Annotated in this window: 48 protein-coding genes and 1 pseudogene (1 of these 49 cut by a window edge); 29 read left to right on the plus strand and 20 right to left on the minus strand. The window is 66.2% G+C overall.

Translation table 11 applies throughout. The features are described 5' to 3' along the window. Nucleotides 1-353: 353 nt before the first annotated feature. Entirely contained in the window at nt 354-7043 is a 6690-nt protein-coding gene (locus tag C1H66_RS00390) for an nSTAND1 domain-containing NTPase (protein WP_170064046.1), read from the minus strand. Nucleotides 7044-7474: 431 nt separating this feature from the next. Between C1H66_RS00390 and C1H66_RS00400 the strand changes: the two genes are divergently transcribed. Continuing rightward, nucleotides 7475-9637 (plus strand): TonB-dependent siderophore receptor, encoded by a 2163-nt coding sequence (locus C1H66_RS00400; protein ID WP_240618165.1) that lies wholly within the window; start codon nt 7475-7477, stop codon nt 9635-9637. Nucleotides 9638-9781: 144 nt separating this feature from the next. On the opposite strand, the gene aztD is transcribed toward C1H66_RS00400, so the two are convergent. Beyond that, nucleotides 9782-11101, minus strand: a complete 1320-nt coding sequence (aztD, locus tag C1H66_RS00410) for a zinc metallochaperone AztD (RefSeq protein ID WP_170064047.1) — start codon at nt 11099-11101, stop codon at nt 9782-9784. Between the two features lie 52 nt (nt 11102-11153). Further along, nucleotides 11154-12152 (minus strand): zinc ABC transporter substrate-binding protein AztC, encoded by a 999-nt coding sequence (aztC, locus tag C1H66_RS00415; RefSeq protein ID WP_240618166.1) that lies wholly within the window; start codon nt 12150-12152, stop codon nt 11154-11156. Nucleotides 12153-12371: 219 nt separating this feature from the next. Between aztC and C1H66_RS00420 the strand changes: the two genes are divergently transcribed. Next, complete coding sequence (locus C1H66_RS00420) at nt 12372-13454, plus strand: CobW family GTP-binding protein (protein WP_102625952.1); 1083 nt, start codon at nt 12372-12374, stop codon at nt 13452-13454. Nucleotide 13455: 1 nt separating this feature from the next. Here C1H66_RS00420 and C1H66_RS00425 read toward each other — a convergent pair whose 3' ends face one another. Continuing rightward, nucleotides 13456-13827, minus strand: coding sequence for a winged helix-turn-helix transcriptional regulator (locus tag C1H66_RS00425; protein WP_102625953.1), 372 nt, complete (start codon nt 13825-13827; stop codon nt 13456-13458). A 148-nt stretch (nt 13828-13975) separates the two neighbouring features. On the opposite strand from C1H66_RS00425, the gene C1H66_RS00430 reads away from it, so the two are divergent. The 5 genes from C1H66_RS00430 (at nt 13976) to C1H66_RS00450 (ending at nt 18785) form a co-directional block, all read left to right on the plus strand. Next, the gene (locus tag C1H66_RS00430) at nt 13976-14587 is read left to right on the plus strand and encodes an NAD(P)-dependent oxidoreductase (RefSeq protein WP_102625954.1); all 612 of its coding nucleotides are present in this window, start codon (nt 13976-13978) and stop codon (nt 14585-14587) included. A gap of 177 nt (nt 14588-14764) precedes the next feature. Next, nucleotides 14765-15640, plus strand: a complete 876-nt coding sequence (gene yghU, locus C1H66_RS00435; protein WP_102625955.1) for a glutathione-dependent disulfide-bond oxidoreductase — start codon at nt 14765-14767, stop codon at nt 15638-15640. Nucleotides 15641-15913: 273 nt separating this feature from the next. After that, nucleotides 15914-17125, plus strand: a complete 1212-nt coding sequence (locus C1H66_RS00440) for a DNA glycosylase AlkZ-like family protein (protein ID WP_170064048.1) — start codon at nt 15914-15916, stop codon at nt 17123-17125. A 150-nt stretch (nt 17126-17275) separates the two neighbouring features. Further along, nucleotides 17276-17560 (plus strand): helix-turn-helix domain-containing protein, encoded by a 285-nt coding sequence (locus tag C1H66_RS00445; RefSeq protein ID WP_102625957.1) that lies wholly within the window; start codon nt 17276-17278, stop codon nt 17558-17560. Between the two features lie 253 nt (nt 17561-17813). After that, nucleotides 17814-18785: a DUF2157 domain-containing protein gene (locus C1H66_RS00450; protein ID WP_102625958.1), complete on the plus strand. Its 972-nt coding sequence runs from the start codon at nt 17814-17816 to the stop codon at nt 18783-18785. On the opposite strand, the gene C1H66_RS00455 is transcribed toward C1H66_RS00450, so the two are convergent. Then, nucleotides 18780-19460, minus strand: a complete 681-nt coding sequence (locus C1H66_RS00455; protein ID WP_102625959.1) for a DsbA family protein — start codon at nt 19458-19460, stop codon at nt 18780-18782. The genes C1H66_RS00450 and C1H66_RS00455 overlap by 6 nt on opposite strands. Before the next feature lie 4 nt (nt 19461-19464). After that, nucleotides 19465-20367, minus strand: a complete 903-nt coding sequence (locus C1H66_RS00460) for an MBL fold metallo-hydrolase (RefSeq protein ID WP_102625960.1) — start codon at nt 20365-20367, stop codon at nt 19465-19467. A 112-nt stretch (nt 20368-20479) separates the two neighbouring features. On the opposite strand from C1H66_RS00460, the gene C1H66_RS00465 reads away from it, so the two are divergent. From C1H66_RS00465 to C1H66_RS00475, 3 genes are read left to right on the plus strand one after another with little or no spacing between them, the layout of a single operon-like run. Then, nucleotides 20480-21421, plus strand: coding sequence for a LysR family transcriptional regulator (locus tag C1H66_RS00465; protein WP_102625961.1), 942 nt, complete (start codon nt 20480-20482; stop codon nt 21419-21421). 11 nt (nt 21422-21432) lie between these two features. Beyond that, entirely contained in the window at nt 21433-22518 is a 1086-nt protein-coding gene (locus C1H66_RS00470; RefSeq protein ID WP_240618167.1) for a DUF4401 domain-containing protein, read from the plus strand. After that, a complete protein-coding gene (locus C1H66_RS00475; RefSeq protein ID WP_102625963.1) occupies nt 22515-23051 on the plus strand; it encodes a GDYXXLXY domain-containing protein in 537 nt (178 codons plus the stop codon). The genes C1H66_RS00470 and C1H66_RS00475 overlap by 4 nt, the downstream gene beginning before the upstream one ends. A gap of 93 nt (nt 23052-23144) precedes the next feature. On the opposite strand, the gene C1H66_RS00480 is transcribed toward C1H66_RS00475, so the two are convergent. Continuing rightward, nucleotides 23145-24482, minus strand: a complete 1338-nt coding sequence (locus tag C1H66_RS00480; RefSeq protein ID WP_102625964.1) for a tetratricopeptide repeat protein — start codon at nt 24480-24482, stop codon at nt 23145-23147. 167 nt (nt 24483-24649) lie between these two features. Between C1H66_RS00480 and C1H66_RS00485 the strand changes: the two genes are divergently transcribed. Continuing rightward, a complete protein-coding gene (locus tag C1H66_RS00485; RefSeq protein WP_102625965.1) occupies nt 24650-25630 on the plus strand; it encodes an AraC family transcriptional regulator in 981 nt (326 codons plus the stop codon). Nucleotides 25631-25650: 20 nt separating this feature from the next. Here the strand turns inward: C1H66_RS00485 and C1H66_RS00490 are convergent. Then, nucleotides 25651-25779: pseudogene (locus tag C1H66_RS00490) on the minus strand (RlpA-like double-psi beta-barrel domain-containing protein); the annotation flags it as partial. Nucleotides 25780-25857: 78 nt separating this feature from the next. Next, on the minus strand, nt 25858-26985 hold the full coding sequence (locus tag C1H66_RS00495; protein ID WP_102625966.1) for an SMP-30/gluconolactonase/LRE family protein: 1128 nt from the start codon (nt 26983-26985) through the stop codon (nt 25858-25860). A 248-nt stretch (nt 26986-27233) separates the two neighbouring features. On the opposite strand from C1H66_RS00495, the gene C1H66_RS00500 reads away from it, so the two are divergent. Beyond that, nucleotides 27234-27671 (plus strand): YciI family protein, encoded by a 438-nt coding sequence (locus tag C1H66_RS00500; protein WP_102626009.1) that lies wholly within the window; start codon nt 27234-27236, stop codon nt 27669-27671. A gap of 55 nt (nt 27672-27726) precedes the next feature. On the opposite strand, the gene C1H66_RS00505 is transcribed toward C1H66_RS00500, so the two are convergent. Further along, on the minus strand, nt 27727-28098 hold the full coding sequence (locus C1H66_RS00505) for a septal ring lytic transglycosylase RlpA family protein (RefSeq protein WP_102625967.1): 372 nt from the start codon (nt 28096-28098) through the stop codon (nt 27727-27729). Nucleotides 28099-28421: 323 nt separating this feature from the next. On the opposite strand from C1H66_RS00505, the gene C1H66_RS00510 reads away from it, so the two are divergent. The 4 genes from C1H66_RS00510 (at nt 28422) to C1H66_RS00525 (ending at nt 31291) form a co-directional block, all read left to right on the plus strand. After that, the gene (locus C1H66_RS00510; protein ID WP_102625968.1) at nt 28422-29204 is read left to right on the plus strand and encodes an RsiV family protein; all 783 of its coding nucleotides are present in this window, start codon (nt 28422-28424) and stop codon (nt 29202-29204) included. Nucleotides 29205-29238: 34 nt separating this feature from the next. Beyond that, nucleotides 29239-29880, plus strand: a complete 642-nt coding sequence (locus C1H66_RS00515; RefSeq protein ID WP_102625969.1) for a Vat family streptogramin A O-acetyltransferase — start codon at nt 29239-29241, stop codon at nt 29878-29880. Nucleotides 29881-30106: 226 nt separating this feature from the next. Continuing rightward, nucleotides 30107-30499: an HIT family protein gene (locus C1H66_RS00520; protein ID WP_102625970.1), complete on the plus strand. Its 393-nt coding sequence runs from the start codon at nt 30107-30109 to the stop codon at nt 30497-30499. Nucleotides 30500-30568: 69 nt separating this feature from the next. Further along, a complete protein-coding gene (locus C1H66_RS00525) occupies nt 30569-31291 on the plus strand; it encodes an MBL fold metallo-hydrolase (protein WP_110286053.1) in 723 nt (240 codons plus the stop codon). Between the two features lie 45 nt (nt 31292-31336). Here the strand turns inward: C1H66_RS00525 and C1H66_RS00530 are convergent, their stop codons facing one another. From C1H66_RS00530 to C1H66_RS00540, 3 genes are all read right to left on the minus strand, one after another. Then, nucleotides 31337-31840: a hypothetical protein gene (locus C1H66_RS00530; protein WP_102625971.1), complete on the minus strand. Its 504-nt coding sequence runs from the start codon at nt 31838-31840 to the stop codon at nt 31337-31339. Nucleotides 31841-32081: 241 nt separating this feature from the next. Continuing rightward, nucleotides 32082-32342 carry a hypothetical protein gene (locus C1H66_RS00535; protein WP_146010652.1) on the minus strand — a complete coding sequence of 87 codons (261 nt, stop codon included), beginning with the start codon at nt 32340-32342 and terminating at the stop codon, nt 32082-32084. A gap of 472 nt (nt 32343-32814) precedes the next feature. Beyond that, entirely contained in the window at nt 32815-33126 is a 312-nt protein-coding gene (locus C1H66_RS00540; protein ID WP_102625973.1) for a hypothetical protein, read from the minus strand. A 1000-nt stretch (nt 33127-34126) separates the two neighbouring features. Here C1H66_RS00540 and C1H66_RS00550 point away from each other — a divergent pair. Continuing rightward, nucleotides 34127-36889 carry an AsmA family protein gene (locus tag C1H66_RS00550; protein WP_102625974.1) on the plus strand — a complete coding sequence of 921 codons (2763 nt, stop codon included), beginning with the start codon at nt 34127-34129 and terminating at the stop codon, nt 36887-36889. Between the two features lie 60 nt (nt 36890-36949). Here C1H66_RS00550 and C1H66_RS00555 read toward each other — a convergent pair whose 3' ends face one another. Next, complete coding sequence (locus C1H66_RS00555) at nt 36950-37396, minus strand: SRPBCC family protein (RefSeq protein WP_102625975.1); 447 nt, start codon at nt 37394-37396, stop codon at nt 36950-36952. 45 nt (nt 37397-37441) lie between these two features. Here C1H66_RS00555 and C1H66_RS00560 point away from each other — a divergent pair, with 45 nt between their 5' ends. After that, nucleotides 37442-39019, plus strand: a complete 1578-nt coding sequence (locus C1H66_RS00560) for an NAD(P)H-dependent oxidoreductase (protein WP_240618169.1) — start codon at nt 37442-37444, stop codon at nt 39017-39019. Between the two features lie 20 nt (nt 39020-39039). Here C1H66_RS00560 and C1H66_RS00565 read toward each other — a convergent pair whose 3' ends face one another. Together C1H66_RS00565 and C1H66_RS00570 are read right to left on the minus strand one after the other, a co-directional pair. Continuing rightward, the gene (locus C1H66_RS00565) at nt 39040-39726 is read right to left on the minus strand and encodes a DUF6064 family protein (RefSeq protein WP_240618170.1); all 687 of its coding nucleotides are present in this window, start codon (nt 39724-39726) and stop codon (nt 39040-39042) included. 21 nt (nt 39727-39747) lie between these two features. After that, on the minus strand, nt 39748-40683 hold the full coding sequence (locus tag C1H66_RS00570) for an aldo/keto reductase (RefSeq protein ID WP_102625976.1): 936 nt from the start codon (nt 40681-40683) through the stop codon (nt 39748-39750). Between the two features lie 84 nt (nt 40684-40767). Here C1H66_RS00570 and C1H66_RS00575 point away from each other — a divergent pair, with 84 nt between their 5' ends. The 3 genes from C1H66_RS00575 (at nt 40768) to C1H66_RS00585 (ending at nt 42396) form a co-directional block, all read left to right on the plus strand. Beyond that, nucleotides 40768-41211, plus strand: coding sequence for a DUF6789 family protein (locus C1H66_RS00575; protein WP_102625977.1), 444 nt, complete (start codon nt 40768-40770; stop codon nt 41209-41211). Between the two features lie 122 nt (nt 41212-41333). Further along, nucleotides 41334-42188, plus strand: a complete 855-nt coding sequence (locus C1H66_RS00580; RefSeq protein WP_102625978.1) for a PhzF family phenazine biosynthesis protein — start codon at nt 41334-41336, stop codon at nt 42186-42188. Between the two features lie 46 nt (nt 42189-42234). Next, nucleotides 42235-42396: a hypothetical protein gene (locus C1H66_RS00585; protein ID WP_205738606.1), complete on the plus strand. Its 162-nt coding sequence runs from the start codon at nt 42235-42237 to the stop codon at nt 42394-42396. 24 nt (nt 42397-42420) lie between these two features. Here C1H66_RS00585 and C1H66_RS00590 read toward each other — a convergent pair whose 3' ends face one another. After that, nucleotides 42421-43890: a dihydrolipoyl dehydrogenase gene (locus C1H66_RS00590; RefSeq protein WP_102625979.1), complete on the minus strand. Its 1470-nt coding sequence runs from the start codon at nt 43888-43890 to the stop codon at nt 42421-42423. 216 nt (nt 43891-44106) lie between these two features. Between C1H66_RS00590 and dbpA the strand changes: the two genes are divergently transcribed. After that, a complete protein-coding gene (gene dbpA, locus C1H66_RS00595; RefSeq protein ID WP_240618171.1) occupies nt 44107-45507 on the plus strand; it encodes an ATP-dependent RNA helicase DbpA in 1401 nt (466 codons plus the stop codon). 15 nt (nt 45508-45522) lie between these two features. Next, a complete protein-coding gene (locus C1H66_RS00600; RefSeq protein WP_102625980.1) occupies nt 45523-46425 on the plus strand; it encodes a PA4780 family RIO1-like protein kinase in 903 nt (300 codons plus the stop codon). A gap of 24 nt (nt 46426-46449) precedes the next feature. Here C1H66_RS00600 and C1H66_RS00605 read toward each other — a convergent pair whose 3' ends face one another. Together C1H66_RS00605 and C1H66_RS00610 are read right to left on the minus strand one after the other, a co-directional pair. After that, entirely contained in the window at nt 46450-48096 is a 1647-nt protein-coding gene (locus C1H66_RS00605) for a GMC family oxidoreductase (protein WP_102625981.1), read from the minus strand. After that, nucleotides 48093-49592 (minus strand): aldehyde dehydrogenase family protein, encoded by a 1500-nt coding sequence (locus C1H66_RS00610; protein ID WP_240618172.1) that lies wholly within the window; start codon nt 49590-49592, stop codon nt 48093-48095. The genes C1H66_RS00605 and C1H66_RS00610 overlap by 4 nt, the downstream gene beginning before the upstream one ends. Before the next feature lie 168 nt (nt 49593-49760). Here C1H66_RS00610 and C1H66_RS00615 point away from each other — a divergent pair, with 168 nt between their 5' ends. The 6 genes from C1H66_RS00615 to C1H66_RS00640 all read left to right on the plus strand — a co-directional run bounded on the left by C1H66_RS00615 (nt 49761) and on the right by C1H66_RS00640 (nt 56480). Further along, on the plus strand, nt 49761-50675 hold the full coding sequence (locus tag C1H66_RS00615; RefSeq protein ID WP_170064049.1) for a LysR family transcriptional regulator: 915 nt from the start codon (nt 49761-49763) through the stop codon (nt 50673-50675). Between the two features lie 71 nt (nt 50676-50746). Then, the gene (locus tag C1H66_RS00620; RefSeq protein WP_102625983.1) at nt 50747-52276 is read left to right on the plus strand and encodes a M81 family metallopeptidase; all 1530 of its coding nucleotides are present in this window, start codon (nt 50747-50749) and stop codon (nt 52274-52276) included. 247 nt (nt 52277-52523) lie between these two features. Further along, a complete protein-coding gene (locus C1H66_RS00625; protein ID WP_170064050.1) occupies nt 52524-53549 on the plus strand; it encodes a DctP family TRAP transporter solute-binding subunit in 1026 nt (341 codons plus the stop codon). Nucleotides 53550-53577: 28 nt separating this feature from the next. Then, nucleotides 53578-54216, plus strand: coding sequence for a TRAP transporter small permease (locus C1H66_RS00630; RefSeq protein ID WP_205738607.1), 639 nt, complete (start codon nt 53578-53580; stop codon nt 54214-54216). Then, complete coding sequence (locus C1H66_RS00635; RefSeq protein WP_102625985.1) at nt 54213-55484, plus strand: TRAP transporter large permease; 1272 nt, start codon at nt 54213-54215, stop codon at nt 55482-55484. Before C1H66_RS00630 ends, C1H66_RS00635 begins: the two co-directional genes overlap by 4 nt. 24 nt (nt 55485-55508) lie before the next feature. Next, a complete protein-coding gene (locus tag C1H66_RS00640) occupies nt 55509-56480 on the plus strand; it encodes an ornithine cyclodeaminase family protein (RefSeq protein ID WP_102625986.1) in 972 nt (323 codons plus the stop codon). Between the two features lie 36 nt (nt 56481-56516). Here C1H66_RS00640 and C1H66_RS00645 read toward each other — a convergent pair whose 3' ends face one another. After that, nucleotides 56517-56740, minus strand: partial view of an alanine racemase gene (locus C1H66_RS00645; RefSeq protein ID WP_102625987.1) — the final stretch only. It continues 928 nt past the right edge of the window; 224 of the gene's 1152 nt are visible here — the last part of the coding sequence; the start codon falls outside the window, past its right edge; the stop codon is at nt 56517-56519.

Below are 56740 nucleotides of genomic sequence, written 5' to 3' on the forward strand. Positions count from 1 at the left end.
ATCCCGCGCAGCGCGAGCGCCGGCGCATCGTCGCGCAGCGCGACCCGGTTCAAGGCGCCGAGGGGATCACCCGCCGCCAGCGCACGCGCCGCGGCCGTGATCAGCGAGTCCATTGCAATCCCGCCACCCTTGTTCCTCCCCGCGTTCGGTCACCTGGCACTAAATGTATCTCATGACCGCGAACCTCTGGGGCATGCACCAGTGGCTCGACCGTGCCCCAAGGGGCGCAACGAGACGGGCTTGTGGTGGCACCGCCACGACGAGTACGACAAGGTCTCAGCGAAGTGCACTGGTGGTGCGAGCTAAAAGGCGTCTCCCGCGTGACCGACGATCGGGCCACGGCCGGCCCCATGTCACGGCTTCCGGTCTGCCACGCTTTGTGCTCCGCACGGTCCTGGCTGGGTTTCACCAGTGAGTCTGAAACGACTCCTGTGCCATCCGTCGCGGGAGAAGGCATGGCAAGCGAGATCGATAAGTTCTTCCGGTCGCCAGTTCAGACGCACGACACCGGCATTCCCGAGGGCGAGCAAGTTCGAGGCGTCCGGCCCGGCGAAATGGAGTGTGCGAAGGCCGTTCACCGACATGTTGGCCACCAAGGCATGCGTGGTCAGATCCCATATCCGTGCTGCATCGCCTGCGATGACCGCAACGAAGCGGCCATCCGCCGAGAAGGAGGCGCCCTTGATCGCTTCGGCCTCGGGCAGGCTCGTCGTCTTACCGGTCTCGAGATCATGCATGACGATATCCGCCTCGGTGACAACGACCAGGTTCCCGCCACCCTCGGTGAACCCCGGCCAGAGTCGGTTCACTTGCATCGGGATGGTGTCGTTCACGATATGAGGCGTTCCGTCCGGCCTCGCCTCATGCGCGGGGCCGAGCGTAAGCGCGACCCGGCCAGTCTCGAGATCCACGACGAGTCCCGAGGCCTTCTCCATCACCGCCAGGAAACGATTGTCCGGCGAGAAGGCGAGCCTGGAGAAGGTGAATTCCGTCGACACTCGAAGCAGCTCCGCTCCGGTCTCGACGTCCCAGACCCGGACCAGCCGGTCACCCAAGATGCGCCGGTTCTCGGGGGTGTCGTCCTGACTACCTTCGGCCGTCGCGAAGAGTCGGCCGTCGGGACTGATCTCGATCCCGGTTACCGGATTGTCGGATACGAGTGTCTGCGTCTCTCCAGATCGCCAGTTCCACCAGACCAACTGCTTCCGAGGATCATCGGCGTAGTGATTTCCGAGCTCGGACAACAGGGCTACATCCTTCCCTGCGAGCTTGACGGACCAGAAGTGTCGCTCCCGCGTAAGCCGAGCAACCTCGTTCCCGGTTGCCGTCTCGCGCACGCTCAGAACTCCTGGGGAAGCGTCAGACCAATCCCGCTCCCGCAGCGACAGCAGCGCGTGACGCCCGTCCGAGGAGAGGTCTGCCGCCAGAACGTTGTAGGGCTCGTCGCCCGTCGTCAGGTTCATAATGGGTCCGGCACTGGCGTCGAAAACCTGATCCGCATTCCAATACGAAACCGTGAGAGCGATCGTGGAGCCGGATGCTGTGGCAACATCGTCAGCGCTTGCTGCAAGCCATGTGTCCAACGGATCGCCGGGAAGGCGCATCCGTCTCAGACGGCGATCAACGTCGCGGAAGATGATCTCGGCTGACTCCGGGACGGTTGCGATCTCTGCTCCGGACACGTCGCGGCGAGCAACCTCTCGGCCAGTGGCAACCTCGAACGCCCTGAGACCCCAACGGTGATTCTGCATACCGCGGCCGACGTATCTCGCCCTCTCGACAATGAAGAGGAAGGAGCCGTCGCCCGTAAAGCCGACCTGACTGATTTCTCCCGTCGAAAGCGCGCGGACCGTCAGCCGGGTCGCCAGGGTCTCCACATCGGCGATGCGCACCGTGTGCCGCCCCCCTTGGATCGCGAGCCATCGTCCGTTGGGAGAAAAGTCCAGGCCGCGGACATCCTCCGCCGGGATCGTGCGCGCCTCATCCTCGGTGTCGACATCCAGAAGCCTGATGCCGGAGCCTGTCTCGGCACTCTCGAAGGCGTAGGCGACTCGCGCCCCGTCGGGGGAAATCCGTGGATGCCTGATCTTGCCGTCGACCATTGGGGGCGCTATCTCGCTTAGCGCGGCCGTATCCCACAGGCGAAGAGCGTTGCCCTTCTGGGTGATGGCGCGCTGAGCACGCGTCGCATGAGCGGATGCATCGGCAGTGATGGCCATATCGAAACGTCGCAGCGTTTCGCTACTATCAAGGTCCCGAATTTCCAGAATGGAGGAGGAATATCGAATCGCGACCTGGGCCGAAGCTGGCAGGGTTCTGATTGTCACAGGAGTGTCTATGAGAGGTATGCGTTTGAGTTCCATCCCATCCGCGATGCGGATGACCGAAAGCGCAGCGCCCTCATCGGTGTCTAGCGCGAGCACCACCGATGATCCATCGTTGGATGCGGCGATGTCCGCAGCCCAGTCTGTCCCTTCGCGGCTCAGAGACTCCCGGCCCGTGTCGAGGTTGAAAATGCGCAGCCTTTGCTTGGGATTCCCATAGCCGCTTTCTGCTACGGCAACACCCGCTCGATTCGGCAGGAATGCGGCTTCGATAGGCACGGACCCGTCGCCAATAAAGCTTCGAGCCCGTCGCCAGATCTGGTTTCCTGACGCAGCATCACGCAGCTCGATGGCCTCGTGATCGTGCAGGAGGACAACATTCGCCCCCGGGTCTGTCGCGAGATGCTCGAATCGGACGGGGTCCTTACCGGCGGGGTTCCACGGCCCGTCGCCGTCCGCCGGGAAGTAGCGGATCCAAGGCGCCATGTAGCGATCGTCAGCTCCGATACCTTCGGCGACGAACAGGCCACCCGGCAGCGCCGTGAGGCGAGCCGTTTTGGTCACCTTCGTATCCAATTCTTCGGACCAGATAGCCCGACCTTCCTCGATGTTCCAGAGAACGACTCGCGCACGGTCCCGGGAGGCGCCTTCGTCTTCGTGAACATAGTACGCCGTCAGTATCCGCGTAGCATCGTTCGATAGAACGGCCTCGTCAGGTCGCGGTCCCGGTATTGCGGCTATCTCCACACCAGACGCAGCATCGTAAATCCGCAATCGCTCCTCGGCGCCGTCGTGGCTGGCGGCGAGTCGGCCGTCGGCGCTGCGCCAGCCCGAAGAGGTGTGCTCGCCTGGCTCGGTTCGCCATGTCGTCTCGCCCGTCTCCACATCCCAGCCGGCGAAGGCGCCGCCGCCCCCGGTGACAACGAAGTGATCGTCATCGGACCAGAAAACCTCGTATACACCGCCCGCCTCGCCAAGCTCGGCCAGTCGCCGCCCAGTGTCCGCATCGTAGAGCGCGAGCTTGGAGTCTCTGACCAAGAGCATGCTGCCGGTCGGGTCGAAGCCGATGAATCCCCCCTGTATCGGGACCCGGTGGCGAAGTTCCCCATCGGCGGTGTTCCAAATGAGGACCTGATCGGTCTGGCCATCCCGTGCCGCGAAGAGGTGCCCGTCGGGGCTAAGCGCGGGATTTCTCAGTTCGCCGTTCCACGACCAGTGTGACAGGCGAGCCCCCGTCGACAGATCCGAGATACGGATGTCCGTCCAGTTGGCCGACGAACCGCTTGCGCCCAGCGACACCGCAACGCTCCTGCCAGCTTCATCGGCAACGATGCGGCGGAGCGGAAGATCGAATCGCCTTTCTGCCAGGATCGTGCGGAAGTCCGCAGCGAGTCTGATCAGGCGTCCGGACTCGGTCCCCGCCAGCAGCGTGCCCTCCGGCTCGAAGCGAAGAACGCTCACGGTCTCCGCTTCGAGCGCCCGAAGTACCTGGTCCCCGTCGACGCGGCGCGCGCTGAGCCCGCCCGCGCCGCCCGCCACGAGCCATGCACCGTCGAGCGAGAACGCCAACGCATTTGCGCGGCCGGGATGGCGCCAGCCGTCTATCCGCGCAGTATTGCCCTGCTGCCAGAGGACGACGAGGCTCTCGTTGTCGGATAAACCCAAGTCAAGATGAATCCACCCACCCGGAACAACCGTCCGGATCCAGGAACCGCTTTGCTGGTTAGCCGTGGCGATCAGTCCTTGCGCCGAAACGATCGAGCGCGTCGTCAACAACAACGCCCCTTCTATGCGTAGCACCACCGGCGCCGCGACCTCGTCGAGATCCCAGACACGCGTTGAACCGTCATCGTGGCTACTGACCGCCCAGCCGGCGGCGGTCTCGACGGAGACGGGATGCCCCTGGTCACGTTCCTCTGCAAGCAGGTCGAGTTCGACCGGCAGGGTTTTCGCCTCGCCTTTGTCCAGGGGAACCCGGCTGATAGAACCGCGGTGAAAACCGAACTCGGCGACGAGAAGCTCGTCTCTCTCGGGGACGAGCCGCGCCTCGATCCGGTCTGCCCCACCCATACGTGGAAACAAGAGTTCGTGCGCAACGTGCCAGTCCGGCGCTCTCCGAACCTCGATCCGGCCGTCCTCGCGCACGACATACAGGTCCTCGCCATCGTCCGAGAACAGCACCGCCGTATCACCCTCCGTGGCTGTAAGCCGGCGTGGATCGTCGGCTTCGGCGTCCCGCACCAGCACGTTGCGCGTTGCACCGCCCACCACAAGCGTTCGGCCATCCGGAGCGAGCACCGGGTCGGCGCCACCTTCCACCTGCCCCGTCCATCGCGGCTCGAAGGTGCTAGCGTCGAGAAGTGCGACGTCCGAATAGAGCGCGGCATCGCTCTCGAAATCCCTTCCATGTGCGTCGCGCCGTATCCAGGCAGCGGTCTCTCCGTCGTCGGCGACGACACTCTCGTCGGCCCAGTCGTCGTCGGCTGGCACCGCCGAGCCCGCGGCGAGTGCAAGCGCATCTCGCAAGGCGCCGACACCTTTGGGTGTGACCCGGCGGTCGAGCGAGTCGACCGCGATCATCGCCGCGGCAGAGGCCTCTCCGGAGTTCTCGTTCAGGGTCTTGTCCGCCACGATGGCGAGACTCCTGGCGACGGCGAGTCCCGCTTCGGCGTCTGCGCGCATCGCCTGCCGCTCCGCGCGTTCGCGTGAGGCCTCCTCACGGCCAAGCGCCACTTGCGCCGCATCGCTCGCCGCTCGCTCGTCGAAGAACAGCTTCGTCGCCCAGCCGCCGAGCAGCAGAAAGATCACCGCCGCCGCCGTCGCGAGCCGGCTGATCCAGGCGAGCCGGCGGCGTGAGCGCTCGCGCTCCTCCGCCAGCTCCTGCGCCTGCCGCAGCTCCTCGGCGCGCCTGGTCTCGGCGACGTCGACGCTGCGACGGAGGAACGCCCGATCCGCCTCCGACAGCGCCTCGCTGCGCGTCGTCATCCAGTCCCGTGCCGTTGCCAACGCCAGGCCCATCAATACTGCCTCGTCGCGCGCCTCCTCGGGCGCGGCTTCCCATTCCCGCCGTGCCGTCTCGAGCTGGCTGTGCCAGATCAGGAATTCGCGCTCTTCATCGATCCAGCGCGCGAGCCGCGGCCACTTGCGCAAGAGCATTTCATGGGCGACCTCGACCGTCGCCTCGCCGCCCACTTCACTTGTCGTCAGCAGCCGCCACCCCGAACCGGCGAGGGCGAGGGCCACGCTCCACTCGTCCGACCGGCACTCGGATTGCACTGCGCGGCGGCGCACCACCTCGCCCTCTTTCGGTACATGGGCGAGACGCAGTGTCAGGAGCCGGCGCAGTGCCTCCTCGCACCCGGGATCGGCGGCGAGGAAGGCCTCGGCGCGTTCGGTAAGCGGCTTGCCGATGTCCACCATCTCGACGGGAAAGCGCAGGACCCCCTCCGCCCGCTCATCCCTCCGCATCGCATCCCAGGCTTCCGCCATCAGGAAGGAGAGCAGCGGCAGGGCCCCGGGTTCGCGGTCGGCGGCCTCGGCGATCACAGTGACGATGTCCGGCGTGTCGAACCGCGCGCCGAGTCGGGCGGCGGGTTTCGCGATCACCTCCTCGAGCTCGGCACGGGTGAGCGGTGGCACATCGATACGCCGGCTGACGGGAAAGAGCGCCGTGTCAGCCTGGTGTCGGCCATAGAAATCCGACCGCAGGCTGGTCAGGATCAGCAGCCCCGGCTCCGCCGCCGCCTGGGCGAGGAGCGCCGCGAAGCGCGTCGCTTCCGCCGGCTCGGCGCGGATATAGAGCTCCTCGCCCTGGTCGACATACAGGAGGAGGCGGCTCGGCGCGGCATCCCCGGTGAGAACCGCTTGACGCTCGCGCGCGGCGGCGGTGAGATCGACGAGCTCCGATCCCTCGCGGAAATTCCGCGCCCAGGCGTTCGCCTGAGCGTCTATCTCGGCGGGGTCATCCAGCCAGAGCCGCACGAAGCCGAGGGCGAGCGACTTGAGCGGTCGCTCGCCGGGGCGGATCACGACGCTTTGCCAGCGGTGGCTGTCCGTCAGCGGCCTGGGCCATGGGCGGTCGAGGTCGCCGGGCCAGTGCCGACTGCGCAGTGCGGCAAAGAGCCCGGCCATGACGATCGAGGACTTGCCGACGCCGGAATTGCCGACGAGTGTCAGGATCTCGCCGTGCGCCCTGGCGATGGTCTCGATCAGCTCACACGTCAGCACCTCACGGCCGAAGAAGAAGGCGGCGTTCTCCGAGGTGAAGGCCTCGAGCCCACGATAGGGGTTCGTCTCGCGCCAAGGCGGTGGACCCGGCGTCTCCACATCCGCCCCTTCGAGTGCGGCACGGATCTGGCCCACGGCCACCTCCATGCCATGGGCGGCGCGAAGCAGATGAAGCTGACTCAGGAAGGGTAACCCCGGCGTCTCCTCGCCCAGCAGCACGGGCACGATGCGCGGCCGCCCGGCGACCCGATTGAGGCGCAGCGCCTCGTAGTATTCCAGTTCCTGCCAGGTCCCGATGCGCTTGCCGATGAGCAGCAGCACGGCATCCGCCCGCTCCAGCTCGTCGCCGAGCCTCGGGAGCCAGTAGGCGCCACCGACATTGCTGCGTGGCGCGAAATAGGGGTCAAGCTGCGGTAGTGCGCTGCCAAGGGCTGCGATCAGCCGTTCTGCCTCGGGCTGATCGGGCGAGTGGTAGCTGATGAAGACGCGCATCGAGAGCCACCGATCATGTCGCGCTCTTACCATTTCAGACTAATCAAACTTCCTGCGACTTGCGCAGGCGAACCTGAAACGGCGTCCTCCCCAGCGTGATGACGCTCGACTATTCGCTTGGCGAGGGCGATGTGGCGCTTTGGATGGGAGCGGGCGTGACCACCGCCCCCTTGCTGACCGCCGCCCACGGCACGGATGGTTCCATCGGCCTGGCCGCCATGCAGATCGCCTGCATGCCAGGGCCTATCTTGCGCTCCTGGTCTGCATGTCGGTCGTGATGCTGGTGGTGTAGGCACACCAAAGCTTTGATCTCTTCGCGGTATTTTTGTAATGTTATCTCATAACATTAATGTCGGGATCATGCGGTGAGCTCCGCTCCCACCTTGGTCGTGCGTCATTCCCCTGTGCAAGGATCTACGGAGAACGTGACGATGCCTTTCGTTCGTATCGGCGCCGTGGCCGCGCGCATCGGCCCCTGGTGCCTGCGTGCATCGCTTGTGTTCGTGGCGGGCATACCCGTGGCAAGCAGTGCCGCCGAGGAGGTGGCCGGCAGCCCCGCCTACGAGCTGGAGGCAATCACGGTACTGGGTACGCGCGAGCGTGCGTATCGCGATGTGGTGGCCCCCATGGCCAACAAGAGCGATGCCCTGGTCAAGGAAACACCCTTCTCCATCCAGACGGTGACCAGTGAGCTGATCGAGGATCGTGGCGTCACGACCTTCGGCGAGGCCGTGCGCACCGTGCCCGGTGTCACGCCGCAGGTCGGCTGGGGCGGCAGCAACGACCGCTTCCGTCTGCGCGGCTTCGCCACCACGGCGAACCTGAAGAACGGCTTTCGTCGCAGCGTGTTCGCGCCGGTCGACGAGTTGGTGAACATCGAGCAGATCGAGGTGCTCAAGGGGCCGGCGTCGGCGCTGTACGGCCGCTTCGAACCGGGCGGGGTGGTCAACCTGGTCACCAGGAAGCCCCTGGACGAAGCGCAGACGCGTTTCGACCTGACGGGCGGGCGCTACGATTTCTATCGGGGCACCTTCGACACCACGGGACCGCTGAGCGATACCGTCAGCTACCGGGTCACCGGGGCGTGGCAGGACAGTGGCAGCTTCCGCGATTTCGTGGAGGCCGAAAGCCAATTCATCTCGCCGGTGGTGAGGTGGCGGCCCGCGGCGCAAACCACGCTGACCGCCGAACTCGAACTGGGGCGTCGCGACTCGTCATTCGACCGGGGCTTCGGCAACAGCCCGCTGTTCCTCGAGGTGCCGATTCACCACAACTATGCCGAGCCGGATGCCCGCCTGGAGAACGAGAGCGCGCTGGCGTCCGTGGTGCTGGAGCATGCCTTCGAGAGTGGCTGGGAGCTGCGCAGCGGGCTCCAGGCGTCGTGGGCGCGCACCGATGCGCTGTGGTACCCCTACGGCTTCGAGCCGATCAGCGGGGCCGACACCGACGACCCCCAGGTCAACCGCCGCCGACAGCGCAGCGTCGACGAGCAGACCGACGCCTCGGTGATGGCGGAGGTGTCGCGCCGCTTCGATACGGGGGCGGTGGGCCACCGCATGCTGCTGGGCGCCGACTACCACTACGACGAGTGGGATTTCGAGGCCCAGGCCTTCCTCGGCCCCGGGGGCTTTCCGGTCAACCTGCCGATCAGCCTGTCCGACCCGGTGCATGGCCTGGCCCCCAGCGGCCCGCTGGCGCCCTACGATGCTTCGCGCTACGACAGCCACAACGTCGGATTGTACCTGCAGGACGAGCTTCAGTTGGGCCGCCAGTGGCGGCTGCTGCTGGGGGCGCGCTACGACCGCTCGCGCAGCGGCGCCCGGGCCGAGTACCTGCCGGTGGAGGGGCGGTTGACGCGCAGCGACGAGGCGTTCTCACCGCGCGTCGGCCTGACCTGGACGCCCAACGAGGAGGTCTCGCTGTACGCCAGCTGGGCGCAGTCCTTCCTCACCGAGCCCGCCAACGGCATGCTGCGCGCGGGCGACCTGCCGTCTCCGTCGCGGGGCCAGCAGACCGAAGTGGGCGCCAAGTTCAGCCTGCTCGACGGCCGCCTGGAGCCGACGCTGGCGCTGTTCGACATTCGTCGCCGCAACGGCGTGGTGTCGGACCCGGACGACTTCAACTACGTGATCCAGGTCGGCGAACAGCGCAGCCGCGGCTGGGAACTGGACGTGCCCTACAGCGTCACGCCGCAGTGGCGGCTGCTCGCCAGCTATACGCAGCTCAAGGCCGAGATCAGCGAGGACAGCGACCTCGCGCTGGTCGGCAACCGGGTGGCCAATGCGCCGCGCCGTTCCGCGAGCTTCTGGTCCACCTACGACTTCGCCGGCCAGGCCTCGGGGTTGAGCGTGGGCCTCGGCGCCATCTACGTGGGGGCGCGCCAGGCCAACACCGCCAACAGCTTCGAGCTGCCTTCCTACACGCGTTGGGATGCCAATGCGATCTACCGCTTCGGCGAGGGGCAGCGCTACCGGGTGCAGTTGATGGTCCAGAATCTGGGGGATAAGCGTTACTACGACTCCGGGGGCTCGTTCGTGCCCACCTTCCCCGGTGCGCCGCGCAGCGTGTTCGCCACCTTCGGCATGACGTTCTGATCGTAGGCGTGGGAACGGGGGCGGCCAGACGCTGCTAGCGGGGAGAGGGAGAGGGAGAGGGAGAGGGAGAGGGGCAGGGGGAGAGGGAGAGGGGCAGCGGGAGAGAGGGCGAGCCGGCGCTTGCCGGCTCGCCACGGGCAGCCTTCAATGGCTGTGGTCGTGGTCGTGGTCGTGGTCGTGGTCGTGGTCGTGGTCGTGGTCGTGGTCGTGGTCGTGGTCTTGGTCTTGATCATGGTCGTGGGCGACGCCGGTGCCGCCCACGGCGACGATGCTGAAGGGCGTGCCTGCGACTTCCACCTCGCCGACTTTCTCGAAGCTCACCGCATCCACCCGGTGCAGCTTGCCCTCGAGCGGGTCGGTCACGAAGACGTGCTCGCCGGCCACCGTCACGCGCGGGCGTGGGTCCCGCCAGTGGCCGTCCATGGAGTAAGGGTCGGTGAGCCGCAGCGACTGGCTGATCTCGCCGGCGAGCACGTCGAGCCGGTGGAGCTGGCCATCCTCGGTGAACACATAGGCGTAGCGGGCCCGGATCGGGTCGACGGCGAAGTGCACGCGGCGGGTGGGCAGTTCGACCTGGCGGAAGGCCTCGTCTTCGTTCGGGTCGATCAGCACCACGGCGCTCTGGCCATTGCTGCCAAGATAGTTGCCCATGAAGTACTGCAGCCCGCGGCCGCCGACCAGCGTGGTCGCCTTGCCCTCGGGCAGCGTGTCGGCATAGGGCAGGTGCTCGATGGAGGGGGTGCCGTCCCCCGAGCGAACGATCAGCAGGCCCGTCTCGCAGGCGAAGGCCATCAGGTTGCCCGTTGCCGCCTCGCCATGCAGGTCGGGGCATTCGGCCAGCTCGCCCACCTGGGTACCGTCACGATCCTGCACCCGGATGCCGACGGGCAGGTTCGAGGGGGCCTCGGGGTGCGGCTCGGACACCAGGTCGTAGTCGCCATAGGGCACGACCACGCCGTGGTGGGGGGCGCCCGCATCCACTTCGCGAAGCTCGACGCTTCCCGCCAGCGCATCGCGCTCGCGGAAGATCCGGGCGACGCCTTCGTTGTCGAAGAACGTGGCCCAGTGGCCGTGGTGCTCCACGAAGTGCACCGGGTAGTCGCCATCGATCTCGGTGCCGGTCAGCCGGGGTGCCGTGACCTCGATATCGGCGTGGTCGCCGTGGTCGTGAAAGGCGATGCCCGTGGCGATCGTGGTGACGGCATCGGCCGAGCCCTGCACCGCATACACGGCCTCACCGCTGTGGCTGCGATAGAGCGACGCCGCGCCGCGAAGGTCGAACGACTCGAGCAGCTCGCCTTCTACCGCGTCGATGACATGCACCACCGGGTCGCTGTGGTCGGCGACGAACAGCCGCCAGGCCGTGAGCTCCTCGTCATCGGCATGGGCACTGCCGGCCGCCAGGCCGGCGGCCAGGCCGGCGGCCAGCAGGGAGACGGCTAGGCTCAGGGGTGTTCTTCTCATTCTTCAACTCCTTGGCTGGGGTGATGACAGGCAGGGCGTCCGGGCGACAGTGTCAGTCGGCGGCCAGGGATGTGCCGAGCGTGGTGGCGTTGTGGCGCATCAGCTCCACATAACTGGATGCCGGACCGTCTGGCGCGGAGAGCGCATCCGAAAAGAGCGTGCCGCCGAGCGTCAGGCCGGCTTCGGTGGCGATCTGCTCGACCAGGCGGGGATCGGAGATGTTCTCGGCGAACGCGCCGGCGGCGCGCTGCTCGCGGATGTCGTCGATGAGGCTGGCGACATCCGCGGCGGAGGCTTCCGCCTCCGTGGAGATGCCCTGGGGGGCGAGGAAGGTCACGCCGTAGGCGTCTTCGAAGTAGCGAAAGGCATGATGGGCGACCACGGCCCCGCGACGCTCCTCGGGGATGGCGGCGATGGTCTGGCCGACCTCCTCGTGAAGCGCGTCCAGCTCTTCGAGATAGGCGCGTGCGTTCCGGGTGTAGCCGGGGCAGCCGCTGTCGTCCGCTTCGCAGAAGGCGCTGGCGATGTTCTCGACGTAGACCTTGGCGTTGGCCACCGATTGCCAGGCGTGGGGGTCAAAGGAGGCTTCGTGGAACACGGCGCGGTCACCGTGGAAGTGATAGTGGCCGCCCAGCGGGTCGCGCAGGATGTCGGCACCCTCGGTCAATTCGACGACCCGGGCCGCGGTGTCGCTCGCCTCGATGAGCCGACTGAGAAAGCCTTCGAACATCAGCCCGTTCGCCAGCACGACGTCTGCCTGGGCAAGCGCGATCGCATCGGCGGGCCTGGGTTCGTAAACGTGGACGTCGGCGTTCGGCCCGACCAGGGTGCGCAGCTCGATCCGTTCCCCGCCGACCTGCCGGGCGAAGTCGCCGATGATCGAGAAGGTCGCTACGACCTCGAGCTTCTCCTCGGCATGCAGCGCGGAAAGGGCCTGCAGCCAGAAGAGGGCCATGCCGGTGATGAGGGCGAGTTTCCACGCTCTGGGCATACGTTCGTTCCTTTGTTCTAGCGGTTCCAGCGGGTTGCCACGTATGGCGAACTGCTGCATGAGGCGGGCGGATGGAGAGCTAGCGCAGCGCTTGGCCGTTCGGTGCGTTTCGCATCCTTTTGTTATGTTATAACATATGATATATGAGGGCAACGCGACCCCCACATGCCTATGCCATGACACCCGCCCCCACCCACCACCCAACGGCGGGGCAATGAACGAAGACAATGAACGAAGACATAGCCCGACAAATCACACTGACCCGTTACGGTGCTTCGTATGAGCCCTGATGCCAAAGACCTGATTCCCGTTACCGTACTGACCGGCTTTCTCGGCAGCGGCAAGACCACGCTGCTCAATCGCCTGGTGCGTCAGCCCGCCATGAAGGATGCGCTGGTGGTGATCAACGAATTCGGCGATATCGGGTTGGACCACCGGCTGGTCGCCGAGAGCGACGAGCATACCGTCGTGGAAATGAGCAGCGGCTGCCTGTGCTGCACCATCCGCGGTGACTTCAGCCGAACCGTGCAGAAGGCCTGCGAGGCGCTCGAGCGGGGTGGCGGCGAGCCCTTCTCGCGAGTGATCATCGAGACCACCGGGCTGGCCGACCCGGCACCCATCCTGCACACCCTGATGACCGATTACTGGCTGGCGGACCAGCTTTACCTGGATGGTGTGATCTGCCTGGTGGATGCCGCCAGCGGTCTCTCGACCCTGAACGCCCATCGTGAATCGCAGCGGCAGGTGGCCGTCGCCGACCGCTTGCTGATCACCAAGACGGACCTGGTGGACGAGGTGCGGCTTTCTCGGCTCGCCAGTCATCTGGCAACGATCAACCCGGCCGCCGAGCAGCTGCAGGTGCGCCATGGTGAGCTTGACGCCGAGCATCTCACCGATGGCGGCTTGCCCATGCACGGTCAGCGCGCCGATCGCTGGCTGCACGCCGCTTCCTACGCACAGGTCTCACCCGCCGCGGGTCTGGCGCCTTCGGCTCCCGGCTCCCTGGTCTCGATGCTGGCGCCTGCCTCCGGCCCGGCGCTTACCCGGCACGGCGAACAGATTCGTTCATTCTGCTTCACCGTGGAGGAGCCTATCGTGCCCGAGGTCCTGGAGGAGTGGCTGGATCTGCTGATGTCGCTGCTGGGGGAAAGGATCCTGCGGGTGAAGGCCATCGTGAAGATTGCCGGGCGGGAGCAGCCGCTTGCCTTGCACGGTGTACAGCACATCTTTCATCCCCCCGAGCCGTTGCCCGTCGAGGCCTGCAGCGATGGTGTCTCGCGTTTCGTGTTCATTACCAACGGGGTGGCGCCCGAGGCGGTCACGCGGTTGTTCGACTACTTCCAGCCTGCGCAAGCCTCCTGATTCACTCGCCACCCCGATAACGCCTCCGCGCCTCGGCGATGGTGCGGTGGTGGGCGTCGGCCCAGGTCACCAGGGCTTGCATCGGCTCGAGGAAGGAGTGGCCGAGCTCGGTGAGGCGGTACTCCACGCGCGGCGGCACTTCCGGATAGACCGTGCGGGTGATGAAGCCATCCTGTTCCAGGTGCTTGAGGGTGCGCGAGAGCATCTGCTTGGAGATGTCGCCGATCTCGCGCATCAGCGCGTTGAAGCGCTTGGTGCCGGGCTGCAGGGTGAGGAGGATGAGCACGCTCCATTGATCGCCGATGCGGTCGAGCACGTCGCGGATCGGGCAGGGGTGATCGAACTCGATGCTCTCGGGTTGTGGTTGTGGCATGGCGGGCTCCTTGGGCGCTCATGGGTCAGGGCGGTGTGACCGGGTCGCATGGCGGTGACTTCTTGCGCAGGGGCAAGAAGTACCATAGTTTGCCGCTTGGGTCTATTTAGTAGACCAGGTCTCGAATGCAAACCAAGGAGTCTCAGTCATGGCCAACGTCGCTCTTATCGGCGCCTCCGGCAACGCCGGTTCCCGCACCCTCAAGGAACTCTCCGACCGCGGTCACACGGTGACCGCCATCGCCCGGCATCCCGACAGGATCGCCACCCTGCCCGGGGTAACGGCCCGCCCGGGGGATGCCAACGACCGGGCGGAGTTGGCCGACACCCTGCGCGGCCACGATGCGGTGATCAGCGCGGTGCACTTTTCCGCCAGCGATGCCGATACCCTGGTCGGCGCGGTACGCGATGCGGGGGTGAGGCGTTACCTGGTGGTGGGCGGGGCCGGCAGCCTGGAAGTCGCGCCCGGCCAGCGCCTGATCGACCAGCCGGAGTTTCCCGCCGAGTACAAGGCGGAAGCGAGCGCAGGCGTGGTCTTCCTGGAGCGGCTGAGAACGGTCGAGGATCTCGACTGGACCTTCCTGTCACCCTCGGCGCTGTTCATCCCGGGGGAGCGTACCGGCACGTTCCGCCTCGGCAAGGAGATGCTGCTGAGCAACGAGCACGGCTCCAGCATCTCCTTCGAGGACTACGCCATCGCCCTGGTCGACGAGCTCGAGCGGCCCGCTCACGTGCGGCAGCGCTTCACCGTGGGCTATTGATCCCCGCCGAGGGCCGCGCCGGCCGCTGCTCGGGCACGCGGGTGCCCGGGGCGGCGCTTGGCCGCCTCGAGTCGCGGCCGAAACATTATCAGGCTATCGTTTGTCTGACTGAACGGAGAGGGCCCATCCGACATGAAGCTCGGCATGGGTCCGCGTCACTACCTTGAAGGAGCTGTCATGAGTCAAGCGACCGACTACACCCCGCCGCGGGTCTGGACCTGGGACAAGGCGAACGGCGGGGACTTCGCCAGCATCAACCGGCCCATCGCCGGCCCCATCCACGACAAGGCGCTGCCGGTGGGCGAGCACCCCTTCCAGCTCTATTCGCTGGCCACGCCCAACGGGGTGAAGGTCACGGTGATGCTGGAGGAGCTGCTGGCGCTGGGCTACCAGGACGCCGAGTACGACGCCTGGTTGATCCGCATCGGCGAGGGCGACCAGTTCGGCAGCGGCTTCGTCGCGATCAACCCCAACTCGAAGATCCCGGCCCTGGTCGACCGCAGCGCGTCCGAGCCGATTCGGGTCTTCGAGTCGGGTTCGATCCTGCTCTACCTCGCCGAGAGGTTCGGGGAGTTCCTGCCGGGGAGCCTGACCGGGCGCACCGAGACCCTGAACTGGCTGTTCTGGCAGATGGGCAGCGCGCCCTTCCTGGGCGGCGGCTTCGGTCACTTCTACGCCTATGCGCCCGAGAAGCTCGAGTACGCCATCGACCGCTACGCCATGGAGGCCAAGCGCCAGCTCGACGTGCTCGACCGCCGCCTGGCCGAGACCCGCTACCTGGGGGGCGACGACTACAGCATCGCCGATATCGCCACCTGGCCCTGGTACGGCCAGCTGGCGCTGGGCCGGCTCTACGACGCCGGCGAGTTCCTGCAGGTGCAGGAGTACGCGCACGTGCAGCGCTGGGCGAAAGAGATCGATGCCCGCCCGGCGGTGCAGCGTGGGCGCATGGTCAACCGCACCTTCGGGGAACCCTCGATGCAGCTCCACGAGCGCCACGACACCGACGACTTCGAGACGAAGACCCAGGACAAGCGAGGGGTGACGGCTTGAACCGGGGACGCGCTCCGGAGGCAACCTGTAAGGAATTCTTACAAGTTCGTCAGGAGGGGAGCAGGTAGGTCTCGAGGACCTGCGGGGCTGGAAGCCTTGGAGCAGCAGGTCAAGCAGGATAAGAAGCGATAAACAGGAGCACTGATCGGCCAGCATTGGTTGAGCACACCTTGCTCGCCCTGATCGTGATGTGTGTGGGGGAGCCCTGCCGGATGTCGGGCAAACCGGAACGGTTCACCTAAGATGGGGGATGCCCCGGGACAAGGATTGCCGATGACCGCCCAACAAGGCCTCACCCTGGCTCGTGCCGATGCCCGCCGCCTGCTGGTGCGCTATCACTTCCGACAGGCGCCGCTGGCGACCGTCGTGCGTCGCCTGGGGACCATTCAGTTCGATCCCCTGGCGCCGGTCGGTACCAACCCGGACCTGGTCCTGCAGTCCCGTGTGCCCGGCTACCGGCGGGGTGACTGGCTGCATGCGGCCTATGGTCAGCGGCTGCTGGTCGATGGCTGGGACAAGCAGGCCAGCCTGATCCAGCCCGGGGAGTGGTGGGCCCAGGCGCCGTTCCATCGCTGGTTCGCCCGGCGCTGGCGACAGCGTGGCGTGGATGTCGAGTCCCCGGAAGCCCTCGCCCTGGTCGACCAGGTCGAACGCCATGGCCCCGCCACCAGCCTCGAGCTCGGCGATCAACGGGCCGACCCTGCATTGCGCGGCAGTTGGTACGGACCCAAGCGCTCGCGTCATCTGCTCAAGGCGCTATGGGACACCGGGCGCTTGATGACGCACCATCGAGTGGGCGGTCGCCATGCCTACGACTTGCCCGAACGCGTGCTGCCCCGGGGCGCGAGCGTGCCGGACGCCACGCAGGACGATGCCCTGCAACGGCTGGTGGTCCGTCGCGTGCAGGCCGCTGGCTTGCTGCGTCCCACTGCCGATGCCGCCGTCTGGTTGCTGCCCTGCCCGCGCGCGGAGCGGGATCGAATCGCCGCACGGGCCATCGCCAGGGGAGAGTTGATCGAGCTCGACGTGGAAGGCACGGGCTACTGGACCACGCCTGAGGCACTCTCGGTCCTGGAGGAGGCCCCCGACTCGGCCGGTTCCACGAGTCAGGGAATGCGTTTTCTCGCCCCGCTGGATCCGCTGATATGGGACCGCGGTGGCGTTGCCCGGGTCTTCGGTTTCGATTACGTCTGGGAGGTCTACAAGCCCCTGGCCCAGCGGCGCTGGGGGTACTATGTGCTGCCGGTGCTGTGGGGCGAGCGCTTCATTGCTCGCTTCGACGCCAAGTGCCAGCAGGGCACCTTGACCCTCCTCGCCTGGCACTGGGAGCCCGACATCCATCCGGCCAGGCTTCCCGAGGGCCTGCCCGAGGCCCTTCAGCAGACCGCCCGTGAGTTTCTCGATTACCTCGGCGCTACCCGTCTCGTCCTGCCCAGGGGCCTCGGTCGCGAGGCCCGATGCGCCTGGCAGCGGGCGGTCACATGAACCGACCCCATTGAGTAGTTGGCAAAGGACTGTTTCCCCATGAAGCTCGATCTCTATCACCTCGACGCCTTCGCTCGGCGTCCCTTAAGGTGGGCGTCGACGAGGATCCCGTGACCGGCCCGCCGGTTGAGGTGGGCCCAATGGGGGAGCATGCAACGAGGAGGGGCCCGGTTACCCGGGCCCGCGCCTCCGGCCTCGTCAGCGGCGCGCTTCGAGGATCAGGTTGAAGGGCGTTTCGGCCGCGTTGCGCCTGCGCATCGAAGACGCCAAGCGCCGGCTCGAGCGACCGAGGCCTCGGTCGAAGAGATCAGCTGGCGGGTCGGCTACGAGGACTCGGCCTTCATCCGGCGGCTGTTCAAGCGCACCACCGGCCTCAACCCGAGCGCCTATCGCCGGCGCTTTCGCATCCCCGACTTCGCTCGGTCGTCGCACTGAGTCGAGGCCAACCGGCTCGCGCTTCCGCCGTCCTTCACGCCGGTGCCAGCCAGTACCGGTTTTTCTCAGGCACCGTTGTGACCCATGGGAAAGACGCGATTGCGATCCCCAGCGATTCGCCGCAAAGTGACCCGGTAGTGGCAAGAGGTTGGCCCGCCCTGGGGGCTGGATGGCAGGGGGATGGTGTTCGACATCCCGGGGTGTCGAGAAGAGTTGTCGAGAAGGGTTGTCGAGAACCGAGCAAGGGAATGACATGACTTCGATCCGTCGTCAGCTGGTCGCTTTGATCGAGCGGGGCGCCATACCGGACGAGCAGGTGGAACGCGCCGTCCGGCTCTCCGGGCTCCATCCCACGGGCCGGGCCTGGTCCGTGTTCCTGGATCGGCTGCTGTTGTGGCTCGGCTGCCTGGCGCTGGCCTTCGCGGTGCTGTTCCTCATCGCCTACAACTGGTCCGAGATGGGTCGCTTGTTGCGCCTCGGGCTGGTGGAGGCGGCGCTGGTGCTGGCCGTTGCCGTTTACTGGATTGTCGACGGGCGCGGGATGATGGGCCATGCCGTTCTGACGGCGGCGGCGCTGCTGCTGGGGGTGCTGCTGGCGCTGTTCGGCCAGGTGTACCAGACCGGCGCCGACCCCTGGCAGCTGTTCTTCACCTGGGCGCTGCTGATGCTGCCCTGGGTGCTGGTCGCCCGCTTCGACGTGCTCTGGGTACTGTGGCTGGGGCTGCTCGACCTCGCCGTGCTGCTCTATTTCCGCACCTGGGGCGGGCCATTGGATGCCTGGGTCGCGGGCGATGCCTCCGCCCTGTGGGGGCTGTTCCTGCTCAACACCCTGGCGCTGGTCGCGTGGGAGCTGGGGGCGCGGCGCTGGCGTTGGCTCGCGGCCGGGTGGCCCGTCCGCCTGCTGGCGCTGGGCAGCGGCATCCCGATCACGCTGCTGGTGATGACGTTCATCCTCGACGAGCGGGCGGCCTTCTCGCCGTCGCTGCTGGCGTATGCCCTGTGGCTGATGGCGCTCTACGCCGTCTACCGCCACTGGAAACCCGACCTGTTCATGCTGGCGGGGGGCTGCCTGTCGGCGATTGTCGTGACGACGCTTTTCCTCGCCAGGCACCTGTTCTGGCAAGCCGAGGCGGCCGGTTTCCTGTTGATGTCCCTGGCGGTATTGGGCTTGGGCGCCGCGGCGGTGTTCTGGCTCAAGCGGCTCCACGCGGAGATGGAATCATGAGCCGCTGCGTGCTACCTCTGCGAGACGGCTCGGCCAGGCCGACGGCTGGCCAAGATACCCCATGATGTCCATGACCTCGTGGCGGCCCTGGCGTTCGAGTACCAGTGTCGGAAACCCCGCCCCATCCACGCGGGCCAGCAGTTCCCGGCTGGCGCGGATATGTGTCCAGGTCGGCTCGCCCTGCTGTGTGGCGTAGGCCGCGTCGAAGGCGAACCCGTCGAGCCCGATATCCAACGCCAATGCGTGTAGCACCGCTGGGTCGGAGATGCGCCGCCCTTCGACGTAGTGGGCTGTCTGCAGGCGTGCCAGCAGATCAAGCCCCCGGCCGTCGATCTCGTCGGCCGCGAGCATGGCGGTGATCGGTGGCTCGGAATCGAACACCGCGCTTTGGTCGCAGAGCAGACCATCGCGATAGGCTTCTCCAAACGGTTGGCCGCTGAGCCGTGCGATCCGCCGGTCGTGCGGTTCCACCCTCTGGCGCAGCTGCGGCGTCACGGGGTGGCGGTTGGCGCCGGCCATCATGCCACCGGCATGAAACGCTACCGGCAGCGATTCGTGCGCCGCCTGGATCAACGGTGCGACGGCATAGCACCAGCCGCACAATGGATCGAGGATGTAGTGCAGGGTTACCGCCCCGGCGTTGTCGGGGCGGAAAGAGGTTGCCTGGTCGTTCATGGGGTTACCACTCCATCTCGCCCGTGTTGACCTTGGCGCCGATCTCCAGCGCGATGCCGAGGCCCGCCTGCGGGTAGGCGTCCTGCATCGCCTCGATCAGCGCTGCGCTGTCATCGGCGTGGGTCAATTCGGTCTCGAAACGCTGCAGATAATCCTGGGTGTAGGCCAACTGCGAAGCATCCTGCGGCAGCTCAGGCAGGGAATGGCCCGGTACCACGGTGGTCGGATTCAGTGCGGCGATGTCGTCCAGTTTCTCCACCCAGGCCGCGCGCTCCGCCGCTGTCTGGGCATCGGCGGTCCATGCATGCAGTCCGGCGTATACGTTCACGCCGCCGGCCACTGCCCCAATGGACGGGATCCATACATAGCTGCGGTGCGGCAGGCTGTCGTCCAGGCCGCGGATTTCCAGCGTCTGGCCCTCCAGCGGGATGGTATCGCCGGACAGCACCTCGGGCAGTGGCACCTGCTGCGGGGCATTGGCGCCCAGACGCGGGCCCCAGATTTCCAGCTTGGTCGGCAGGGTATCCTCGATCTTCTTCACCGTCGGCTCGGTAGCGACTACCTCCGCATCGGGGAAGAATTGCTCGAGGACGTCGATGCCGAAGTAGTAATCGGGGTCGGCCTGGCTGATGTAGATCGTTTTCAGCTCTTTGCCGCTATCCAGCACCATGGCTGCGATGCGCAGTGCGTCGGCGCGAGTAAAGCCGGTATCCAGCAGCACGGCGTCGTTCTCGCCGGACACCAGCACGGCATTGACGTGAAAGCTGCCGGCATCGGCGTTATAGACCTGCAGCGTCAGCGGTGCCGCCGTGGTCTCGTCGGTCTGCGCGTCGGCGTTGGCGGATGCAAGGCCCAGCGCCGCAGTGGCGAGGGTGAACCAGCGGACCGGAGAGAGGAGTTTTTTCATCGCGCTTATCCTGCAAGGTGGGTGAACAGGTGGTGTGCACAGGATATTGGTTCGAAATGGTTGGATATACGCTATTCTGATCGACAGTTTGTCAACCAGATCGAGCGAATAGATGGACCGTTTTACCGCCATGCAGGTGTTCGTTGCGGTGACCGAGCGCGGCAGCGTGACCGCGGCCGCCGAAGCCTTGGATATGTCGCGGGCGATGGCCAGCCGCTACCTCGAGAGCCTGGAGCACTGGCTGGGGGCGCGGCTGTTGCACCGCACGACGCGCCGCATCGCCCTGACCGATGCCGGTCACGAGGCCCTGGCGCGCTGCCGCCAGATGCTGGACCTCGCTGATGAAGTGCAGCTGGCGGCCGGTGCGCGCGGTGTCGAGCCAAAAGGCCGGTTGCGCATCGCCACCAGCCAGTCGTTTGCCCAGGCCTGGCTCGCGGAAGCAGTGGCGGAATTTCTCGAAGATCATCCGCAGGCGCAGGTCGAGCTGCTGGTGCTGGAGCGGGCCGTCAACCTGGTGGAGGAGCGGGTGGACCTGGCGGTGCGTATCACCAATCAGCTCGATGAAGCCTTGGTGGCACGGCGACTGTGCTCCTGTCGCTCGGTATTGTGCGCGTCTCCCGACTATGCGAAGCGCTATGGCGTACCGCACACGCCCGAGATGCTGGCTGAGCATGCTTGTGTGGCACACTCCTATGTCAGCCGTAGTGAGATCCGACTGCGCCGGGAGGGCCGCAGTGTGACCGTGCCGGTGACAGGGAAACTTTCCAGCAACGAGACGGGCGTCGTGCGCATGGCCACGCTGGCCAGCGCCGGCATTGCGATGCTACCGACCTATTTCGTCGCCGATGACCTGCGTCGAGGCCGGCTGGTACCCGTATTGCCGGCGTGGGAGCCGGAGCCGCTGGGGATTCATGTGGTGTATCTGTCGCGCCGCTACCAGCCGCTACTGCTACGGGTGATGATCGACTTCCTGGCCGATCGGCTCGGCGGTGATACCGCGCCCTGGGATCGCGATATCGCCATTGATCGCTCTATTCGCACGGAGACATCTTGATGGGCCGTTCCATGACGCCGCTGAAAGATCAACTTGCCCAGGCCGGCATCTCGGTGACTCAAGGCGATGGCGAGCCGGCACTCGAGACGCCCTGGTTCGTGCGCACGTTGCAGGCGATCTCGGGCTGGCTGGCGGCGGTGTTCCTGATGGGGTTCATCGCCCTGGGGGCGGCGTTCGTGATCGAGAGCAGCGTCGCCTCCGCCGCGTTAGGGCTCGCGATGATCGCCGGCGCCTATGCGCTGTTGCGGATGGCGCCCGGCGACTTCGTCGAGCACCTGGCCCTGGCCGCGAGCCTCGCGGGGCAGCTGCTGGTGGCCTGGGCCCTGGGCTCCGCCCTGGGGGACATGACTACCAGCTTCTGGTGGGGGCTGCTGGGGCTGCAGGCCGTGCTGGCGCTGGCCATGCCGAGCCTCACCCATCGCACCTTCTCCGCCTTCGCCGCCAGCCTGGCGCTCTACCTGGCCCTAGCCGAAAGCGGTGTGCCGCATGTGGCCGGTGGCCTGGTGCTGCTGGCGCTGACCGGTATCTGGCTCAACGAGTTTCGCTGGCCGGCTCGCCTGCGGCCGGTGCAGGCCTGGGGCCATGGCCTGTTGCTGGGGCTGCTGGCCATCCAGGCGGCGGGGAGCTCCGGCCAGTCGCTGCTCCTTGGGCGCTACTACCCCGGCGGCGGGCCGGCCTGGTTGGGGCCCTGGGTGGGAGAGGCCCTGGGCGCGCTGGCGCTGTTGCTGCTGCTTCGGCACGTCTTCCAGCGCCACGCTCAGGCAATCGCGCCGTCCGTTCGCGTGGCCGCCTATGGCGCCGTGGCGGGGCTGATGCTGGTCTCGCTCCAGGCTCATGGTTTGACCCAAGGAGCCGTGGTGGTCGCGCTGGGCTTCGCCATCGGCAATCGCCTGGTCATGGGGCTCGGGGTTCTGTCGCTGCTGTTCGCCATCGGCGGCTACTACTACTGGCTCGAGGTGACGCTGCTGACCAAGGCCCTGACGCTGCTTGCCCTCGGCGCGCTGCTGCTGGCGATCCGCTGGGCCATGCGGCACGGGTGGCGGGGCGGGCAGGGGGATGACGCAAGAGGCGGGGAAGCGGAGGACACGGGCCGATGATACCGGCAGCCAAGCGGCACAAGATCATCGTGGCGGCGACCCTGGTGCTGATGCTGGCGGTGGTCAACTGGGCCATCTGGGCCAAGGAGCGCCACCTGGCCGAGGGCGAGGTGGTGTACCTGGAATTGGCGCCGGTGGACCCGCGCTCGCTGATGCAGGGCGACTACATGGCGCTGAATTTCGAGATCGGCAACCGCATCCAGCAGGCGCTGTACGCCCGGCGGCTCGACAGCGACGAGACCCATGCCGCCGATGGCCATGTGGTCGTGCGCCTGGACGCGCAGCGCGTGGCACACTTCCAGCGGCTGGGCGCCGGGAACGAGGCGCTGGGTGCCGACGAGAGGCGCCTGCGCTACCGGCTGCGCAACGGCCGGGTCCGGTTCGCCACCGATGCCTTCTTCTTCCAGGAGGGTCACGCCGAGCGCTACGAACCCGCGCGCTACGGCCAGTTCCGCGTCAACGAGAGAGGCGAGCCCCTGTTGGTCGCCCTGCACGGTGCCGAACTGGAACTGCTCGGGGAAATGGAGCGTTAATCCCGCGAGTGGCTGTGGCACTGGTCTCTTCACCTGCAGAGGTCACGCGCCGGACGCACCCTCCATGGCAGCAGGGCATCCGGCGCTTGCGTTTCAGGCCACCTGCTTCTCGCCGACGGCGGAGGCGTTGGCCCGGCTCAGGAACGAGCGGTTCAGCGGGCTGTGCGGCTTGGCGGCGAGGCGCTCGTGGGCCAGGCCTTCGGCCACGTCGCGGTAACCGCCGCGCAGGGCGGCTTCGGTCAGCGTCCAGTCGATGATGTCGCGTTGGGCGTGGCTGCCGCCGAAGGCGTTGGCGATGAAGCGCGCCGGGTGCAGGCGCTCGACCGCGGTGGCGTAGTCGCCGCGCCAGAAGGCGACGAAGCCCTCCGTCAGGGGCAGGCCGATGCGCCGTGCCCAGGCGGCGGTCTCCGCGCCGCCTCCCGCGTTGCGTAGCGCGGCCAGCAGCCGCTCCACCCGGTCGTCACGCCCGGCGCCGAGGTAGGCCATCACGGCATGCCAGTCGTTGAAGGGGTAGAGCTTGCCGTCGGCGTGCCGGTCCCAGGTGTCGGCCAGTTCCCGCCAGCGGGGGCCGACGTTCTGGCCGGTGAGGTGCAGGCGCCAGAGCAGGGCGGAGGCGTCGACCATGTCCAGCGCCACGGCGCTGCGTTCCTGGCGGATGGGGCCGTCATACAGGGCCAGTGCCTCACCGGTCTGCCCCAGCTCGAGATGGCAGAGCGCGCGGTGCCACCAGTTGTGGACCTTGAACAGGTTGTCGTCGGCGGCCCAGTAGGGTTCGCGGGCGATCATCCAGCCGAGGCCATCCTCGGCACGGCCCTGCATCTCCATGACGTGGGCCACGGCGTGATGCGCCCAGCAGTCCAGCGGTTCCCCGTCCAGCGCCTGGCGGCCGGTCTCCTCGGCGCGGGCGTAGGCGCCGCTCTCCTCCAGCCCGAAGGCGTACATGCCCAGCAGGACCGAATGGCCCGGCATGTCGGGCGACCACTTGGGCAGCACGCGGGCGAGGCGGTCGCGCAGGTCGCGGCCGTTGGCGCGGTAGAAGTCCGCCAGGTGGCCGGCCTGTAGCGCCAGGAGGTCGTGCGGGTGGCGCAGGTTGTGGCGATCCAGGGCGCAGGCGGCGGCGGTCCACTCGCCGGCCAGCAACTGGTCGAGCACGGCGACGTGCGAGGCTTCCCGGTCGTTCAGGCGTGAGGCCTTGGCGATGGCGACGTCGGCCCTGGCCGCGTCGGCGGCGTCGGGTTCGGTGGCCAGGGCAAACAGATAGGCCCGAAAGAGGCGGGCCATGGTGAAATCGGGTGCGATCTCGAGGGCCTGGTCCAGCGGCGCCACGGGGTCGCCACGATAGAGGTTGAACGCGTCGACGGCATGGGCGTAAAGGTCGGCGGTCTCGGCGGTGGCGCCGGGCAGGGGGTTTCCTTGGCGGTCGGTCAGCATGGGGGATGACTCCTGGGTGCGGTTGTTGTCGTTCGTCAGGGGACGAAGGGCGGGCAACGGCCTCGCCCCACGCCACGCTGCTAAACTACCCGGAGGTGCGGCGCGGAATAATGGGCGAGACGCCGGAGTTCTTGTCCGAGCCGCCGCCATCACGGGAAGGTCGACCGATGGATGCCTCTCTCGATGTGTTGCGCACGCTGCGCCTGACCGGTGGTCTCTTCCTCGATGCGGAGTTCACCGCGCCCTGGTGTGTGGCCGCGCGGGTCGCCCCGGAGGATTGCCGTCCCTTCACCCCCTTGCCCGGGGGCATCATCGCCTATCACTACGTCAGCGCCGGCCGGCTATGGTTGCGGGTGGGCGAGGGGGCGCCGGTGGAGGTGTCGGCAGGTCACCTGGTGGTGCTGCCCCGCAACGATCCGCACGTGCTCGGCAGCGGTCTGGAGGGCCCGGCCGTCAGCGCCGAGGGGCTGATGCAGGCCACCGTCGAGAGCGGCATCGCCCGGATCGTTCACGGCGGCGGCGGGGAGGCGACGCGGGTGTGGTGCGGCTTTCTGCTCAGCGAGACGACGACCGACCCGCTCGTCGGCATGCTGCCGAGCGTGATGACCCTCGACGTGGCCGAGGGCGTGACCGGGCCATGGATCGAAAGCTCCTTCCGCCTGGCCGCCAGCGAACTCGCTGCCGGGGAGGTGCGCTCACCGGCGCTGCTCGCCAGGCTGGCGGAGCTGCTCTTCATCGAGGCCGTGCAGCGCTACCTCGCGGGCTTGCCGCCGGAACAGCGTGCCTGGGTGGGCGGGTTGCGCAACCCTCTCGTGAGCCGCGCCCTGGCCCTGTTGCACGATCGGCCGGAACGCCACTGGACGACCGAAGCGCTGGCGCGGGAGGTGGGGCTTTCCCGCTCCGCCTTCGCCGAGCGTTTCACCGAGCTGGTGGGGGTTCCCCCCATGCGCTACCTGGCGGGGCTGCGCATGCAGATGGCGGCCCGCCGCCTGCGCGAGTCCCTGGCTCCGATCTCTCGCATTGCGCTGGAAGCGGGGTATGAATCGGAAGCGTCCTTCACCAAGGCGTTCAAGCGCGCCTTCGGGACGCCCCCGGCGACCTGGCGCCGGGGGCAGCATAACCCGCCAGAGCCCAGCCCGGCCGACTGACCCTCGGGCGCTTTCAGGCGCATGCGTCCCTGGACGAAGGGACCACGGTCGTTGATCAGCACTACCACTTCCTGGCCGGTGTCCGGGCGGGTGACCAGCACCTTGGTACCGAAGGGCAGGCTCGGGTGGGCGGCCGTCAGGGCCTGCTCTTACCCCGGGTGAGGGGGCCGCCGGAGGCGCTGCACCGCGGCGTGGGGTCCTGGAGCAAATGCACCGCGACAGGGTGGCTATTGTGCTTCGAAGTCCACGCGGCGGATGCTGAAGCGCTCCACGGGCAGCTTGCCGGTAAACAGCTGGTCGAGCCTGGCGTAGAGCACGTAGGTTTCGTCGCCCTGCTGCGCCGCCGTCGTCACGAAAACGGCGCCCGTGTCCATGCGGCCGGAGACGTGAGCGCTTTTCCAGCCATCCTCACTGGACAGCTGCACTACCGCATCTGTGCTCACCTCGCCACCGATGATGGCGTTGGCTGCCAGGACCAGCTTGCCTTGTGAGTCCCAGACCATGCCGTCGGCACCCTCGAAGGTGTGGTCGAGAGCGACCTGCTGGACGTCTGAAGGATCATCGAGCGACACGCGAAACAGCGTGCCGTCATTGTACTTGGCGACGATCAGGTAGCCGTCGGGATGGTACACCAGTCCGTTGAGGTTGACGCCTTCGCCGTCGAACAGCTCTGATGTCGTCAGTACGTCGGGTTCGCCGTCCACCGGCACCCGGTAGATCACCGGCGATAGACTGTTGGTCACATACGCAGTGCCGTCTGGTCCGACGATGACATCGTTGCAGAAATGGGCTGCTCCCTCATGAAGGGCGGTGAGGTCGACATGGCGCAGCGGCTCACCGGTAGCGAGGTCGTAGATGGCAAGTTCCGCCACTTGCATCTTGGTGCCTTCCGCCGTTCGCTCGCCGACGCCGAGATCGGAGTTGCACACCAGCACCCGATTGCGCTCCGAATCCAGGTGCAAGCCGAAGGTCGAGATCAGGCGCTCGTCCTCGACGAGCGGTTGGATATCGCCCTCAAGCGAGACGCGGTAGATGCCCCCGAAATATAGCGAACTCACGAGAAATTCGTCGCGGGTCTGATCATAGGCGATACCCTCCGGGAAGAGGTTATGTTCCTCGAACACGATTTCGGAGGGTCCCGGTGACAACGCGGGCTCGGCTTCTGGCGGCTGGGTTTCGGCGTTCGCATGACCGGCGAGCAGCAAACCGGCGCCGGCGAACAGGGCCGTGCTCAGCGCTTTGCGAGGTGTACTGGAGTGGAATGCTGGCATCAGGCTTTCCCCCTCGTGGTGGCCAAGGATGGCCATGGTGTCGAAACATTCGGTTTCGACGGACGATGAGCCCAGAACCATCATCACAAAATCATTAACCCATTGATTTAATTTCTACTATTTTCTGTGGGCATGGGCTGGTTGGCCTACGGGGTCATAGGGCCGGGGCTTCAACAGAATAGCCCAACAGCAGTCGCGCGTGCGGAATTCGGTGCCCCGCGATGGGCCACGAAGCTGTTGTGGTCATGCTGATCTTCGATTGAACCACCTGTCGATTGCAGGCCGATCCGTTCGACATGGAGGTGGACGACCACAACATGAGGGAGACGAACATGCGATTCATGGTCATTGTGAAGGCGAGCAAGGAGTCGGAGGCCGGCACGTTGCCGAGCCAGGAGCTGCTGGAGGCGATGGGCAAGTACAACGAGGAGCTGGTCAATGCCGGGATCATGCTCGCCGGTGAAGGGTTGCAGCCGAGCAGCAAGGGGGCGCGCGTGCGCTTCTCGGGCGACCAGCGCATCGTCATCGACGGCCCCTTCGCCGAGACGAAGGAGCTGGTCGCCGGCTACTGGCTGTGGCAGGTGGCGTCGAAGGAGGAGGCCATCGAGTGGGTCAAGCGTTGCCCGAACCCGATGCCCGGCACCGAGGCCGAGATCGAGATCCGTCAGGTATTCGAGGCCGACGACTTCGGTGAGGAGTTCACCCCGGAACTGCGCGCGCAGGAGGAGCGGCTGCGTGCCCAGGCCGCCGAGTGGCAGCAGAAGCGCTGAGCGGTGCCGGTCGCAATGCCGTCGGCGAGGATCCGCCAGGCGTCCGCCCGCGGGCTCAATTCACCTGGGTAATCATCACTGGTGCCACGCCCCGGTGGAGCATGCCGAGCTTGCGGGCCGCGTGCTTGGAGAGATCGATGACGCGTCCCTGGACGAAGGGACCACGATCGTTGATCAGCACTTCCACTTCCTGGCCGGTGTCCGGGCGGGTGACCAGCACCTTGGTACCGAAGGGCAGGCTCGGGTGGGCGGCCGTCAGGGCCTGCTGGTCGAAGGGCTCGCCGCTGGCCGTCGGTGCGCCCTGGAAGGTGTCGCTGTAGAAGGAGGCGATGCCTTCCTCGGTAGCGTCATCGTGCGCCTGCACGCTACCCGCCATCAGCAGGCCGGCCAGGCAACAGGCGAGAGTCAGTCGGGATCGGGTTCCCATGGATTACCTCATGGTTCTCGTGTAGCGGATCGCGCGTCCATCGATGCGATGAGGTGCCGGTAGGCAGGGGGCATGGTAACCGCCCTGGCCAGGGGGGGCAACCCGTAGCGAAGATCGACGACGTTGACGACAAAAGAACGCTATTCGTGTAACAAGGCCTACGGCCGTCTAGGCTCGATCGCCCACGTCCGGCCTCGGCCAGGTTCACGGCATGAGGGGCGGGGGGAACGAGGCGACCCTTCCGGAGCTATCCCCATCCCGTGGGATGCCATACTCACCACGGACGGATGCGGTGCCAGGCCACGTGACAGGGAACAGTGATCATGTCGTTTCGCTACGTCGCCATGCTGGCCGGGGGGATGGTGACCCTTGGAGGGTGCCAGGCCCAGGAGGAGTCGCCCCCTTCAGGAGGGAGCGCCTATGAGGCGGTCGAGGAGCGTTTCGTGGAGCACGACTGTGCAGCGGAGCGTTGCGCGGAGGTGGCGGTGAGCGCGCTGCGCTTTCCCGATTCGCCGGCGTTGACCGAGCAGCTGCGCCGCAGGCTACTCGTCATGGGGATGGGCATCACCGATGGCGAGAACGACCGCCCGGCCGACTCCTGGGAAGGCTATGCGCAGGCGTTCCTTGCCCAGGCCGAGGCCGACCGCCACCTCGTGCCTCTGCATTCCGCCAGCCAGGCGCGGCTCGAGGCCAACGTCTATGCTCGGCATGACGACCTGCTGATCATCGAGCTCGACAGCTATGTCTACCATGCGGGCCAGGCCCACGGCATGCCGTTGACCGGGTTCATGGTCATCGACGAGCGGCTGGGGCGCGTGGTGGGGTTCGACGACATGCTCGTCGACGGTCAGGAGGAGGCGTTTCGCGAGGCACTGGCCCGTGCCCACCGGCGCTGGCTGCAGCAAACGAATGCCGATGACGACTTCGCCGCCACCTGGCCGTTGAGCGAGAGCCGCAACGTCGCGCCGCTCGAGACGGCCTGGGTGGTCAGGTACAACGTCTACGAGATTGCCCCCTACGCCGCCGGTCAGCCGGAGCTGCACATTCCCAACGACGACCTGGCGGGCATCGTCGAACCGCGCTATCTCGTGCCGCAGCGGGAATAGGCGAGCGGCGATGCGCGAGGCCCTGAGGAGAGAAATGCAAGGCCCCAGCCCAACGAACAAGCACCCCATGGAAGGGTTTCCGCAGGTGTGCTTCATCAAGAACGTCATCCAGAGCCCGAATATCATCGTGGGGGACTACACCTACTACGATGACCCGGAAGACGCCGAGAACTTCGAGCGTAATGTTCTCTACCACTACCCCTTTATCGGCGACAGGCTGATCATCGGGAAGTTCTGCGCCATTGCGCGCGGCGTCAAGTTCATCATGAACGGGGCGAACCACAAGCTTTCCGGGATCTCCACCTATCCGTTCCAGATATTCGGCAATGGCTGGGAAAGGGTCATGCCGGAGCCGAGCGAGTTGCCGTACAAGGGGGACACGGTCATCGGTCATGATGTGTGGATAGGTTACGACGCCCTGATCATGCCCGGGGTCTCGATCGGCAACGGTGCCATCGTATCGACTCGCTCGGTCGTGGTGGGCGATGTGCCCGCCTACACCGTGGTAGGCGGCAATCCTGCCCGGCCCATCAAGCAGCGTTTCCCGCCGGAAGTCGTCGAGATGCTGGAGTCCATCGCCTGGTGGAACTGGCCGGCCGAGAAGATCACCCGGCATCTGGAGGTCATCGTGTCGGGGGATGTCGAGGCGCTGCGCCGCTGCGAGGCGAGTCCCTGAACTGGTCGCTGCGTGAGCACATGGGTGGCTGCCGCGAACGCGACGAGGTGTGGGAGCCCCTGGCGCTGATCCACGAGCGCTTCGAGACCCGACAGGCCGGGCATATCGCCGAGCGCAGGCATTGCCCGAAACGTCGTGCCGCTCGAGACGGCCTGGGTGGTCAGGGACAAGAAAGTCTCGGTGACCTGTGGCATCTTTGGGGTTTTCCGAGAGGAGGTATCCGACCATGGCAAGCATCTTCACCCGCATCATCCAGGGCGAGCTCCCGGGGCACTTCGTCTGGGAGGATGAGCAGTGTGTGGCCCTGATGACCCTCAACCCGATGAAGCCCGGTCACCTACTGGTGATTCCACGCGAGGAGATCGACCACTGGGACGACCTGCCGGCCGAGCTGGTCATCCACCTCATGGCGGTGTCGCAGAAGCTCGCCAAGGCCCTCAAGCGCGCCTTCCCCTGTGAGCGGGTGGGCATGCTGGTCGTCGGGCTGGAGGTGCCGCACGTGCACATCCACCTGGTGCCGATCGATGCGATGCAGGACATCCGGGTGGAGGGACTGGCCCAGGCGCAGCCCGAGGAACTGGCGGACGCCGCATCTCGACTCCGGGAGACCCTGACTTGATCTAAACTCTGCTTGCTCTGCTGGGAATTTTTGGCTGTGGGTGTCACTCGATCGAGAGGGGTGTGAGCCATGCAGCGTGTACAGCCCGACGTGTGGGAGACCGAAGTGGAGAGCCCCTTCCCTGGGCTCACCGTGCATGCCTACCTGCTCGTTCGCGAGACGGGCAACGTGCTCTTCTACAACACCGGCCACCGCCACGAGATCGAGCGGATGACGGAGCTGGGCGGCGTCGCCTATCAGTACCTGAGTCACCGAGATGAGGTGGGGAAGACCCTGACACTGATCCACGAGCGCTTCGGTGCCAGATTGGCGGGCCACATCGCCGAGCGTGACGATTTTGCCCGCGTGCGCACCCCGGAGATCCTGTTCGACAAGCGCGAACGGCACCTGGGGGCCATCGAGGTGATTCCCACCCCTGGCCATAGCCCCGGCAGTACCTGCTTCCTGGTGGATTCCGCCCACGGCAAGCTCTACCTTTTCACCGGCGATACCCTCTACCGTGACGAGGATGGCGGTTGGAGTGCCGGTTTCATCCCCAGGCTGAATACGGTGGAGGACCGGGAGACGCTGGCCGAGAGCCTGCGGTTGCTGAAGACGCTCGAGCCGGACGTGATCTTCTCCAGCGCATTCAGTGGTGAGAGCGGATTCCAGGAACTCGCCCCGGGCGAGTGGCCCGTGCTGGTGGATCGAGCGCTTGCCGAGCTGCTGGGGCGAGGCGGCGCAATATTGGCTGCGCGACTACAGGCATATCGTTCGGCAATACCTCGACGGCTTCGGCGCTTTCGGTTCTGAAGGGGGGCAGCCTGACCGATGACGTCGCGTGGGAGATGCAGGCCTTCAGCGTTCTGAGCGACGTACCCTTTGGCCTCGCAGGTCGGTGAACGCCGTCTCCAGGTCGCCGACGCTGGCGGCGCCTCGTATGACGTCGGTGCGCCGGCCCTGCTCATCGAACAGTACGATGGTGACCTGATCGACCAGATGCTCACCGGCGAAGCGCGCCCCCTGCGTGGTGTTGATGTTCACCACGCGCCAGGCGGGAGGGTGCTCGATATTGGCCAGCGCCTGTTCGGCATTGTTGCGCAGGCGGCGACTCGCCGAGCGGCGCTGGTCGAACACCTGCACCGCGACCGGTTCGCCGCTGCCGATCACGCTCAGGTCGGCCAGTGTGCGAACGTTACGCTCCTCGAGAATGAGCCAGGCCGCCGGCACGGCAAGGATGGCCAGGACGATCAGGGTGCCACGTACCAGCCGACGAGGGCGGAAACGCCGTCGCGGCTTGCCGGCGAGGGACTTGCTCGAGGGGCCGATCGGCTTGCGACGCCTGTTCCTGGTCTTTGGCATGGGGGCACCTCCTGCCGGAAATGGGCCATTCCCTTGTCTAATATAGTGCCTGCCCTGTGCCAGGCCGAGTCAGAAGCCAGGAAATGGGGCGGAGCGAGTGTGAGGCCGACATCGGTGATGTCCTGGCCCGGGCAGGGGGGCAGGAGGGGTTAGACCTGCTGCCGTGATGCGAGAGAGAGGAGGTGCAGGAGACAGGCTACCGTCCTCGGTCGGTAGCTGACACCCGGCTTGGAGCAGTTCCTCAGTCGCTCTCTCCCGAGGTGTGCAGGCCACGGGCGATGAGATCGTCTGCCAGCGCCCGGGCCGCCAGGGCGAATTCCACGCGAGCCATCGCCAGTGCACTCAGGTCTCGCGAGACTACCTCTCGTTCCATACGATCGAGGCGAGCCTTGGCCGTTGCCAGCCGGCGCCCCAGTGCCGCATCGAGCCCGATGCAGCCGGGAGGCGCTTCAGGCATCGGGCATAACTGATCCACCAGGTCGTCGGGCAGTGTGCATGTCATGCTGGGGACTTCCATCACATGAACTCCTCGGCTCCGAACCCCGATCTCACCACCGAATTCCCTTGGTACCGGCCTACAGGCCCGGTGCTTTCTCAGTGTGTGCCGTGGTCGTGACGGTGCCGCTGGCAGCAGGTCTCCATCCTGGAGCTGAGCGAAAACATCAGAGATCCTTCTCTTCTGTGAATATAGTGTGTTTTTATGTAAGTCAAGGAGAGTTTTGGGAGGCCCGGCCCGACTGACGCCGGGTCGGTAGCTCTGCAGCGCCGGCATTTCGTTGCTTTCGCAAAGCGCCGGCGGTCGCCTGCATCAGTGTGTACGGGGGCTTCTGGCCGATGTGAAGGGTGCCGTGGCGAGACTGTGGGTCGAGGGATCGTGCCCATGGATGCCGGATTCCACAGGTCGGTTGGAAGTAAAACACCCCATCCAGCCAGGGGCCGAATGGGGTGCGGTAATTGCCGGCAACGTCATGCCCTCAACGCTGGTGCTCTTCCTCGAAAAGCTCTGCCTTGGCGTGACGCATGACGTCCTCGCAGGCGGCTTGATGGGCGAGCTGCAGGAGCAGGCCCTGGGTCACTTCGAAGCCTTTGCCCAGGCAGGTATCGACATCCTGGCGGCTCACTCGAGGGGAGACGTTGCAGTCAATCTTGATCGTTCTTCCGCCACCGTCCAGCCTGTCGGCGAATCCCCGTATGCGCCAGGCGATACGCTCTTTCCAACTGGCGGATTCTTCCACGCCTTCGTTTACGCTAAACGTGCACTGCCACTCAGGTTTGTAGACCTTCATGAGAACCTCCCGTGCTGGCTTGAAAGAATGATCGATCGTGGTTGCTTCTCCGTAATGAAATGTCGTGCCAGGTCATCATACAGGCTTTCAGAGGCGGGGACAGTGCAAGCAGCGTGAATGATGCGGTCCGCCTGTAACGGCAATGACGCCTGCCCGGGAGGCCCGTGGTGCGTCAGCGAAGATGGGCGGCAATGGCCTCGAGGGCGGCGCGCTGCAACAGGGCCTGTCGAGCCCAGAACTGCAGCACTTCGGTGTCAAACGGGTGGAGTTGCGGGGATACGGTATTCATGGAGTTGATCCTCCTGAAAGAATTGCTCCCCCAGCGTAGACGCTTTTTTGTTGCAATGCAGCATTTCTTTTCTTATGTCAGAAAAGCGTTCATTAGTCATGTATTGGTCCCGCCGATGACCCATTCCCGCCCCCAGGCGGGCCGCTCAGCAGGCCGCCGGCGAGCGGGCTCCACATCATCAGGCCGAGGGTCTCGCTCTGCAGCATGGGGAGGATGTCACGCTCGAGATCGCGGCCGGCGAGCGTGTAGTAGGCCTGCAGCGATTCGAAGCGCGCGGCCGATCAGCCGCTCGGCATCGCTCTGCTGCAGGTCGTCGATCTGGCTCCACAGTTCGCCCTCGCCTTGAAGCTCGAGCCTGCCGAGCAGCAACCTACAGGTGGCCGGTGGCAACGGTGTGCCGTTGCAGCTGATCACCTACGTACCCGCCAGTGATTCGGGCACCCAGGAGAAGATGGAAGCCCTGTTGGTAGGCTTCGACCACTCGCCTCGCTCACGACGGCAGGGCTAGTCAGTGCCGGGGAAGTGGCCATTCAAATCAAAGCCTGCCGACGTGGCAGGCTTTTTTGTTGGTGCCGGTTTCCGGGTATTGGGAGTCAGGCATGGGGGCATGTCGAAGATTACCATGGACATTACCAAAAGCGGTTTCTTCTACCATTGCCGCGGCAAGAACGAGCCATCGCGCGACATTGGACTGGCACCGTATCCCTGTCCATGATCAAAGGACTGGTTCCACAGTTGGATAGGGCTGTGACAACGGCAACTCGACTGGTGGGGGCGGCACTCGGCAGCGTGCTGCTGCTCGTGGTGGCGGTGGCCCTGCTCCTGGAATCTCCCTGGGTGCGAGATTGGCTGGAAGAACAGGCCAGTCAGCAAGTGGGTGGTCGCGAAGTCGAGATCGGCGACCTGGATATCGGTTGGGGCTGGCCGTTGGCGGTGCGGTTGAATGACGTGCGTGTCGCCAATGCGTCCTGGGCCCGCAACGAGGATATGGCACGGCTGGAGGCATTGGCCATTGACCTGGACGTTGGGCGATTGATCAGGGGGGAGGTGGAGTTGGAGCTCGTGCGCGTCGAGCGGCTAGTGCTCCATCTGGCACGACGAGAGGACGGCACTCTCAACTTGCCTCGCCTGAGTCGTGCGAAGACATCGGAACCGGATAAGGGCGGACAGACCGTCTGGCCCAAGGCGTTTGCCGTCGGGCAGGGCCAGTTGACCTACCATGACGCCGCGCAGGATATCGAGCTCGACGTCACCTTCGAAACCCCTGGCGGCACGAGCGATGAACTACGGCTTGACGTGCGCGGCGAGGGGCGCGTGCAAGAAGACCCCCTGGCATTTCAAGCATTGGCGCACTATCAGCGAGCAGAGAATCGCGTCGCTGTCGAAAAGCTGGAAGGAGAGGTCGGTGGCAGCCATCTGAACGGTTCGCTGGCGGTGGATCTCGGCCGGGATGTGCCCTATATCGATGCGCAACTGGATGCCGACGCACTGGACCTGAACCGCTGGGGAGTACTGGGCGAGACCGAGGGCGACCAGACGGCGGACGGGGCCAACGCCCGAGGCGGGGGTGGCGACGAAACGGAGGACGCATCGACTCTCAAGGCTGCCTGGGACCAGCGCTGGGCTGAAACTCTCGGGGTACTGAAGGCGTTCGAGGGCCAAGTGGACCTTTCCATTGCCCACCTGAGCTATGCCGATCAGACCCTGCACGATCTAGCCGTCAAGGGGCAGCTCGAGGATGGTCGTGTCGGTGTGGAGCGTCTTCATGCCCTTCAGGAGAGTGCCGATGGACAGCAAGGCGGGTTGACCGCCCAGGGTTGGATCGAGGTGCAGGAGCAGCGATTGGTCGCCGACGTGGAAGCACAGTTCGACCGGCTCGACCTGACCGCGGCACTTGCGCCCTTGGGGCTCGGGGAGTTGGGCATGATCGATGGCCGGCTCAACACGCAGGTGGTCGATGGTGGGCTGGTGTTCGACGACACCGCGTTCGACTATAGAGGGCCGCGTTGGGGGCTGGTGCTTTCCTTGCGTGCCAATTCCCGTGAGATCGAAGGCATGGAAAAACCTGGGGTCCATATGGTCGGCGATGGCACCTATCAGGAAACGCCATTTTCATTCGACCTGGTGATGGGCCCGCTACTCGATCTGACCCGTGACGCGCCCTATCCGATATCCGGTGAACTGAGCACCGGCGACACCCATCTGCAACTGGACGGCAGTGTCGTCCAACCGCTCGAGCTCGCTTCGGTGGAGGGTGACTTTCGGATCGAAGGTCCCACCCTGTCGGATATCTCCGATCTGACCGGCATCAATTTGCCCGAGGTCCCTCCCTATCAGGTTCGCAGTCACCTGCGCTTCAGCGACGACCTGCTGCACCTGAATGGCATGCAGGGTAGCTTCGGTGACAGCGATGTGGCCGGCGACGCACGCTTGCGCCTGGGAGAGCGACCACAGCTGTGGGCCACGTTGACCTCGGACACGCTTCATGCCGCCGACCTGTTGCCGATGCTGGGTATCGCACCGGAAACCGGAGGGGGAGAGACGGCGTCTCCCGAGCAGGAGCAATGGGCCGAGCAGGACAGGCGCCGCCAACGGCTTTTTCCCGACCGCCGCTGGGATGTGAAGGGGCTGCGTGGCACGGATATCGTGCTCGATTACCGGGCGAAGAACGTCCAGGCCAAGCATGTGCCGTTTACCGATGTCTCCCTCGAGTTGGAGCTGCAGCAGGGTGTGATGACCATAGACCCTTTGCAGGTGGGGCTTGGCGGTGGCCGGGTCAGCGGCTCATGGGTGATCGATGCGCGCCAGGAGGCCCTGGAGGGCGACCTACGGCTGGCACTCGAGCGGGTGAATCTCAAGGCTCTGTTGCGTGAGGCCAATTTGCCACAGGTGGCCCGGGATACCCTTGGGGTCGTCGGCGGGCGTGGCGAATTCGATTACCGCGGCCGCTCGATGGATGAGGTCATGGCTGGGCTCAACGGTACGCTGGAATTGGCCATGTCCCAAGGCTGGCTGGACATCATCGCCGCGGAGCTGCTGCCCTTGAATGTGGCCAATGCCTTGGTCGCCGCCCTGGCGGGTAAGGAACAGGTTCCGTTGGAATGCAGCTATGTCCGTTTCGTTGCCGAAACCGGATTGGCCGACCTGGAGCGATTCTTCATGGCGACCGAGATTGCGAACTTCACTGGCGGTGGCGCGATCGACCTGGATGCCGAGAGACTGCAGCTGGTTTTCGAGGGGCATAACAAGAACGTGACCCTGTTCACTGGTAATTCTCCGGTGGAGCTGGATGGGCCGCTGCGTAACCCGCGGGTGAATGTGATCACCAGCGAGCTGGTGGCACGTGGTTTGGCTTCCCTGCTCGGTGCCTTGATCGCACCGCCCGCGGCGATTCTGCCCTGGATCGACCTGGGAGGAGGCGAAAATGTCGGCATGGGGTGTGAACGGGCCATGAGGGAGTTCAAGGAAGAGTGATCGTCCCTTCCTTACCTTCATGCCGGCTTCCTTGGTCCACATTCGCCCAGCGTTGCTTTGTTACCGTGACGCCTTGGGTGGCCCGGTTCGCTGTGCTTTCAACTGCGCCTCCACCCGGGCGATGATGTCGCGGCCGAGCTTGTGGAGCAGGGGCTTGGCGGCGAGGTTGACGGCCTTCTCGAGTGGGGGCGGCTGCAGGCTGTATTCCAGCGTCAGGTGGATGCGGGTGCCTCCCTCGATGGGCGTCAGGCGGTACTCGCCCTGGTTGGGCACGCCGCTCACCGAGCGCCAGGCGAATCGCTCCGGGGGCAGGAACTCCGTGATTTCCACATCGAACTCCAGCGGCACGCCGGCGACGCGCACCCGCCAGCGGTAGCGACGCTCACCCAGGCGAACTATGGTGTCTATGGCGTCGCTGTAATCGGCAAACGCTTCCACTCGGCCGACGAGGGCGAATACCTCCCGTGGGCTGGCCGCTATCTCGGCGTGGTGCTCGATGATGGGCATGGCCTTCTCCACCTCCGCAAGACAACGCGATGACACAGTAAAGGTATGACAACGTTCAGGACGAACGACGCGCCGCTCGACGGCCGAGCCCAGCTTCGGTCGCCGATCAAGGTGCTGGTCATCCTCGGACACCCGCGCAGTGACAGCCTCTGCGGCGCCCTGGCGGATGCCTTCTGTGACGGAGCCCGCGCCGCGGGCGTGCAGCTGCGGCGACTGAACCTGGTGGCGCTGGAGTTCGATCCGTACGTGCACACCCCGTCGCCCAACGACCAGCCCCTCGAGGACGACCTGAGGCAGGCGCAGGAGCTCGTCGCCTGGGCGGATCATCTGGTGTTCGTCTATCCCACCTGGTGGGGTGGGGCGCCTGCACTGCTCAAGGGGTTTCTCGACCGTATCATGGCGCCGGGGTTCGCGTTCCGGACCTGCGAGGGCGGGATCGGCTATCAGGGGTTGTTGGCCGGGCGCTCGGCACAGCTCATCACCACCATGGATACCCCGCCGCTGATCCATCGGCTGCTCTATCGTGAGCCCGGCAGGAATGCCCTGGCACGGGCGACCCTGGGCTTCTGCGGCATTCGCCCGGTGCGCTCGCTGGTGTTCGGCTCGGTCAAGGATGCCTCCCCGACACAGCGCCAGGCCTGGCTGGCCCGTGCCCACCACCAGGGCCGGCGGTTGGCGCAGGGCCGGATCACCCCCGCGGAGCGGTTGAGGCACAAGGCCGGCGCCTGGTGGCGGGCGCTGCGACTGCAGTTCTATCCCATGACCTGGGTGGCCTATGCGGTCGGGGCGCTGGCCGCTGCGCCGACCGGGGGCGTATTCGGCAACCCGGTGTTCTGGCTCGGCTACCTCTGCCTGTTCCTGCTGGAGGTGGCCACCGTGCTGATCAATGAGCTGGTCGACCTGGACACCGATCGGGCCAATCGCTTCTACAGCACCTTCACGGGTGGCTCTCGCGTCCTGGTGGAGGGTCGGTTGAGCCCGGGCGAGGTCAAGGCCGGGATCCTCGTCGCGCTGCTGGGCCTGGCGGGCGGCACGGCCTGGCTATTGGCCGTGACCCCGGCGCCCCCGGCCGCGGTGATCGCCGTGCTGGGGGCGCTGGCGGTCCTGGCCATCGGCTACACGGCGCCGCCCCTGATGCTCAGCTATCGTGGCCTGGGCGAGCTCGATGTCGCGGTCACCCACAGCATCGGCGTGATGCTGTGCGGTGCCGTGTTTCTCGGTGGAGACTGGCGCGATCCGCTGCCGTGGTTGCTGAGCCTGCCGCTGCTGCTGGCGATACTCCCTTCCATCACGCTGTCGGGCATCCCGGACCTCGAGGCCGATGCCGGTGCCGGCAAGCGCACCCTGGCGGTACGCCTGGGGCGCCGGGGCGCACTGCGGCTCGCGCTCGCCGCCACGCTGCTCGCCGCCGCCTGCGCCCTGGCCTGGCAATTGATAGGGCTGGCGGCGGGGGCCTACGGCGGCATCGCCTGGGTGGTCGTTCCCCATGGCGCCTGGCTGGCCTGGCTGCTGGCCCGGCATCTCCGGGACGACCGCCCGGCCGGGCGCATCGACGGCCTGATGGGCGCCTCGCTCGGCTATGTGCTGTGGTTCGGGCTGTGGCCGCTGTTCCGGTTGGCATGATCGCGCCCCGCCGGCCTGCCCTATGCCGTGGGTGCGTCTCTCGGCCATCCCCTGGCCAGCAGGGCCAGCCCGACGGCCAGCAGGGGCGGCCAGGCGCCCGGTATGCCCAGCGTCGCGAGGGTGATGCCGCTCACCAGGCACCAGAGGGCGGGAATGACCAGCAGCGCCCAGCCGCACGGCCCGCGGGAGATCATGGCCGCCACTCCCAGGGTGGCGATGGCGAGCGGGTCGGGGGTGAGCCCCAGGACCTCGGCGCCAAGCAGCCCACGCCCGGTGACCAGGGCCATGAGCGGGTGCAGGGCCAGGGCATGGACGAACAGCACGACCCCCAGGGCGCGTCGCACGCCCCAGCGCCTCGGCAGGTCGAGCCCGCCCTTCGGGACGCCGAGGGCGATCAGCAGCAGCGCCTGCAGCACGAACAGCGGGATCACATAGCGGATCCCCCAGTTGATCGGCACGTAGCGCTGCCACAGGAAGGCCCAGGCGACGAAGACCCAGCCGACAGCGAGCAGGGCGGCGACCAGGCGGGCGCTCCAGGGGCGCGGGCGCAGCAGGGCGAACAGCATCGCGCCGCCCAGCATCAGGGCGAGCGGTTGCAGGGGCCACAGCGCCTGGTTGTGCAGTTCGAACAGCCGCTCGTAGACGCGGGGCGAGAACATCAGGAAGTCCGCGGGGCGATAGCTCAGCCACTCGCTCATGCCGATCATTCGCCCCTCCCCATGCTGCCCTCACAAGGCCCGCACGTGATCGGCCATGCGCCGGCGCAGGGCGTCGTCGGGCAGCGGCGTGCTGGCGGCAGCCATGTTCTCGCGCACGTGATCGACGCGGGTGGTGGCGGGAATGGCACAGCTCACCGCCGGGTGGGAGATGATGAACTTGAGGATGAACTGTGCCCAGCTCCCGGCGCCGATCTCCGTCGCCCACTCCGGCAGCGGTTCGCCCGCCAGGCGCTCGGTCAGCCGCCCTTGCCGGAAGGGGCGATTGACGATCACGCCGATGCCTTTCTCCCTGGCCAGGGGCAGCAGGCGGCGTTCGGCCTCGCGGTCGACGACGTTGTAGGTCAACTGGACGAAATCCAGCGGCGCGTCGCGCATGATGCGCTCGATGGTGTCGTGGCGCCGGCCGTGGGAGGTGGTGATGCCCACATGACGCACCTCGCCGGCCGCCTTCATCGCGAGCAGCGTCGAGAGGTTCGCCTCCCAGGCGACCAGGTTGTGGACCTGGAGCAGGTCGAAGCGCGGTACGCCCCAGTGACGGCGCGACGCCTCGACCTGTGCCGGCCCATGGCCGGGGCGCGAGGTCCAGATCTTGTCCGCCGCGTAGACCCGGTCGAGCGCATCGAGCTTGCCCAGCCCGTGGCCGATGGTCGCCTGGGACGAGCCGTACATCGGCGAGGAGTCGATCATGCGCCCGCCCATGGCGAAGAACTGCGCCATCACCGCGGTGCACTCCTCGAGCAGTACCGGGTCGTCTCCCACGTTGAAGGTGATCCAGCTGCCCAGCCCGACCAGCGGTAGGCGTTCTCCGATGGCGGGCACCTCGCGCGCCAGGGGTGGCGGCCGCTGCGCCAGGGCGCCGAGTGGCGGCAGTGCCGTGGCCGCGGCCAGCGACACGAGGCCACTCAGCAGCGCGCGGCGAGACAGGCGGCTCGGGGGAGGGGGCATGGTCGTCTCCTGCTCGTGCTGCTCAGAGCAGTGTAGTTGTTGCGACTATACTGTCAGCAGACGGTAGCCCCTGGGAGGTATGCCATGATCGTTCGCCTGGGCCGGGGAATGGCGGCGGGGCTGGTGGCCACCCTGGCCATCTCCATGCTCCTGATCCTGCGCCTGTCGGCGGGGGTCATGCCCTGGTACAACCCCATCGAGATCATGAACCTGACGGCCCAGCGGGCGCTGGGTACGCCAAGCAGCATGGCCGTGGGGTGGGCCATTCACTTCGTGGTCGGCACCTTGATCTGGGGCACGCTGTTCGGCCTGATGGAGTCGGACCTGCCCGGCGGCAGCGATACGCGCCGCGGGCTGGTATTCGGCCTGGGCGCCTGGCTGGTGGTGATGGTCACGGTGTTCCCGCTGGCTGGCTCGGGCTTCTTCGGCCTGGGCTTCGGCCTGATCGCGCCTCTTTCCACGCTGCTGGGGCATATCGTGTTCGGGCTGGTGCTGGGCGCCACCTACGGCTGGTTGCGACGCCTGTAGCCGGCGTACCGACGACCCCGCCCCCGTGGCGGGATCGTCGCGGCTCAGGCCGGTCGTCTCGCCATGAGCTCCTCCACTTCCTGCCCCAGTGATGCCATGTCCCGATACCCGGGAGTTTTCCCATGACCGCCACCCTCTATCGACTCGCCGCCTTCACCCGTGACCCCAGGGGCGGCAACCCGGCCGGCGTCTGGCTGGGCGATGCGCTGCCCGACGCCGCCACCATGCAGCGCATCGCCGCCGAGGTGGGCTATTCCGAGACGGCCTTCATCGCCCCGCTGCGCGGCGGCCGGCACACGGTTCGCTACTACAGCCCCCAGGCCGAGGTGAGCTTCTGCGGCCATGCCACGGTCGCCGCCGGCGTGGCACTGGGAGAGTTGAGCGGGGCGGGTACCTATGAACTGGAGACCGCCGTGGGCAGGGTGCCGGTGACGGTATGCCAGGCGGATGGCGAGTGGCGGGCCTCGCTGGTATCGGTGGCACCCGAGCACCGGGCGGCCCCCCCGGCCCTGGTCGAGGAGGTGCTGGCCCTCCTCGGCTGGCAGACGGCCGAGCTGGACCCGGACCTGCCGCCGGCCAGGGCCTATGCCGGTGCCTGGCACCTGGTGCTGGCGGTGTCATCGCGGGGACGACTCGATCGGCTGGACTACGATTTCGAGCGACTCCGGGCGCTGATGCTGCGCGAGAACCTCACCACCCTGCAGCTCGTCTGGCGAGAGAGCGCCACCCGCTTTCATGCCCGCGATCCCTTTCCGGTGGGCGGCGTGGTGGAAGACCCGGCCACCGGCGCTGCGGCGGCGGCGCTGGGCGGTTACCTGCGCGATGCGGGACTGCTCGAGGCACCCGCCCGGTTGACGATCCGCCAGGGCGAGGCGATGGGGCGGCCGAGCCTGCTCGAGGTGGACATCCCCGCGACCGGGGGCATCGTGGTCACCGGCACGGCGGTGGCGCTCCAGGCATCGGGATACCGGCCGTAAGGAAACTAGTCTTCGTGATGCAGAAGTCTGCACTCTGTAACAGCCGGTGTGGCGGGGCGTCTCCATCGTCAAGGCCGTCTATATCGACAAGACCGACCTCAACTGCGCCTGCGTGGGGGGCGACTCCAAGGTGCCGCTCGGCATCATCAGTTTCACCGAGAACGCCATGATGGCGGTCATGGGGCTATGGGTGCTGCTACATCTCTGATCGCGTCGAGCCGAGGTGGCAGGGTCAATCCCCGGGGCCACACTCCATGCAACGCTCGGTGATCGCCGGGCCAAGCTGCAGGCTGGCGTTCAGGTCGCGCAGGGCAGTACGCAGCCCTTCCTCGAGAACCGGGTGATAGAAGGGCATCTCGAGCATGCGGCTCACGCTCAAGTGCTGTTCCAGCGACCAGGCGAGCAGGTGCGCCATGTGCTCGATGCGCGGGCCGAACAGCTCGGCGCCGAGGAACTGCCCCGAGCCGTGCTCGGCGTAGAGGCGTATCATGCCGCGGTGCTGGCCCATCACCACGGCACGCCCCTGGTCCTCGAAGGAGGCCTCTCCCGTGGCGATGCAGTCGCAGCCCCCGTAGCGCTGCTCGAGTTCGGCTCGGCTGGCGCCGACCGTGGCCATTTGCGGGTCGGTGAAGACGATGGCCAGCGCGACGTTGCGCTGGCCGGCGCGCAGTGCCGGGTAGCGCCCCGCGTTGCCACCGGCGATGCGCCCCTGGGCATTGGCCTCGTGCAGCAGCGGCAGTTCCTGGCTGGCGTCGCCGGCGATGAACACATGGCTCGGGCCGTCGTCGGCGTTGCGGCACTGCATGGTGAAGCGGTTGTAGTGCGGCACGCCCTGGTCATCCAGCGCCAGGCCGGCCTGGTCCAGGTCGAGCCCGTCGACATTGGGGCGCCGGCCGGTGGCGGCGAGCAGGTAGTCGAAGCGCTCGGTGAGGCGCGCGCCGCTGTGGCGTTCGAGGAAGGTGACCACGACCTGGTCGCCGTCGCGTTCGATGGCTTCCACCTTGGCATCCGGGTCGACGTAGAAGCTCTCGTTGAAGGTGCGGTCGGCATAGTCGCGCAGGGTCTCGTCCCGGAACGGGCCGAGGGCGCCGCCGACGCCGAAGACGCGCAGGCGCGTCCCCAGGCGGTGCAGGGCCTGGCCGAGTTCCAGGCCGATCACCCCGGGGCCGAATACGGCCACCGACGCCGGCAGGTCGTGCCACTCGAACACATCGTCGTTGACGACCAGCCGATCGCCCGCCGCCTCGAAGAAACCGGGCCAACTGGGGCGTGCGCCGGTGGCGATGACGATGTTGCGCGCCTCGAGGCGGGTGTGATCGCCGACGATCAGGGTGTGCGGGGCCGCGAAGCGGGCATGGCCTTGCAGGAGGTTGGCCGCGCCGATTCGCTGCATCGACTCGAGGACGCGACTGACGAAGCCGTCGCGCTCATGCTTGATGCGCGCCATGACGGCACGGCCGTCGATCTCTATTTCGCCGCGCACCCTGACACCGAAACCATGGGCGTCGCGGGCATGATGGGCGGCCTCGGCGGCGGCGATCAGCAGCTTCGAGGGCATGCAGCCCACCCGCGCACAGGTGGTGCCGTATTCGTCGCCCTCGATCAGCACCACGCTGTCGGACTGCTTGCTGGCGGCGTGCCAGGCGCTCAGGCCGGCGCTGCCGGCCCCGATGATGGCGACATCGACGTCACGTTCGTGCATCGTGATCTCCTCCGGGGAAGTGGCGGCCACCGGCCGCGGGCCTCGACTCGCTTCACTATGGCACAGCCTGTCCCGCCACCCGATATTTCGGCATTCCCCGGCCCTTTCTGTTATCCTGCCCGGCTTCCCTTGCCATTCCCTCGACTCTCGCCTCCTGGCTCCCGCCATCGCTCGCTTGTCGCCCCGGCTCCCGTCCTCCATCGCAGGTCCATTTCCGTGTCCGATCCCTTGCCCGACTCTTCCTTTGCTTCCCTGGCGCTGGCGCCGGAGCTGCTGGTCAACCTCGACTCGCTCGGCTACCACGCCATGACCCCGATCCAGGCCGAGAGCCTGCCGTTGATGCTGGCGGGACGCGACGTGATCGCCCAGGCCAGGACCGGCTCTGGCAAGACCGCGGCCTTCGGCCTCGGGCTGCTCTCGCGGCTCGCGGTGGCAAGCTTCCGGGTGCAGGCGCTGGTGCTGTGCCCGACCCGCGAGCTGGCCGACCAGGTGGCCGGCGAGCTCCGCCGGCTGGCGCGCACCCTGCCCAACGTCAAGGTGCTGACCCTGTGCGGCGGGGCGCCCTTCGGCCCGCAGCTCGCCTCGCTGGCCCATGGGGCGCATGTGGTGGTCGGCACGCCGGGCCGGGTGGAGGAGCACCTGCGCAAGGGCTCGCTGACCCTGGCGGCGCTCGAGACCCTGGTGCTCGACGAGGCCGATCGCATGCTCGACATGGGCTTCCAGGCGTCGATGGAGGCGATCGTCGCCGAGACGCCGGCGAGCCGGCAGACCTGGCTGTTCAGCGCGACCTATGCGGCAGGCATCAAGCCGATCGCCGAGGGCCTGATGCGCGCGCCGGCCTTGGTGGAGATCGCCGAGGTCCACGATGCCACCAGCATTCGCCAGCACGTCTATCGGGTGGCGGACGAGGCGGCACGCTTCGAGGCCCTGCGCCGGCTGCTGCTGCACCATCGGCCCGAGTCCAGCGTGGTATTCTGCAACACCCGGCGCGAGACCCGGGAAGTTGCCGAGGCCCTCGGCGAGGCGGGCTTCAGTGCCCTGGCACTGCATGGCGATCTGGAGCAGCGCGACCGCGACCGCATCCTGGTGCTGTTCGCCAACCGCAGCGCGTCGATCCTGGTGGCCACCGACGTGGCGGCGCGCGGGCTGGATATCGAGTCCCTGGACGCGGTGTTCAACTACCAGATCGCCCGCGATCTCGAGGTCCATGTGCACCGCATCGGGCGCACCGGCCGGGCCGGCGGCTCCGGCGTGGCCTGCACCCTGGTCACCGAGCAGGAGGCGTACCGGCTGGATCGGCTCGGCGAGTTCCTCGGTGAGGACCTCGAGGAGGCGCCGCTGCCGGGGCGTGCCGTGCTCGGGCGGGACCCGCTCATCCCGCCCATGGCCACGCTGCAACTCGACGGCGGCAAGAAGCAGAAGGTGCGCCCCGGCGATATCCTCGGCGCCCTGACCGGCGAGGCGGGATTGCGGGGCGACCAGGTGGGCAGGATCAAGGTGCTCGAGCGCAGCGCCTACGTGGCCGTGCAGCGCGAGGTCGCCAAGGTGGCCCTCGCCCAGCTGAGCGCGGGTAAACTCAAGGGGCGCTCGTTTCGCGCCCGGCGCGTCAGCCGCTGACGGGAAAGGGGGAACATGAAGATACCCAGACGATTGCAGCCGCTGGTCGATGACGGCCTGATCGACGAGGTCGTGACCCAGTTGATGAGCGGCAAGGAAGCGCAGGTCTATGTGGTGCGCTCGGGCGGCGAGCTGCGCTGTGCCAAGGTCTTCAAGGAGGCCAGGCAGCGCAGCTTCAAGCAGGCGGTGCAGTACCAGGAAGGCCGCAAGGAGCGCAACAGTCGCCGCGCCCGGGCGATGGCCAAGAAGACGCGCTATGGCCAGAAGGAGCAGGAACAGGCCTGGCTGAATGCCGAGGTCGATGCCCTCTACCGCCTGGCGAGCGCCGGGGTGCGGGTACCCAGGCCCTACGGCTTCGTCGACGGCGTGCTGCTGATGGAGTTGATCGGCGACGCCGAGGGCTTTGCCGCCCCACGGCTGGATGACGTCACCCTCGGCGCCGAAGAGGCCCGCGGACACCACGCCCGGGTGATCGGCGAGGTGGTGCGCATGCTGTGTGCCGGCCTGGTGCACGGCGACCTGTCCGAGTTCAACGTGCTGCTCGATGAGCGGGGGCCGGTGATCATCGACCTGCCCCAGGCGGTGGATGCCGCGGGCAACAACAGTGCGGCGATGATGCTCGAGCGCGACGTCGACAACATGCGGGCCTACTTCGGCCGCTTCGCGCCGGAGCTGCTCGAGACCGATTACGCCAAGGAGATCTGGGCGCTCTACGAGGCGGGCGAGCTGCACCCGGAGAGCCGGCTGACCGGCTGCTTCGCCCACGACACCGCGCCCGTGGATGTCGATGACCTGATGACCGTGATCGACGACGTGCGCGAGGAGGAGGCCCACCGCCAGGCGGCCCGCCACCGCGGCGACGAGCCCGGGGTCGAGGAGGCCGCCGAGGAGTGGCGGGAGTCCCGGCGGGAGTGTTGAGCCCGGCGGCATTGCCGCGGGGCATCACGGTGGATGCTGCGGAGCATCCGCCAGCTCGGGCGGCAATGGCCGCCTGCCCAGGATCAGGTCCGCTGCCTTCTCCCCGATCATCAAGGTCGCCGCATTGGTATTCGCCGCCGGCATCGTCGGCATGATGGAGGCGTCGGCGACACGCAGCCCCTGCATGCCGTGGACTCTCAGGTGGTCGTCGACCACGCTGTCCGCCCGTTCGGCTGGCCCCATGCGGCAGGTGCCGATGGGGTGGTAGGTGGTGTTGCCGGTCCGGCGAGCGTGGTCGAGCAGCTCGGCATCGCTCTGCACAGGGTCGCCGGGCCAGATTTCCCGCTCGACATGATGGGCAAACGGCAGGCTGGCGGCGAGACGTCGGCCGAGGCGCATGGCCGCGAGGATGGCCTGGCGATCCTCTTCCTCTGCCAGGTAGTTCGGCTGCAACTCCGGCGCCGCCAAGGGGTCGGCGGACAGGGCGCGAACATGCCCCCGGCTGGCCGGGCGTTGCTGCCAGCATGCGATGGTCGCACCGGGAAACCGGTCCAGTCCGCTCCAGATGCCCGCCGGATAGCTGGCGGGCGTGAAGGAGACCTGGATATCGCCCACCTCCAGCGCCTCGTCGGATTTCCCGAAGCAGTAGACCAGCGTCGGCGTCAGGGCCAGGACCCCGCGTCGCGTGAAGGCGTAGCGGGCGACTTCCTTCACCAGCCCGAGCCCACGCACGCGCTCGTTGATGGTTTCGATACCGCGGATGCGCATCACTAAGCGTGCGGCATAGTGGTCGCGCAGGTTCTCGCCGACGCCGGGGAGGGCGTGCACCAGGGGAATGCCGAGGGCCTGTAGCCGGGCCGGAGCCCCGAGACCCGACAGCTGCAGCAGGTGCGGTGATGCGATGGCGCCGCCACAGAGGATCACCTCCCGGTTCGCGAGCACCACTTCATCACGGCCGCCCCGCCGGTAGCGCACACCGATGGCACGCTTGCCCGCGAAGACGATCTGCAGCACCCGGGCACGCGTCCGGACCTCCGTGTTGCCGCGTTTCATCGCCGGATAGAGGAAGGCCCGTGCGGGACTGACCCGGCGCCCCCGATGGATGCTGCGCTGAACGTAAGCGACGCCCTCCTGTGACGCGCCGTTATAGTCGGGATTGCGTGGAATGCCGAGTGACTCCGCGCCATCCATGAAGGCATCACAGAGCGGGTCGGCCTGATCGATGTCGGTAATGCTGAAGGGGCCGCTACGCCCACGATAGCGATCATCACCGTTGCCGATACGCCGTTCGCAGCGCTTGAAGTACGGCAGCACCTCCGCATAGCTCCAGCCGCGATTGCCCAGGGCCGCCCAGGTGTCGAAGTCCGTGCGGTGCCCTCGGGTATAGACATGCCCGTTGATCGCTCCCGACCCGCCGAGCGTCTTCCCCCGCGACTGGACGAGGCTGCGCCCGGCCGTTCCCCAACTGGGCGCCGTCTGGTACATCCAGTTGAGGCGGGGATTGTCGAGGAGATGCACCACGGCGGCCGGGACGTGGATGTAGGGGCTGCGGTCCGGTGGGCCGGCCTCGAGCACGCAGACCGTGCCCTGGCCCGCTTCCGACAGCCGGCCGGCGACCACCGAGCCGGCGCTGCCTGCGCCGATGACGATGTAGTCGAAACGATCCGTCATGGCGACAGGCGGATGCCGACATTCTTGGTCTGCACGTAGCCGAGCAGGGCTTCCTGCCCCTTTTCCCGGCCATACCCGGAGCGTTTGGTGCCGCCGAAGGGAGTCTCCACGCCACCGGTCCACCAGTCATTGACATAGACCTGGCCAGCCACCAGGCGGTCGGCCGTCCAGTGGGCCAGCCTCAGGTCGTTGGTGTAGACCCCGGCGGCCAGGCCATAGTCGGTACCGTTGGCAATGGCGATGGCCTCGTCCGGGGTGTCGAAGGGCAGGACCACGAGCACCGGGCCGAAGAACTCCTCCCGGGCGATCCGCATCTCGGGACGCACCCCGCTGAAGAGGGTGGGGGCCATGAAATGTCCCGGCCTGCCGGCCAGGCGCGATCCCCCCGTGACCAGCGTCGCGCCTTCCTCGACCCCGACGCGGCAGAGCGACTCGACCCGATCGAGCTGCCGCGCGGAGATCAGGGGCCCCATGTCGCAGCCGTCGATGCCGGGGCCGATGGTACGGGTTTCGGCCTCTCCCTTGAGCCGTGCCACCAGGTCGTCATGGATCGAGCGGTGCACGATCAGGCGAGAACCGGCCGAGCAGATCTGTCCGGCATGATGGAAGATGGCCCGCGCGGCGCTTTTCGCCACCCGGTCCAGGTCCGCGTCCGGATAGACGATCCCGCCCGACTTGCCGCCCAGTTCCATGATGCACGGAATGATCCGCTCCGAAGCGGCCCGCAGCACGCTCCTGCCTGTCTCGACGGAGCCGGTGAAGACGATGTGGTCGATATCGCCATGCGCGACCAGCGCTGCGCCGGTGTCATGCCCGTAGCCGCAGAGGATATTGACGGCCCCCTTGGGTACCCCCGCCCGCTCGCACGCTTCGGCAAACAGGAACAGGCTCAACGGAGAGTCCTCCGGTGACTTGAGGACGACCGTATTTCCCGTCAGGAGGGCGCAGGTGATGGAACGTGCACCCACGGGCAGCGGTCCGTTCCATGGCACGATCTGAGCCGAGACGCCGAACGGCATGTGGGTGGTGTAGTCGAGCACCCCCTCGCCGAGCGGGATCTGCCGCCCCTCCAGCTTGTCGGCCATGCCGGCGTAGTAGCTCAGGTAACGCCGGGTCAGGGCGATGTCGGCATGGCCGGCGGCCATGGTCTTGCCATTGTCGAAACACTCCACGGTGGCGATGTCATCGGCCAGTTCATCGAGCTGTCGCGCTACTTCCAGCATCATCTCGCCGCGCTGGTGAGGGCGCATGGCCGCCAGGGCCCGGCTGTCGAAACAGCGGCGGGCTGCCGCCACGGCCTGATCCACATCGGCGGGCATGGCGCGGGCGACCTCGGCAATGGGGGCGCCGGTCGCGGGATCGGTAACGACGATACGCTCGTTACCGGTGCCATCGACCCACTCGCCACCGATGAAATTCTTCCAATATGGCCTGATGCTGGTCACTGTGTCCCCCATGGTGCCGGGCTTCCCGGCACGGTTCTCGACTCTCGTCATTCCGCCATCATTACGAGTCTGGCAACGCTTGGCGAATGCCGGTTCAGGATCAATCTATGCCTGATTTGCATGCTCGTGCGGGGAAGGTCATTATTTCGTTATAAATGGACCGGGGCGGCCGGAGTTGTTGTTGGAATCATTGTTGGAATCGTTGCGGGAACCGTTGCGATGGAAATCAAGTGGCTGATGGACTTCCTGTCCCTGGCGGATACGGGAAACTTCTCGCGTTCGGCTGAGGCGCGTGCCACGACCCAGCCCGCCTTCAGCCGCCGCATCAAGGCCCTGGAAGAGTGGGTGGGGGCGTCGCTGTTCGACCGCAGCAAGCAGCCCATCACGCTGACGCCGGCGGGTGAACGTTTCCACCCGGTTGCCGAGGGCGTGCTGCGCCGCCTGTTCCAGGCGCGCGACGAGATTCGCCAGCTGGGGCAGACGACCGAGAACACCATCACGTTCTCGTCCACCCACAGCCTGTCATTGACCTTCTTCCCCGACTGGATCCGCCACATTGAGGAGCAGGTCGGGGTGCTGCTGATCCGGCTGGACTCCAATCAGGTAGGCAACTGCGTTCAGGCGCTGTTGCGCGGCGACTGCCATTTCATGATGTGCCACACCCACCCCTCGGTGGATATTCCGCTGCCCGAGGAGCGTTACCAGTCGGTCAAGGTCGGCGAGGACCGGCTGCTGCCGGTCTCCGCACCGGACGAACACGGCCAGCCGTCGCAGTTGCTGCCAGGGTCGGAGACCAATCCCCTCTCGTATCTGGCCTATGCGGAAACCTCCGCCATCGGGCGCGCGGTGGATTTCATGCTGGCCCACCATCCCGCCCGACCCGTCATGAAACGCGTCTTCGAGACCCACCTGGCGGCCGTGTTGAAGACCATGGCGCGTGACGGGCGCGGCCTCGCCTGGCTACCCGAGAACCAGATCCTCTCGGAGCTGGAAACCGGCAGCCTGCTGGTATCGGGAGACCCCTCCTGGTGTATCCCCGTCGACATCCGGGTGTTTCGCTCCCGGGACCCCCTCCCCCACGCTGCGGAAGCGTTCTGGGCGACGCTTGGCGATACCGCTGCGGCATCGGGCTAGGCCGAGCTTGCATTGGGCCCCGGGGAGTACGCCATGTAAGGTCTAATCTCCATGAGTCGGGGGGCGAGCAGATGACGGGGACTTCTTCGCGGCGTGTCGCCATCCTGGGGCTGATGCTCGAAAGCAACCGTTTCGCGCCGGTGACCACCGAGGAAGACTATCTCAACCGGGTCTATCTGGCGGGCACTGAAATCCTGGAAGACCTGAACCTCCCCGATCCCAAGCTGCCCACTGAGATTCGCGGCTTCATCGGTGCCATGAATGCACACTGCGACTGGACGGCGGTTCCCATCCTGGTCGGCCTGGTCGAGGCCGGCGGGCCGCTGGAGCATGCCTTCTACCAGGCCACCCGCGACGAGATGAAGCGCCGTCTGGAAGCCGCCATGCCGCTGGATGCCGTCTATATCGCCAACCACGGTGCCATGGTCACCACCGAAGAGGACGATCCCGATGGCGAGCTCTTCGCGATGGTGCGCTCCATCGTCGGGCCCGAGGTGCCCATCGTGGCGACGCTGGATCTGCACGGCAATGTCTCCGAGCGCATGGTCGAGTCGGCCGATGCCATTGTCGCCTATCGCACCAACCCGCATGTCGACATGCGAGCCCGCGGTATGGAGGCCGCCGGCATCCTGCTGGAGATGTTCACCGGCATGCGGCCGGAGATGGCGTTCATCCGGCTGCCGTTGATTCCGCCAACCGTCACCTTGCTGACCGAGTCGGGCCCCTATGCCGACATCATCGAGTACGGCCAGGGCCTGATCACGGACGAGATCGCCAATGTCTCCATTCTCGGTGGGTTTGCCTTCGGCGATACCCCCAAGAACGGCATGGCCATTCTCGTGACCGCGAGACACGGTGGTGGTGTCGCGAGGGCGGTGGCACGCCTGATCGCGCAGAAGGCCTGGGATGATCATGAGCGCTATGTGCCGCATCTCGCCTCGCTGGAAGACGCCGTTGCCCGTGTCGTGGAGGCCGGGCGACACACCGACCTGCCTGCCCTCATCCTGGCCGACGTCGCGGACAACCCGGGTGGTGGCGGCAGGGGCAACACGATGTGGATTCTTGAAGCCCTGCATGATGCCAACGTCACGGGCGTCATGGTCGGCGTGATCCACGATCCCGCACTGGCTCACGAAGCCCATGCACGCGGCGAAGGAGCAACGTTCCAGGCCATCTTCAATCGCCACGAGCCCGACGAATTCTCACGCCGATTCGAGGCGACGGCCAGAGTGGCCTGCCTCAAGGATGGGGAGTGCGTCGGGAGGCGCGGCTTCTACGCCGGGCGACACATGAACCTGGGGCCGTCGGCGCTCCTGGTGCTGGGTGGTATCCAGGTGGTCGTGATATCGATCCGCACGCAATGCGCCGACCCCGTCTTTCTGGAGATGATGGGACTGGACATTGCCCGGGCGCGGGCGGTGGTGGTGAAGTCACGAGGCCACTTCCGAGCCGGCTTCGATGAATTCTTCTCCGCCGACCAGGTGATCGAGGTCGACACGCCGGGGCTGACTTCGCCGATCCTCTCACGCTTCGACTTCAGGCACCTGCCTCGCCCCGCCTTTCCCATTGACTCTCGGGTCGATTGGACGCTGCCCGGCTGAGTCCGTCGCGGAAGTGTCTAAGCGTTTTCTTTATCAGGATTGCTGATTCTTTTGACCATGGTCAGGGAAACTGCTGTCTGCCTACAGGGAGCCTTGTCTGTTCCACTATCCTGACAAGAGGGAGTCTATACGCCACCGGCATCGGACTATCATGTCTTTGCATTCGCCACGAGTCAATATTGCCAATAGTCTGTATGTGTGTCTGAGAAGGAAACTTCTCTTCCTACAAAAAGTAGAGGGGAAACGCATGAACAAGTATCTCAAGTGGACCATGGCAGTCGCAGTCACTACAGCGGTGCTGGGCGCCACGAGTCCCGTAATGGCAAAGACCATCAAGTTTGGCATGAATGCTCCGCAGGGTGACAATCCCGAGTGGAACGCGCTGGTCGCCTTCAAGGATCATGTCGAGTACAAGACCGAAGGTGATATCACGGTGCAACTGTTCCCGAGCGCACAGCTCGGTGCCGAGCGGGCATGCGCCGAACAGGTGCAACAGGGTGCTGTCGAGGTCTGCCTGGTGGATACCGGTGCCCTGGCAGGGTTCTACAATGATATCCAGGTGCTTTCGGTTCCATATTTGTTCAAGTCTTCCGCTCATGCCTGGGCCGTCTTCGATAGCCCGTTCTTCAAGAATCTGGCCGAGAACATGCGACAGGATACGGGTATCCGGATCATGTCATGGGGAGAGAACGGCTTCCGCGACTTTACCAACAATGTACGCCCGATTCGTACGCCCGAGGATCTCAGGGGGCTGAAGATGCGTGTCATGGAAAGCCCTGTTTTCATTCGTTTTGTGGAGTCTTTCGGGGCGGCTGCCACGCCGATGCCTGGCTCTGAAATCATCATGGCCGCCAAGCAGGGCGTCATTGACGGGCAGGAAAATCCCGCCCAGGTGAACTACGACTACAACTTGATGGACGTACAGAAATACATGTCCACCGACGAGCACATTCTCGGGATTCACGCCTATATCATCAACGATGACTTCTTCAGCGGCCTGAGTGACGATGAGAAGGCGATAGTGCTGGAAGCGGCGACACTGGCCGCACGCATAGAGAATACCCAGAAGCTTGCCGGGGCCAAGAGATATATCGACTTGATCAGGGACAAGGGAGTCGAAATCCACATGACCACGATGGCCGAGAAAGCCGCTTTCGCGGAAGTCTCCCAGGAGCCGGTGCTGGAGTATCTGAGAGGGCAGGTCGGTGAGGATCTGGTGCAGGAGCTTCTGGACACTGCTGCCTCCTATGAGCCTGCCCTTTATGGCTCCTGAGACGACGGTGGGTCCGTGATCCCATAAGTTGAAAGAGTGGGAAGAAGTCAGTCTCTTTCCGCTCTTTCACGTTGCAGCAGGTGTTAAGACGATAATGATTGATAAGCCTGTTTTGCCCGCCGTCCCGAGTGCTTGCCGAGTCCAGCTGGAGAAATCCACTTTGAAGCACAGGGTATTCAAGTTTGCCATGGGGGTTACCCAAGCCACGGAGGCCATCTCTGCCATCCTGCTGGTCGCCATCATCCTGATGAATGTGGCTCAGGTGTTCTTCCGCTACGTGCTGGTCGATCCACTCTCATGGAGCGAAGAAACCATGCGCTACTCGACTACCTGGATGGTCATGCTGGCCGGTAGTGCCGCCCTGTTCCGGGGAGAGCACATGGTGATCAGCCTGTTCACCAGCGTACGCTCGCCCATCTTTCGCCGACTGATTCATCTTTCCGTGCTGACCTGCATCGCCGGCTTTTGCCTGCTGTTGATGTGGGAGGGTTTCCCGGCGGCCATCAACAACATGCGGCAGATGTCGCCTGCGACCCGGATCCCGATGGCCATTCCCTACATGGCCATTCCCGTAGGGGCTTCGCTGATGCTGCTCAAGGTCCTGTGCCTGATGGTCCTGCCCGAGGATGTCCTGCGCCGGGAAGAAGCCGAGGAGAACCAGCCATGATCGCGATGTCCCTGGCCTTCGTTGCCATGTTGATCATCGGTGTCCCGATCGTGTTTGCGCTGGGCATCGCGGGAGCCGTCGGCCTGTGGGCCCTGGACCTGAACCTGATCACGGTGCCTACGCGGCTGTTCACCGGCATGGACAACTTTGTCCTGCTGGCCGCTCCGTTCTATATCTTCGCCGGGGAGATCATGAACCGGGGGGGCATCACGACCCGACTGATCCGGTTGGCGGGGCTGGTCACGCGTGGTGTGCCCGGTGGAACGGCCTATACCAACGTTTCATCGTCGGTGCTGTTTGCCGGCATATCCGGAGCCGCCGTCGCCGATACGGCCGCACTCGGGCAGATATTCATCAAGGGCATGCCCGAAGAGGGGTATGACAAGAACTATGCGGCGGCGGTGACGATCGCCTCGTCCATCATCGGCCCCATAGTGCCCCCGTCCGTGATCATGATCATCTATGCCGCCGTGACCCGTCAGTCGGTGATCGACCTGTTCGTTGCCGGGATCGTGCCCGGTCTGATGCTGGCCGGGGTCATGTGGCTGGTCATCTGGTGGCAGGCACGCGGTGGGCGACTGCCTCGGTCCAGCTTCAAGGTGGAGAGGCACGAGGTCGCCACCCTGGTCCGGGACGGGCTGCTGGTGATGGGGCTGCCGATCCTGATCGTCGGGGGTACGCTGTCGGGCATCTTCACCGCCACCGAGGCGGGTGGGGTGGCCGTCGTCTATGCATTGATCATCTCCTGGTTCGTCTTCAGGACCATGGACCTCGCCAGTCTCTGGGATGCGCTGAAGCGCAGTGCCAGGGTCACGGCGACCATCTACCTGATCATCGCAGCCGCGACAGTCGTGTCGTATGTCCTGACCATTGGCGGGATCGGCGGCTGGGTGCAGGGGTTCGCGATGCAGTTTGCCGACAACCCCACGCTGTTTCTCATGGTGCTTGTCGGGGTGCTGCTCCTCGTGGGGACCTTCCTCGAGCCGGGAGCCGCGATCGTGTTGATCGTGCCCATGCTGATGCCGGTGACGGCCTCGATGGACATCGATCCGTTGCAGTTCGCCATGGTCGTGATCCTGCCCCTCACCCTGGGGTTGATCACGCCCCCCGTGGGAGTCTGCCTGTTTGTCGCCTGCCGAATCGCCGAGAGTCCGGTTTTTCCCATCTTCCGCGCGGTGCTCCCGTTCCTGGTGGCGGAGATCGGGGTCGTCATCATGCTGGTGTTCGTCCCCGCTCTCTCTTCCTTCCTGCCGACGCTGCTGCGCTGAGGCACACCCACAAGGGGGGCTCGAATGCTGGTGATTTCAGAAGCACATGCCCGCGAGCTGGTGAGCGTCGAAGATGCCATCCTCGAGGTGGAGCGCACCTTCGTTTCCATGGCGAGGGGGACGGCGCGGAACTTTCCCGTGGTGCGTGAGATGGTCGGCTATCAGGATGCGGTCTACGGGGTAAAATCCGGGGGCGATGTGGTGGCCCCGCTGCTGGGCCTCAAGGCCGGTGGGTACTGGCCGAACAATGCCGGAAAAGGCCTGGGCAACCACCAGTCCTCGACGCTGCTGTTCGACCCGGAAACGGGGAGGGCGACGGCGCTCGTCAGTGCGAACTACCTGACCGGCATCAGGACCGGTGCGGCGAGTGCGATCGCCACCCGATACCTCTCGCACCAGGATGCGAGCGTCGTCGGGCTGATCGGTACGGGGGTGCAGGCCGAGTATCAGCTCAAGGCCTCGATGGCGGTGCGGGATCTGGAGCGCGTCCATGCCTGGAGCCCTTCCGCGGAGAGCCTGGAGGCATTCGGGAAGCTGGTGGTCGGTCTGGGGCTGGACTACGTTGCAGAACCAGACCCCGAGGCCGTTGCCCGTCACTCGGACATCCTGATTACGGTGACGCCATCACGCAAGGCGCTGGTGGAAAGGGGCTGGGTGAAGCCGGGTACCCATATCAATGCGATGGGGTGTGATACCCGGGGCAAGCAGGAATTGGCCCCGGAACTGGTCGCTGCCAGCGCCCTGTTCGTGGACGAGGCCGAACAAGCCGTCTCCATCGGCGAGTTCCAGCATGCCTATGCCCGCGGCTTGATCACCACAGAGAACCTGCGCGGCAGCATCGGTCAGGTCATCGAAGGGCAGTGCGACGGCCGACGTGATGCCGATGAGGTCACGATCTTCGACGGCACCGGTGTGGCGTTGCAGGACCTGGTGGTGGCGAGGCTCGCCGTACGCCTGGCGACGGAGCGGGGCCTCGGCATGTCGGTCGACTACTGAGTCCGCGACATCGAGGGGCGCAGCAGCGCCCCTCGGTCACCAGCCATTGATCCTCGGCCAGATGGCAATGATTTCGCAGCCATCCCCCTGCTCGCTGTCGACCAGGTGATACTGGTCGTACATGGCGGCCGTCATGCAGACATGGTTGGGATAGATGCGCAGCCGTGTCCCTACGGGAAGCTGTTCGCATGACAGCTCACCAAACAGCGGAATCTGGCCGTGCTCCTGGTAGACCCTTGCGACCTTCATCGGTGCCTTGA

The organism is Halomonas heilongjiangensis, from assembly GCF_002879645.1.
GTDB lineage: Bacteria > Pseudomonadota > Gammaproteobacteria > Pseudomonadales > Halomonadaceae > Halomonas > Halomonas heilongjiangensis.

Coding starts and splice junctions, on each gene's coding strand:
- C1H66_RS00615 (WP_170064049.1), top strand. CDS start 49,761: ATGGAAATCAAGTGGCTGATGGACTTCCTGTCCCTGGCGGATACGGGA.
- aztD (WP_170064047.1), bottom strand. CDS start 11,101: ATGAGAAGAACACCCCTGAGCCTAGCCGTCTCCCTGCTGGCCGCCGGC.
- C1H66_RS00530 (WP_102625971.1), bottom strand. CDS start 31,840: ATGCCAAAGACCAGGAACAGGCGTCGCAAGCCGATCGGCCCCTCGAGC.
- C1H66_RS00555 (WP_102625975.1), bottom strand. CDS start 37,396: ATGCCCATCATCGAGCACCACGCCGAGATAGCGGCCAGCCCACGGGAG.
- C1H66_RS00525 (WP_110286053.1), top strand. CDS start 30,569: ATGCAGCGTGTACAGCCCGACGTGTGGGAGACCGAAGTGGAGAGCCCC.
- C1H66_RS00565 (WP_240618170.1), bottom strand. CDS start 39,726: ATGATCGGCATGAGCGAGTGGCTGAGCTATCGCCCCGCGGACTTCCTG.
- C1H66_RS00495 (WP_102625966.1), bottom strand. CDS start 26,985: ATGATGGTTCTGGGCTCATCGTCCGTCGAAACCGAATGTTTCGACACC.
- C1H66_RS00445 (WP_102625957.1), top strand. CDS start 17,276: ATGCAACGAGGAGGGGCCCGGTTACCCGGGCCCGCGCCTCCGGCCTCG.
- C1H66_RS00620 (WP_102625983.1), top strand. CDS start 50,747: ATGACGGGGACTTCTTCGCGGCGTGTCGCCATCCTGGGGCTGATGCTC.
- C1H66_RS00550 (WP_102625974.1), top strand. CDS start 34,127: ATGATCAAAGGACTGGTTCCACAGTTGGATAGGGCTGTGACAACGGCA.
- C1H66_RS00420 (WP_102625952.1), top strand. CDS start 12,372: ATGAGCCCTGATGCCAAAGACCTGATTCCCGTTACCGTACTGACCGGC.
- C1H66_RS00640 (WP_102625986.1), top strand. CDS start 55,509: ATGCTGGTGATTTCAGAAGCACATGCCCGCGAGCTGGTGAGCGTCGAA.
- C1H66_RS00520 (WP_102625970.1), top strand. CDS start 30,107: ATGGCAAGCATCTTCACCCGCATCATCCAGGGCGAGCTCCCGGGGCAC.
- C1H66_RS00635 (WP_102625985.1), top strand. CDS start 54,213: ATGATCGCGATGTCCCTGGCCTTCGTTGCCATGTTGATCATCGGTGTC.
- C1H66_RS00475 (WP_102625963.1), top strand. CDS start 22,515: ATGATACCGGCAGCCAAGCGGCACAAGATCATCGTGGCGGCGACCCTG.
- C1H66_RS00560 (WP_240618169.1), top strand. CDS start 37,442: ATGACAACGTTCAGGACGAACGACGCGCCGCTCGACGGCCGAGCCCAG.
- C1H66_RS00460 (WP_102625960.1), bottom strand. CDS start 20,367: ATGAAAAAACTCCTCTCTCCGGTCCGCTGGTTCACCCTCGCCACTGCG.
- C1H66_RS00580 (WP_102625978.1), top strand. CDS start 41,334: ATGACCGCCACCCTCTATCGACTCGCCGCCTTCACCCGTGACCCCAGG.
- C1H66_RS00450 (WP_102625958.1), top strand. CDS start 17,814: ATGACTTCGATCCGTCGTCAGCTGGTCGCTTTGATCGAGCGGGGCGCC.
- C1H66_RS00455 (WP_102625959.1), bottom strand. CDS start 19,460: ATGAACGACCAGGCAACCTCTTTCCGCCCCGACAACGCCGGGGCGGTA.
- aztC (WP_240618166.1), bottom strand. CDS start 12,152: ATGCAGCAGTTCGCCATACGTGGCAACCCGCTGGAACCGCTAGAACAA.
- C1H66_RS00425 (WP_102625953.1), bottom strand. CDS start 13,827: ATGCCACAACCACAACCCGAGAGCATCGAGTTCGATCACCCCTGCCCG.
- C1H66_RS00485 (WP_102625965.1), top strand. CDS start 24,650: ATGGATGCCTCTCTCGATGTGTTGCGCACGCTGCGCCTGACCGGTGGT.
- C1H66_RS00465 (WP_102625961.1), top strand. CDS start 20,480: ATGGACCGTTTTACCGCCATGCAGGTGTTCGTTGCGGTGACCGAGCGC.
- C1H66_RS00510 (WP_102625968.1), top strand. CDS start 28,422: ATGTCGTTTCGCTACGTCGCCATGCTGGCCGGGGGGATGGTGACCCTT.
- C1H66_RS00540 (WP_102625973.1), bottom strand. CDS start 33,126: ATGAAGGTCTACAAACCTGAGTGGCAGTGCACGTTTAGCGTAAACGAA.
- C1H66_RS00480 (WP_102625964.1), bottom strand. CDS start 24,482: ATGCTGACCGACCGCCAAGGAAACCCCCTGCCCGGCGCCACCGCCGAG.
- C1H66_RS00570 (WP_102625976.1), bottom strand. CDS start 40,683: ATGCCCCCTCCCCCGAGCCGCCTGTCTCGCCGCGCGCTGCTGAGTGGC.
- C1H66_RS00590 (WP_102625979.1), bottom strand. CDS start 43,890: ATGCACGAACGTGACGTCGATGTCGCCATCATCGGGGCCGGCAGCGCC.
- C1H66_RS00600 (WP_102625980.1), top strand. CDS start 45,523: ATGAAGATACCCAGACGATTGCAGCCGCTGGTCGATGACGGCCTGATC.
- C1H66_RS00470 (WP_240618167.1), top strand. CDS start 21,433: ATGACGCCGCTGAAAGATCAACTTGCCCAGGCCGGCATCTCGGTGACT.
- yghU (WP_102625955.1), top strand. CDS start 14,765: ATGAGTCAAGCGACCGACTACACCCCGCCGCGGGTCTGGACCTGGGAC.
- C1H66_RS00610 (WP_240618172.1), bottom strand. CDS start 49,592: ATGACGAGAGTCGAGAACCGTGCCGGGAAGCCCGGCACCATGGGGGAC.
- C1H66_RS00430 (WP_102625954.1), top strand. CDS start 13,976: ATGGCCAACGTCGCTCTTATCGGCGCCTCCGGCAACGCCGGTTCCCGC.
- C1H66_RS00440 (WP_170064048.1), top strand. CDS start 15,914: ATGACCGCCCAACAAGGCCTCACCCTGGCTCGTGCCGATGCCCGCCGC.
- C1H66_RS00500 (WP_102626009.1), top strand. CDS start 27,234: ATGCGATTCATGGTCATTGTGAAGGCGAGCAAGGAGTCGGAGGCCGGC.
- C1H66_RS00505 (WP_102625967.1), bottom strand. CDS start 28,098: ATGGGAACCCGATCCCGACTGACTCTCGCCTGTTGCCTGGCCGGCCTG.
- C1H66_RS00390 (WP_170064046.1), bottom strand. CDS start 7,043: ATGCGCGTCTTCATCAGCTACCACTCGCCCGATCAGCCCGAGGCAGAA.
- C1H66_RS00605 (WP_102625981.1), bottom strand. CDS start 48,096: ATGACGGATCGTTTCGACTACATCGTCATCGGCGCAGGCAGCGCCGGC.
- C1H66_RS00515 (WP_102625969.1), top strand. CDS start 29,239: ATGCAAGGCCCCAGCCCAACGAACAAGCACCCCATGGAAGGGTTTCCG.
- C1H66_RS00575 (WP_102625977.1), top strand. CDS start 40,768: ATGATCGTTCGCCTGGGCCGGGGAATGGCGGCGGGGCTGGTGGCCACC.
- C1H66_RS00625 (WP_170064050.1), top strand. CDS start 52,524: ATGAACAAGTATCTCAAGTGGACCATGGCAGTCGCAGTCACTACAGCG.
- C1H66_RS00400 (WP_240618165.1), top strand. CDS start 7,475: ATGCCTTTCGTTCGTATCGGCGCCGTGGCCGCGCGCATCGGCCCCTGG.
- C1H66_RS00535 (WP_146010652.1), bottom strand. CDS start 32,342: ATGACATGCACACTGCCCGACGACCTGGTGGATCAGTTATGCCCGATG.